This is a genomic window from Jeongeupia sp. HS-3, from assembly GCF_015140455.1.
GTDB lineage: Bacteria > Pseudomonadota > Gammaproteobacteria > Burkholderiales > Chitinibacteraceae > Jeongeupia.
On sequence record NZ_AP024094.1, the window covers coordinates 682,602 to 740,272 of the forward strand.

The 57,671-nt window shown below is 62.0% G+C and carries 46 protein-coding genes and 2 tRNA genes (2 of these 48 cut by a window edge); 29 read left to right on the plus strand and 19 right to left on the minus strand.

The window, feature by feature from the left end; genetic code table 11:
• From clpB to JLC71_RS03210, 3 genes are all read right to left on the minus strand, one after another.
• Window positions 1-157 carry the beginning of an ATP-dependent chaperone ClpB gene (clpB, locus tag JLC71_RS03200; protein WP_200917238.1) on the minus strand. 2,426 nt of this gene lie to the left of the window's left edge, so only the first 157 of its 2,583 coding nucleotides appear in the window; its start codon is at window positions 155-157; the stop codon falls past the left edge of the window.
• An 80-nt stretch (window positions 158-237) separates the two neighbouring features.
• Window positions 238-1,680 (minus strand): multidrug transporter subunit MdtD, encoded by a 1,443-nt coding sequence (gene mdtD, locus JLC71_RS03205; RefSeq protein ID WP_200917239.1) that lies wholly within the window; start codon window positions 1,678-1,680, stop codon window positions 238-240.
• A gap of 137 nt (window positions 1,681-1,817) precedes the next feature.
• On the minus strand, window positions 1,818-3,131 hold the full coding sequence (locus JLC71_RS03210) for a GGDEF domain-containing protein (RefSeq protein ID WP_200917240.1): 1,314 nt from the start codon (window positions 3,129-3,131) through the stop codon (window positions 1,818-1,820).
• A 322-nt stretch (window positions 3,132-3,453) separates the two neighbouring features.
• Between JLC71_RS03210 and JLC71_RS03215 the strand changes: the two genes are divergently transcribed.
• The 4 genes from JLC71_RS03215 to JLC71_RS16390 all read left to right on the plus strand — a co-directional run bounded on the left by JLC71_RS03215 (window position 3,454) and on the right by JLC71_RS16390 (window position 10,629).
• Entirely contained in the window at window positions 3,454-4,500 is a 1,047-nt protein-coding gene (locus JLC71_RS03215; RefSeq protein WP_200917241.1) for an FUSC family protein, read from the plus strand.
• A gap of 247 nt (window positions 4,501-4,747) precedes the next feature.
• Window positions 4,748-6,796: a phosphate acetyltransferase gene (gene pta, locus JLC71_RS03220; protein ID WP_200917242.1), complete on the plus strand. Its 2,049-nt coding sequence runs from the start codon at window positions 4,748-4,750 to the stop codon at window positions 6,794-6,796.
• A gap of 361 nt (window positions 6,797-7,157) precedes the next feature.
• A complete protein-coding gene (gene typA / locus JLC71_RS03225) occupies window positions 7,158-8,972 on the plus strand; it encodes a translational GTPase TypA (RefSeq protein WP_200917243.1) in 1,815 nt (604 codons plus the stop codon).
• A 181-nt stretch (window positions 8,973-9,153) separates the two neighbouring features.
• The gene (locus JLC71_RS16390) at window positions 9,154-10,629 is read left to right on the plus strand and encodes a polysaccharide lyase (RefSeq protein ID WP_374757614.1); all 1,476 of its coding nucleotides are present in this window, start codon (window positions 9,154-9,156) and stop codon (window positions 10,627-10,629) included.
• Between the two features lie 45 nt (window positions 10,630-10,674).
• Here JLC71_RS16390 and JLC71_RS03235 read toward each other — a convergent pair whose 3' ends face one another.
• Window positions 10,675-11,421 (minus strand): SDR family NAD(P)-dependent oxidoreductase, encoded by a 747-nt coding sequence (locus JLC71_RS03235; protein ID WP_200917244.1) that lies wholly within the window; start codon window positions 11,419-11,421, stop codon window positions 10,675-10,677.
• Window positions 11,422-11,585: 164 nt separating this feature from the next.
• Here JLC71_RS03235 and JLC71_RS03240 point away from each other — a divergent pair, with 164 nt between their 5' ends.
• The 12 genes from JLC71_RS03240 to JLC71_RS03295 all read left to right on the plus strand — a co-directional run bounded on the left by JLC71_RS03240 (window position 11,586) and on the right by JLC71_RS03295 (window position 27,227).
• Window positions 11,586-11,996: an RNA-binding S4 domain-containing protein gene (locus tag JLC71_RS03240; RefSeq protein WP_200917245.1), complete on the plus strand. Its 411-nt coding sequence runs from the start codon at window positions 11,586-11,588 to the stop codon at window positions 11,994-11,996.
• Window positions 11,997-12,001: 5 nt separating this feature from the next.
• Window positions 12,002-13,270 (plus strand): diguanylate cyclase, encoded by a 1,269-nt coding sequence (locus JLC71_RS03245; RefSeq protein WP_200917246.1) that lies wholly within the window; start codon window positions 12,002-12,004, stop codon window positions 13,268-13,270.
• Window positions 13,271-13,291: 21 nt separating this feature from the next.
• On the plus strand, window positions 13,292-15,091 hold the full coding sequence (locus JLC71_RS03250) for a M61 family metallopeptidase (protein WP_200917247.1): 1,800 nt from the start codon (window positions 13,292-13,294) through the stop codon (window positions 15,089-15,091).
• Window positions 15,092-15,158: 67 nt separating this feature from the next.
• Complete coding sequence (locus JLC71_RS03255; RefSeq protein ID WP_200917248.1) at window positions 15,159-17,276, plus strand: putative bifunctional diguanylate cyclase/phosphodiesterase; 2,118 nt, start codon at window positions 15,159-15,161, stop codon at window positions 17,274-17,276.
• A 140-nt stretch (window positions 17,277-17,416) separates the two neighbouring features.
• Window positions 17,417-18,433, plus strand: coding sequence for a putative 2-aminoethylphosphonate ABC transporter substrate-binding protein (locus JLC71_RS03260; protein WP_200917249.1), 1,017 nt, complete (start codon window positions 17,417-17,419; stop codon window positions 18,431-18,433).
• Between the two features lie 149 nt (window positions 18,434-18,582).
• On the plus strand, window positions 18,583-19,149 hold the full coding sequence (locus JLC71_RS03265; RefSeq protein WP_200917250.1) for a phosphonate degradation HD-domain oxygenase: 567 nt from the start codon (window positions 18,583-18,585) through the stop codon (window positions 19,147-19,149).
• Entirely contained in the window at window positions 19,146-20,288 is a 1,143-nt protein-coding gene (locus JLC71_RS03270) for a putative 2-aminoethylphosphonate ABC transporter ATP-binding protein (protein ID WP_200917251.1), read from the plus strand. Before JLC71_RS03265 ends, JLC71_RS03270 begins: the two co-directional genes overlap by 4 nt.
• Window positions 20,285-21,973, plus strand: coding sequence for a putative 2-aminoethylphosphonate ABC transporter permease subunit (locus tag JLC71_RS03275; RefSeq protein ID WP_200917252.1), 1,689 nt, complete (start codon window positions 20,285-20,287; stop codon window positions 21,971-21,973). The genes JLC71_RS03270 and JLC71_RS03275 overlap by 4 nt, the downstream gene beginning before the upstream one ends.
• 75 nt (window positions 21,974-22,048) lie before the next feature.
• The gene (locus JLC71_RS03280; RefSeq protein WP_200917253.1) at window positions 22,049-23,149 is read left to right on the plus strand and encodes a 2-aminoethylphosphonate--pyruvate transaminase; all 1,101 of its coding nucleotides are present in this window, start codon (window positions 22,049-22,051) and stop codon (window positions 23,147-23,149) included.
• Window positions 23,150-23,173: 24 nt separating this feature from the next.
• A complete protein-coding gene (gene phnX, locus JLC71_RS03285; protein ID WP_200917254.1) occupies window positions 23,174-24,007 on the plus strand; it encodes a phosphonoacetaldehyde hydrolase in 834 nt (277 codons plus the stop codon).
• On the plus strand, window positions 24,004-25,119 hold the full coding sequence (locus JLC71_RS03290; protein ID WP_200917255.1) for a TIGR03364 family FAD-dependent oxidoreductase: 1,116 nt from the start codon (window positions 24,004-24,006) through the stop codon (window positions 25,117-25,119). The genes phnX and JLC71_RS03290 overlap by 4 nt, the downstream gene beginning before the upstream one ends.
• A gap of 302 nt (window positions 25,120-25,421) precedes the next feature.
• Window positions 25,422-27,227 carry a diguanylate cyclase gene (locus JLC71_RS03295; RefSeq protein WP_200917256.1) on the plus strand — a complete coding sequence of 602 codons (1,806 nt, stop codon included), beginning with the start codon at window positions 25,422-25,424 and terminating at the stop codon, window positions 27,225-27,227.
• A 114-nt stretch (window positions 27,228-27,341) separates the two neighbouring features.
• On the opposite strand, the gene JLC71_RS03300 is transcribed toward JLC71_RS03295, so the two are convergent.
• From JLC71_RS03300 to JLC71_RS03340, 9 genes are all read right to left on the minus strand, one after another.
• Window positions 27,342-27,884, minus strand: a complete 543-nt coding sequence (locus tag JLC71_RS03300; protein WP_200917257.1) for a TetR/AcrR family transcriptional regulator — start codon at window positions 27,882-27,884, stop codon at window positions 27,342-27,344.
• Window positions 27,885-27,899: 15 nt separating this feature from the next.
• Window positions 27,900-29,387 carry an efflux transporter outer membrane subunit gene (locus JLC71_RS03305; RefSeq protein ID WP_200917258.1) on the minus strand — a complete coding sequence of 496 codons (1,488 nt, stop codon included), beginning with the start codon at window positions 29,385-29,387 and terminating at the stop codon, window positions 27,900-27,902.
• A gap of 15 nt (window positions 29,388-29,402) precedes the next feature.
• Window positions 29,403-31,460, minus strand: coding sequence for an FUSC family protein (locus tag JLC71_RS03310; RefSeq protein WP_200917259.1), 2,058 nt, complete (start codon window positions 31,458-31,460; stop codon window positions 29,403-29,405).
• Window positions 31,461-31,470: 10 nt separating this feature from the next.
• On the minus strand, window positions 31,471-32,526 hold the full coding sequence (mdtN, locus tag JLC71_RS03315) for a multidrug transporter subunit MdtN (RefSeq protein WP_200917260.1): 1,056 nt from the start codon (window positions 32,524-32,526) through the stop codon (window positions 31,471-31,473).
• A gap of 16 nt (window positions 32,527-32,542) precedes the next feature.
• On the minus strand, window positions 32,543-32,800 hold the full coding sequence (locus tag JLC71_RS03320; RefSeq protein WP_200917261.1) for a YtcA family lipoprotein: 258 nt from the start codon (window positions 32,798-32,800) through the stop codon (window positions 32,543-32,545).
• A 283-nt stretch (window positions 32,801-33,083) separates the two neighbouring features.
• Entirely contained in the window at window positions 33,084-36,965 is a 3,882-nt protein-coding gene (hrpA, locus tag JLC71_RS03325; RefSeq protein WP_200917262.1) for an ATP-dependent RNA helicase HrpA, read from the minus strand.
• 120 nt (window positions 36,966-37,085) lie between these two features.
• On the minus strand, window positions 37,086-38,285 hold the full coding sequence (locus tag JLC71_RS03330) for a PAS domain-containing protein (RefSeq protein ID WP_200917263.1): 1,200 nt from the start codon (window positions 38,283-38,285) through the stop codon (window positions 37,086-37,088).
• A 156-nt stretch (window positions 38,286-38,441) separates the two neighbouring features.
• A tRNA-Asp gene (locus JLC71_RS03335) sits at window positions 38,442-38,518 on the minus strand.
• A gap of 35 nt (window positions 38,519-38,553) precedes the next feature.
• Window positions 38,554-38,629 (minus strand) — tRNA-Val (locus JLC71_RS03340).
• 167 nt (window positions 38,630-38,796) lie between these two features.
• Here JLC71_RS03340 and JLC71_RS03345 point away from each other — a divergent pair.
• From JLC71_RS03345 to JLC71_RS03365, 5 genes are all read left to right on the plus strand, one after another.
• The gene (locus tag JLC71_RS03345) at window positions 38,797-39,630 is read left to right on the plus strand and encodes a type II secretion system protein N (RefSeq protein WP_200917264.1); all 834 of its coding nucleotides are present in this window, start codon (window positions 38,797-38,799) and stop codon (window positions 39,628-39,630) included.
• A gap of 8 nt (window positions 39,631-39,638) precedes the next feature.
• Window positions 39,639-41,750, plus strand: coding sequence for a type II secretion system secretin GspD (gene gspD / locus JLC71_RS03350; RefSeq protein WP_236250961.1), 2,112 nt, complete (start codon window positions 39,639-39,641; stop codon window positions 41,748-41,750).
• A complete protein-coding gene (gspE, locus tag JLC71_RS03355) occupies window positions 41,747-43,210 on the plus strand; it encodes a type II secretion system ATPase GspE (RefSeq protein ID WP_200917265.1) in 1,464 nt (487 codons plus the stop codon). Before gspD ends, gspE begins: the two co-directional genes overlap by 4 nt.
• Before the next feature lie 10 nt (window positions 43,211-43,220).
• Window positions 43,221-43,535 carry a PilZ domain-containing protein gene (locus tag JLC71_RS03360; protein WP_200917266.1) on the plus strand — a complete coding sequence of 105 codons (315 nt, stop codon included), beginning with the start codon at window positions 43,221-43,223 and terminating at the stop codon, window positions 43,533-43,535.
• A 289-nt stretch (window positions 43,536-43,824) separates the two neighbouring features.
• Window positions 43,825-44,733, plus strand: a complete 909-nt coding sequence (locus tag JLC71_RS03365; RefSeq protein ID WP_200917267.1) for a polysaccharide deacetylase family protein — start codon at window positions 43,825-43,827, stop codon at window positions 44,731-44,733.
• 72 nt (window positions 44,734-44,805) lie between these two features.
• Here the strand turns inward: JLC71_RS03365 and JLC71_RS03370 are convergent, their stop codons facing one another.
• From JLC71_RS03370 to JLC71_RS03395, 6 genes are all read right to left on the minus strand, one after another.
• A complete protein-coding gene (locus JLC71_RS03370; protein WP_236250962.1) occupies window positions 44,806-45,750 on the minus strand; it encodes an SPFH domain-containing protein in 945 nt (314 codons plus the stop codon).
• Window positions 45,751-45,761: 11 nt separating this feature from the next.
• On the minus strand, window positions 45,762-46,187 hold the full coding sequence (locus tag JLC71_RS03375) for an NfeD family protein (protein WP_200917269.1): 426 nt from the start codon (window positions 46,185-46,187) through the stop codon (window positions 45,762-45,764).
• Window positions 46,188-46,322: 135 nt separating this feature from the next.
• Window positions 46,323-47,606: a serine--tRNA ligase gene (gene serS, locus JLC71_RS03380; protein WP_200917270.1), complete on the minus strand. Its 1,284-nt coding sequence runs from the start codon at window positions 47,604-47,606 to the stop codon at window positions 46,323-46,325.
• 65 nt (window positions 47,607-47,671) lie between these two features.
• Window positions 47,672-49,006, minus strand: coding sequence for a replication-associated recombination protein A (locus tag JLC71_RS03385; RefSeq protein WP_200917271.1), 1,335 nt, complete (start codon window positions 49,004-49,006; stop codon window positions 47,672-47,674).
• A complete protein-coding gene (gene lolA / locus JLC71_RS03390; RefSeq protein ID WP_200917272.1) occupies window positions 48,990-49,604 on the minus strand; it encodes an outer membrane lipoprotein periplasmic chaperone LolA in 615 nt (204 codons plus the stop codon). Before lolA ends, JLC71_RS03385 begins: the two co-directional genes overlap by 17 nt.
• A gap of 159 nt (window positions 49,605-49,763) precedes the next feature.
• A complete protein-coding gene (locus JLC71_RS03395) occupies window positions 49,764-50,450 on the minus strand; it encodes an OmpA family protein (RefSeq protein WP_200917273.1) in 687 nt (228 codons plus the stop codon).
• A gap of 316 nt (window positions 50,451-50,766) precedes the next feature.
• Here JLC71_RS03395 and gyrA point away from each other — a divergent pair, with 316 nt between their 5' ends.
• The 8 genes from gyrA to hisC form a co-directional block, all read left to right on the plus strand.
• Window positions 50,767-53,364 (plus strand): DNA gyrase subunit A, encoded by a 2,598-nt coding sequence (gyrA, locus tag JLC71_RS03400; protein ID WP_200917274.1) that lies wholly within the window; start codon window positions 50,767-50,769, stop codon window positions 53,362-53,364.
• Window positions 53,357-53,806, plus strand: a complete 450-nt coding sequence (locus tag JLC71_RS03405; protein WP_200917275.1) for a PaaI family thioesterase — start codon at window positions 53,357-53,359, stop codon at window positions 53,804-53,806. The genes gyrA and JLC71_RS03405 overlap by 8 nt, the downstream gene beginning before the upstream one ends.
• Entirely contained in the window at window positions 53,806-54,225 is a 420-nt protein-coding gene (locus JLC71_RS03410; RefSeq protein ID WP_200917276.1) for a PaaI family thioesterase, read from the plus strand. Before JLC71_RS03405 ends, JLC71_RS03410 begins: the two co-directional genes overlap by 1 nt.
• Before the next feature lie 67 nt (window positions 54,226-54,292).
• Complete coding sequence (serC, locus tag JLC71_RS03415; RefSeq protein ID WP_200917277.1) at window positions 54,293-55,375, plus strand: 3-phosphoserine/phosphohydroxythreonine transaminase; 1,083 nt, start codon at window positions 54,293-54,295, stop codon at window positions 55,373-55,375.
• A 4-nt stretch (window positions 55,376-55,379) separates the two neighbouring features.
• Window positions 55,380-55,580, plus strand: a complete 201-nt coding sequence (locus JLC71_RS03420) for a hypothetical protein (protein WP_200917278.1) — start codon at window positions 55,380-55,382, stop codon at window positions 55,578-55,580.
• Window positions 55,581-55,582: 2 nt separating this feature from the next.
• On the plus strand, window positions 55,583-56,662 hold the full coding sequence (gene pheA, locus JLC71_RS03425; RefSeq protein WP_200917279.1) for a prephenate dehydratase: 1,080 nt from the start codon (window positions 55,583-55,585) through the stop codon (window positions 56,660-56,662).
• 76 nt (window positions 56,663-56,738) lie between these two features.
• The gene (locus JLC71_RS03430; protein ID WP_200917280.1) at window positions 56,739-57,326 is read left to right on the plus strand and encodes an LOG family protein; all 588 of its coding nucleotides are present in this window, start codon (window positions 56,739-56,741) and stop codon (window positions 57,324-57,326) included.
• Between the two features lie 82 nt (window positions 57,327-57,408).
• On the plus strand, window positions 57,409-57,671 hold the beginning of the coding sequence (gene hisC, locus JLC71_RS03435; protein WP_200917281.1) for a histidinol-phosphate transaminase. Its footprint extends 835 nt past the window's final position; the window shows 263 of its 1,098 coding nt (coding positions 1-263); it begins with the start codon at window positions 57,409-57,411; the stop codon falls past the right edge of the window.

The window sequence follows — 57,671 nt, forward strand, 5'->3', positions numbered from 1 at the left end:
CGCGCGACAGTAGGGCGCTGGCGCCCGAGTCGCTGTCGTTCAGCAGCGCGGCGAACAGGTGCACCGGCTCGATAAAGCCGGCATCGTTACCCAGCGCCAGACTTTGTGCATCGGCGAAGGCCGCCTGGAATTTGGTGGTGAGTTTGTCGAATCGCATGGTTGCCCCCTCGGCATGTTTCTCTATGCATGCTAGATGGTGGGGCGGGGCGGCATTTCAAGCGCAAAGCCCTTGGCTGCTCAAAGGGAACGACTGGCACTTTGCACACTGGTGCCTTGCACTTCGGGTTCATTGTCACCGGCCGGTGCCACGCGCTCGTCGATGCGAACGAACAACAGTGCCGGTGCGATCAGCGCGACGCCGACACACAGATAGGTGGCGAGGAACATCGTATGCAGCTCGCGCGTTTCGGTGGCGAAGTGGCCGCCGAAGGCCGCCAGCAACAGGCCGATCAGCGCGGCGCCCAGGCTCATGGTCAGCTGCATGATCATCGACATCATGCTATTGCCGCTGCCGGCCAGGCTGTTGTCGAGATCCTTGAGCATATAGGTGTTCATCGCCGAGAACCGGGTTGCGTTGAGGCCGCCCTGCAGCACCATGAACACCATCATCAGCGGGTAATAACCGGCTAGCCCGCACAGGCCGATGCCGACGACGGTCAGGCCAAGCAGCACGGTGGTCCAGCTCAGCACTCGCCGGTAGCCGAAGCGCTGCACGGTGCCGACGACGACGCGTTTCATCGACATGGCGCCGATCACCGTCGGGATCGACATCATCCCGGCGTGCATCGGGCTGAAGCCGAGGCCCATTTGCAGGAACAGCGGCGTCAGCAGCGGCAGCGCGCCGGTGCCGATGCGGCCGAAAAAGCTGCCGGCGGCGCCCATGGCGAAGCTGGGGATCTGGAACAGACGCGGGCTGAACAGCGGTGCTTCAGCGCGATTGGCATGCTGCCAGTACAGCAGCAGCGCGCCAAAGCCGACGGCGAGCATCGGTACGACCGCGGCCATGGTCAGGTGCAGTTCACCCGCGCCTTCGAGCGCCAGCGTCAGCATCGCCATCGAGGTGGCAATCAGGATGAAGCCGGCAATATCGAAGCGTGGGCCGCGTTCAAGCGCGTAATTGGGCATCAGCCGCCAGGTGGCCAGCATGCCCAGCAAGCCGATCGGCAGATTGATCAGAAAGATCCAGTGCCAGGACACGTATTCGACCAGAAAGCCGCCGAGCGTCGGCCCCACGAGCGGACCGATCAGGCCGGGCAGGGTGACAAAGTTCATCGCCGCCATGAAATCCTTGCGCGGCACCGCCTTGAACACGGTCAGCCGGCCGACCGGCACCATCATCGCGCCGCCGGCGCCTTGCAAGATTCGCGCGAATACCAGCGTGCCCAGGTTGGGCGCCAGCGCACAGGCGAGCGAGCCGGTGGTGAACAGTGCGATGGCGCAAAGGAAGATGCGGCGCACGCCGAAGCGGTCGGCGAGCCAGCCGCTGGCGGGCAGCAGGATGGCGACGGTGAGGATGTAGGCAATGGCGACCGACTGCATCCGCAGCGGATTTTCGCCCAGGCTGTGCGCCATCGACGGCAAGGCGGTGTTGACGATGGTGGCGTCGAGCGTTTCCATGAAGAAACCGATCGCCACCAGCCAGAGCAGCCAGCGTGTCGAAGAGGGATGTTTGGTGTTCATGTTGGCCTTCCCAACCGGGGAAGCGGGAAGGCTTCGCTCGGTATTGCGTAGTAATACTACGAAATACTAAACATATTGATTATTAATTTCAGCATCTTTATTGCGTTGTAATTAACAACTATGATGCATGTTGATTTTTAGTCCGGTGGCGGCTGTGTGACGACCTTGTTGCGGCCCTGGCGTTTGGCGTCGTACAGGGCGCGGTCGGCGCGCTCCAGAAAATCCGCCAACGGTTCTGACTTGAGCGTCGTTACTCCGAAGCTGGAGGTCAATCGCTGTCCGGTGGGCCAGGTGTTGGCCTCAATGGTCGTGCGCAGCGATTCGGCCAGCTGGCTGGCGTGTTCGAGCGAGGTGTCGGGGCAGAACACCACGAACTCCTCGCCGCCCCAACGCACCAGATAATCGCGCTGGCGGATGCGCTTGCGAATGGTGGCGGTGAACTGCTGCAGCACCTTGTCGCCCATGGCATGACCGTGTTCGTCGTTGACGCGCTTGAAGTGATCGATGTCGCAAAAAATGGCCGCCAACGGCCGCTCTTCGGTCAGCGCGCGCTCGGACTCATCGAGTAGTGCGTCGCGAATGCCGGCGCGGTTGAGTGCGCCGGTGAGCGGATCGCGCTTGGCCTTCTCGCCGATCTTGGCGTTTTCCAGCATCAGCGCGGCGTTCAGCCGGCTGAGCTGCGTTTCGCGTTCGCGGCTGTGCGCCAGTTTGCTGCGCATGCCGACGCGCCACTGCAGCAGATAGGCCAAGGCTGCGCACAACCAGAGGGCGATGATGAGGAAGGCCATTTCATCGGCCTTGACCCATTTGCCGCGGAATTCGATGTAGTCGATGACGATGCGCTGGCGGGCGTTTTCGCGCACGCCGGCGGTATCGAGCAGCAGCACGGGCACGTTGTGCATTTCCACTGCCGAGCGCTCTACCGGGATATGGTTGTTGACCAGCCACCACGAGGCGACGTTGAAGGTGCGTAGCGGCACCTGGATTTCACGGCCGTCGGCGTGGGGCTCGAATTGCAGTTCATTAAGGCGCCAGGTCAGCGGGTCGTCGGCTTTGGCGCTGCCCGAATCAAAGTCACGCATAAAGAAGCGCAGCCGGCGCGTACCGGTGCTGGTGCTGTGCAGCTTGAAGGCGATGGTCTCGAAGCGTGAGAAGTTGACGCCATCCTGTGGCTGCTCGCTCAGCCAGATCGCCAGCTCGCAAAACGGCCATTCGTAGCGATCGCTCAGCGTGCAGTCGAAAACCAGCCGCTTGCCATCCTTGGTGAGCGTGGCCAGCGATGCACCGCCGTCATCCCTGTCGTCGATGGCCTGGAGACGATAGGAGGTGTTGCCATCGATGCGCAGAACGCGGTTCAGGCCCAGTTGCTGCCATAGCAAGAGCGCAATGCTGATGAGCAGCAGCGAAACAACAGCAATGCGCAGGCGTCGGGTGGTGTCGGGAGAGTCCATTACACAGTCGTCGGATAAAGGGTGCTACCGTTGATTAGAACGGTTTTTTCGTCGCAAGAACAAGTTGAGCCGGTGAAGGGGGCGCGACAGTAAAGCCGTTAGCTCCCGCGGGCACAAGCGGGCGATTAACAGATGTGTATAGTGCCGCGCTGCGCGAAGGCGGACTTGCCTTCCTCGTGCATGAATGCAAATGCTGGCGTGGGCGCAGTGTTGCAAATGTGTAAGTGCTAGCGTAGGACTACGTCATCATTACCAATGCCAACCGTGCGCGCTCCCCGTACATTCCGCGCTTTCTGCCCCCTTAGTATCGCGACGCATTGTCATGCCCATTCATCCTGCCCTGATCTTGCAGCGCACCCCGATCAACCGGCGCCGGGTGCTGCGCGCGGTGATTGCCGTCGGCTTGCCGCTGGCCATCGCGCTGGTGCGCGGCGAATTTCTTCCGGCGGTTTATGGCGCGGTGGCAGGGTTTTACACCTTATTTGTCGACAGCGGTGGCGATACCGGCGAACGGCTGGCCGCGATCCTGTATATGACCGTGGGCATGCTGCTGGCCGGGATTGCCGGTGTGGCCGGGCATCTGGTGCCGGGGGCGTCGCTGCTGCTGCTGATTGGTTTCACCGCGGTGGCGGGTTGGCTACAGGGAGCGGGTAGCGCGGCCGAGTTCATCGGCAAATACTGGCTGATTGCCTTTTTGTTCGGCGACAGCGCGCCCGATCTACCGCCGCTGTGCGGCACTTATCTGATTGTCGGCGGCCTGGCCGGCATGCTGGCGGTGCTGGCCGATCTGGCCATCACCCGCCGGCCCGAACCGCAAAGCGCGCCGATGCTGCGCGATGCCGCGCGACATCTGCTGCGCCGCCGGCATACCAATGGCGCGTTTACCTTCTACTTTATGGTACTGGTCGTCGTCGGTTACATCGTTGGCCATTGGCTGGGGTTGACGCGCGCCTACTGGGTGCCGCTGACCATCGTCATCGTCACCGTTTATGACCCGCGCCACAGCATCCATAAGCTGATTCAACGTCTGGCCGGCTCGCTGCTCGGCGCCGTGCTCGGTGCGCTGATTGTGCATTTTGTTCGCGCCGAATGGGCGCTGGCATTGTGCGTGACCCTGATGGCGGCATGGCTGCCGGCGGCGCAGGCGCGTAATTACTGGGTGGCGGTGATCCCGATCACCGCCTTGGTGATGGTGTTGCTTGATTTCGGTATTTTGCGCGGCAGCCTGTCAGCGACCGACTTCGCGCTGGCGCGCATGGCTGACACCGTGGTCGGCTGCGTGATCTGCGGCTTGGGCGCGATGATGTATCTGCGCCTGCTGCCACGCATTGAAGCGGCACAATCGCCCAAGCGTCGGCGCGGCATATAGTCAATTCAATTGACGTATTTCGCAGCGCTGTCAATGGTTGTGAAACGCAATCGTGATATCAAGCAAGGTTCATGCGGGTGGCGTAACAAGTACCATCCCGCAAGCTGGGCGATGAACTACATTTGCGACAACGGAATTCAGACTGAACGCCTTGGTATGCACCTTGTCATGACAAGGGAAAACCGGGCGCCTCCATTCAAATCAGTGGCTCAGGCACGCAGGTGCCATTGCAAAGGGATAGGTAACCATGCAGACATTCTTCATTGCTCCAACACGCCAGAACGTCGGCCTGACTTCGGTCTCGCTGGGCGTGGTTCGCGCGCTGCAACGCCAGGGCTTGAAGGTCGGCTTTATCAAGCCGGTGTCCCAAGACAATCACGAAATCGAGCGCTCGACGCATTTCGCCCGCGAAATCTGCCAGATCGAGACCCCGAACGGTTTATCCACCGGTCAGGTGATTGCTCGCGTTGCCGCCGGCCAGAACGACGAGCTGATGGAAGACATCGTCAGCCTGTGCATGGGCGCGGCGCATGGTGCCGATGTGCTGGTGGTCGAAGGCCTGCATGTCGATCCGAACAACGCCTTTACCGCCGGGCTGAATGCCGATATCGCCCGCAGCCTGCACGCGGAAACGGTGCTGGTTGTCAACGCCGGTGCGGCGGGCGCGGTCAATGAAGTCAAGGTGCTGGCCGCACAGCTCAGGCACGAAGGGCTGAACGTGGCCGGGGTGATTTTCAACAAGGCACCGGCAACGTTCGACGCCGCGGCACAACCGGCGATCGATGGCATCCCGGTCTGGGGCGTGGTGCGCTTCGACGCCTTGCTGATGGCACCGCGCACGCTGGATGTGGCACGCCATCTGAACGCCGAAGTGCTGATCGAGGGCGAAATCAGCAAGCGCCGCGTCCTTGAAACCGTGGTGGCCGCGCGCTCGGTGACCGAAGTGGTCGAGCGCCTGAAGCCCGGCGCGCTGGTGGTTAGCGCCGGTGACCGCGACGACATCATGCTCGCCACCGCGCTGGCGGCGAAAAACGGCGTGCAGCTCGCCGGCCTGCTGCTGACGCATTCGAGCATGCCCGACCCGCGCATTCGCGAATTTGCCGCGATGGCGCTGCATAGCGGCATTCCGGTGTTGCGCACCGATACCGACAGCTACGGTACCGCCGCCCGCATCGCCCAGGTGCCGCAGGCCGTTGCTGCCGACGACATCGAACGGATGAACGCCGTACTGGATACCGTTGCCGAGCAATTGTCGGCCGATTTGCTGATCGCCGGGGTCAAGGTGCCGGCATCGGTGCGGATGTCGCCGCCGGCCTTCCGCTACCAGTTGATCAGCAAGGCCCGCGCCGCCAAGAAGTGCATCGTGCTGCCGGAGGGCGACGAGCCGCGCACGATCAAGGCTGCGGTCATTTGCGAAGAGAAGGGCATCGCGCATTGCGTGTTGCTCGGCAAGCGCGCGACCATCGAATCGATTGCCGCTGCGCAGGGCGTCACCCTGCCGGCGTCGCTGGAAATCCTCGACCCCGATCTGGTTCGTCAGGAATACGTCGCACCGATGGTCGAGCTGCGCAAGAGCAAGGGCCTGACCGAAGGCCAGGCGCTGCAGCAGCTTGAAGACACCGTCGTGCTCGGCACGATGATGCTGGCGGTCGACAAGGTCGATGGCCTGGTATCCGGTGCCGTCCACACCACTGCCAGCACCGTGCGTCCGGCGCTGCAATTGATCAAGACCGCGCCGGGCTCGTCGATCGTCTCGTCGGTGTTCTTCATGCTGATGCCCGATCAGGTACTGGTGTACGGCGACTGCGCGATCAACCCGAACCCGACCGCCGAACAACTGGCCGACATCGCCAAGCAAAGCGCCGACAGCGCCCAAGCCTTTGGCGTCGACCCCAAGGTGGCGATGATCAGCTACAGCACCGGCAAATCCGGCGCCGGTGCCGATGTCGACAAGGTTCGCACCGCCGCCGAGCTGGCCCGCGAGAAGTATCCGCAGCTGGTGCTCGACGGCCCGCTGCAATACGACGCCGCGTCAACGGCCGATGTGGCCGCGCAGAAGGCGCCGGGCAGCAAGGTTGCCGGCCAGGCCACCGTGTTCGTGTTCCCGGATCTGAACACCGGCAACACCACCTACAAGGCGGTGCAGCGCAGCGCGCACGTGATCAGCCTTGGGCCGATGCTGCAGGGCCTGCGCAAGCCGGTGAACGATCTGTCGCGCGGCGCGCTGGTCGACGACATCGTCTTCACCATCGCACTGACGGCGATTCAGGCTGCGCAAATGGATGCCAAGCGCTGATAGTCTGACGGTTGATGGCCAGCAAACGCCGACCTGTGGGTCGGCGTTTTTCATGGCGCATCATTCTGCTCATCAATCGGTGAACGATGGGGCTGGACGATGTGGCATCGCACCGTCCGATACCGTCTCCAGTTCGAAAAAATTCCAATCAATTACAAATCAGTACAAATCAGCGCCATGCCGCACTTGCGGTGCAGGTTGTTTCGGAATGGCGCTGCATGCACGCCTGAAAAGGCATCGCTGAGGCGGGCAACGACCGGCTGGTGACAGGCGATTTATGCCAAGCGGTCATAGTGGCCAAAGCGAATCGTCATCAACGCGTGATAGAATCTACGGTTTACCCAAACCCTTGCAGCATTCCATGACACGCGCCCTTCGCAACATTGCCATCATTGCCCACGTCGACCACGGTAAAACCACCCTGGTCGACCAACTCCTGCGCCAATCCGGCACATTCCGCGACAACCAACAGGTTGACGAGCGCGTGATGGACTCGAACGATCTTGAAAAAGAACGTGGTATCACGATTCTGGCCAAGAACACCGCCATCGATTACGAAGGCACCCACATCAACATCGTCGACACCCCGGGGCATGCCGACTTCGGCGGCGAAGTCGAGCGCGTGCTCGGCATGGTCGACGGCGTTTTGCTGCTGGTCGATTCGGTCGAAGGCCCGATGCCGCAAACCCGCTTCGTGACCAAAAAAGCGCTGGCGCTGGGTCTGAAGCCGATCGTGGTGATCAACAAGATCGACCGTCCGGGCGCACGTCCGGACTGGGTCGTTGACCAGACGTTCGACCTGTTCGACAAGCTCGGCGCGACCGACGAACAACTCGATTTCCCGATCATCTATGCATCGGGTCTGAACGGTTTTGCCAAGCTCGAACTGGCCCAAGAGTCGGACAATATGCGTCCGCTGTTCGAGGTCGTACTCAAGCATGTACCGTCGCCACCGGGCAATCCGGATGCACCGCTGCAGCTGCAATTGTCGGCACTGGACTACTCGACCTACACCGGCCGCCTTGGCGTCGGCAAGGTCGTTAACGGCCGCATCAAGCCGGGCCAGCAAGTCGTGGTGATGAACCATGACGAACAAGTCGCCACCGGCCGTATCAACCAGGTGCTGGGTTTCCAAGGTCTGGATCGCGTACCGGTTGAAAGCGCCGAAGCCGGCGACATCATCATCATCTCGGGCCTGGACGACATCGGTATCGGTGTGACGATCTGCGACAAGGAAAATCCGGTTGGTTTGCCGGTTCTGGGTGTCGATGAGCCGACGCTGAACATGGACTTCATGGTCAATACCTCGCCGCTGGCGGGTACTGAAGGCAAGTTCGTGACCTCGCGCCAGATCCGCGACCGTCTGACCAAAGAGCTGCTGACCAACGTCGCGCTGCGCGTTGAAGACACCGCTGATGCGGATATCTTCCGCGTCTCGGGTCGTGGCGAATTGCACCTGACCATCCTGCTGGAAAGCATGCGTCGCGAAGGCTTTGAAATGGCCGTCGCCAAGCCGCGCGTGGTTTACAAGGACGTCAACGGCGTGAAGTGCGAGCCGTATGAAAACCTGACCATCGACCTGGAAGACGAACACCAGGGCGGCATCATGGAAGAAATCGGCCGTCGCCGTGGCGAGTTGACCAATATGGAATCCGACGGCCAGGGTCGTACCCGCCTCGAATACCATATCCCGGCACGCGGCCTGATCGGCTTCCAGTCGGACTTCATGACCATGACCCGCGGCACTGGCCTGATGAGCCACGTGTTCGACGACTACGCACCGGTGAAGCCGGATATGCCGGGTCGCCACAACGGCGTGCTGATCTCGCAAGACAACGGCGAAGCCGTTGCCTACGCACTGTGGAAGCTGGAAGACCGCGGCCGCATGTTCGTGTCGCCGGGCGACAAGCTGTACGAAGGCATGATCATCGGTATCCATAGCCGTGATAACGACCTGGTTGTGAACCCGATCAAGGGCAAGCAGCTGACCAACGTCCGTGCTTCGGGCACCGACGAAGCCGTTCGCCTGACCACGCCGATCAAGCTGTCGCTGGAATCCGCGGTCGAGTTCATCGATGATGACGAACTGGTCGAAATCACCCCGAAATCGATCCGTATCCGCAAGCGTCACCTGCAAGAGCACGAACGTCGTCGTGCTTCCAAGAGCGAAGGCTGATTCGTTTCGCCGCAGCCAAAAAACGGAGCCCTTGGGCTCCGTTTTTTTTCGCCGTCCGTCGCGCTGTGCGCCACGCTCGCCGCTCCCATCTTGCCCCGTTTTGTTGTCGACTTTATCGTGCTACACGCCCGGTTCGAGCCGGGCACGATAACAAGGCGCATGACGCCAAAGGTGGAGAGAGATGAAGCGCACAACCCTGATGCATGGCGGCTTGGCTGTCGCCATGTTCGGCCTCGCCGTGGTCAGCCACGCCGCCTGCCGCGGCGGCTGGGCCGAGGGCACTACCTATACCGTTGGCGACACGGTGACGTATGGCGGGGCGGTCTACACCGCGCGCAGTACCCATACCGCCTACGTCGGTACCGGCTGGAACCCGGCGGCGACGCCGACACTGTGGACGATCGGCGGCACTTGCAGCGCCTCGCCGACCCCGACACCCTCGCCAACGCCAACGCCAACGCCAACGCCAACGCCAACGCCAACGCCAACGCCAACGCCAACGCCAACGCCAACGCCAACGCCAACGCCAACGCCAACGCCAACGCCAACGCCAACGCCCGTACCATCGCCGACTCCGACTCCGACTCCGACTCCGACTCCGACTCCGACTCCGACTCCGACTCCGACTCCGACTCCGACTTCGGTGCCCGGTGGCTGGGTGTTGCAGAACACCTTCGAGAATGACGCCATCGGCCTCTATACCGCGTCGGCGTTCCAGTCCGACTGGGGCATCGCGCCGGGCGAATCGACCGGCGTCACAGCCGGGCGACTGGCCATCGCCGGTGATCCGGACAATCAGGCGAACAAGGTGCTGCGCGTTACCTACAAGGCCGGCCAGGTCGGCGGCAACTCGGCGATGACCTTCGATGCACCGCTGGCCGGCAGCTACGGCCAGCTATGGCTGCAGTACAAGCTGCGCTTCGACAACGCGTTTACCTGGGTCAAGGGCGGCAAGCTGCCGGGGCTCGGCGGTGGCGACACGCCGACCGGCTGCATTGCCAACGGCAGCTTCGACGGTTTCACTACTCGGCTGATGTGGCGTGAAAACGGCGTCGGTTTCAGCTACCAGTACTATCCGGGCAAGAAGGACGAGTGTGGCGACTATTATGCGGTGGCGACCCGGTTCAAGCCGGGCGTCTGGTACACGCTGACGCAGCAGGTGGTGCTGGGCGACGCCGGTCAGGCCAACGGGCAGTTCCGTCAGTGGGTCGACGGCAAGCTGGTGCTGCAGCAAAGCGGGTTGTTGTTGCGCAATGCCGCAGCGGTGGGCGTCTCGGCGATCAAGATGGATACCTTCTTCGGCGGTTCGAGCACCGACTGGGCGCCGTCGAGCGACCAGTACGCCTACTTTGACGACTTCCGCGTCTCGACGGCGAGCCCGCTGGCGCTGGTCGACACGGCCAAGACGCCGCCACCGTACAGCGATCCGCTTAGCGGTTATGGCCAGTGGCAGACCGGCAAGAGCTATGCGCAGAACAGCCTGGTGTTCCGTATCGACGGCAACGGCGTTTACCGCTATTTCAAGGCGCGCGGTTACGTGGCCGCCAACGTCGATCCGCTCGTCAGCAGCCTGCTCGATGCCTACTTTCAGGTCTATTCGCCGCTGCGGCTCGACAACGGCCAGAAGTGGATCGAGCTGACCGAGCCCTGGCTCTGACGTGACCTCACTAACAACAAACCCGCCGCTGGCGGGTTTGTTGTATCAGCCGCGATGCACGGCCAGCGGCCCGTTGGCCTGGCACACCGGCATCAGCTGGACGTTGTTGATGTTGACGTGCGCCGGACGTGAGGCGACCCAGTACACGGTGTCGGCGATATCGTCGGCCGAAAGCGGCTGGGTGTTCTGGTAGACCGCATCGGCCTTGCTGGCGTCGCCGTGAAAGCGCACGCTGGAGAACTCGGTGCCGCCAGCCAGGCCCGGTTCGATATTGCTCACGCGTACCGGTGTGCCAAGCAGGTCGGCGCGCAGGTTGTGGCTGAGCTGGTGCACGAACGCCTTGGTCGCCCCGTAGACGTTGCCGCCGGGGTAGGGCCATTCGCCGGCGGTGTAGCCGATGTTGACGACATGGCCGCGACCGCGTTCGACCATGCCGGGCAAAAGTGCGCGGGTGCAGTAGACGAGACCCTTGATATTGGTGTCTATCATCCGCTCCCAATCGTCGAGATCGGTGCGGTAGGCAGGCTCGACGCCGAGCGCGAGACCGGCGTTGTTGACCAGCAGATCAATCGCGGCGAACCCGCTGGGCAGGCTGGCGAACGCCGTGGCAACGGCGTCACGGTCGGTCACATCCAGTTGCAGCGGCAGCAAGGCCGGGCCGAGCTCGGCGGCGAGTTCTTGCAACCGTTCGATGCGGCGGCCCGCAGCGATCACCTTGTGGCCTTCGGCGACGAAGCGGCGAGCGATGGCTTGGCCGAATCCGGCGCTGGCGCCGGTGACGACGACGATCATTGGACTCTCCTTGGCGGGTGATGGCGCTAGCGTGCGCCGAGCCGGGGGGGCACGGCAACACGCAGTTACGGCCTCTTTCAAGCGGCGCAGTTGCGTACCGCCAGCCGCACGGCAGAGCGGAACGCGTAGTACCATCACGGCATCACCTTCATTACCACTGCGCCATGCCCGTACAAGACGATGCCTCGACCAAGGTCAGGCTGGATAAATGGCTCTGGGCCGCCCGCTTTTTCAAGACACGCTCGCTGGCGACCGACGCGATCGACGCCGGCCACGTGCATTTGAACGGCGACCGCGCCAAGCCGGCGCGCACCGTCAAGATCGGCGACCGTTTGCGTATCCTTACCGCCCATGGCGAGTTTGGCGTCGTCGTTGCGCAGTTGGCGGATCGGCGCGGCCCGGCCGAGGTGGCGCGGGCGCTGTACGAGGAAACACCCGAAAGCGAGGCCAGGCGGCTGCAACAGGCGCAGGAGCGCACCCTGGAGCCCAATTTCGAACATCCGCTTTCCAAAGGCCGGCCAACCAAGAAGTGGCGCCGCCAGCTCCACGATTTCTCCCGCAAGCAGCAAGGTTGAAGCCCATGTCCTTCGATGCGCCTAGTAGTGCTGGGCCGATTTACCTGTTGTGCCGCAATGTGGCGTATGCGAACGATATTGTTCATCAATTGTCGCTGTTCGGCCTGCGGTGTATCGCTTTTGCCCGCGCAAGCGCCGTGCTGGCGGCGATTCACGGTGACCCGCCGTTGGCGGTGTTGGTGGATGAAACGGGGTGCGAGGACATGACCTTGCCGCAGATCCTGCCAATGATCGTGCGTCTGCACGATGGCCCGATGGTCTATTTGTCGCAGCCGATGCCGGCGCAGGAGCAGATCGAGCTGGCACGTGCCGGCGTCAGCGACTTCCTGCCCAAACCCTTCGATAGTCATCGGCTTATCGACCAGATCGACCGGATGCTCGAAGCACAATCACCGCAACAGGCACGGGTATTGATCGTCGACGATTCGGACATGCTGACCCACTGGGCCAGCAATGTGCTGACCATGGCCGGCATGCGCGTGCGCAGCGTCAAGAATCCGCTCAAGGTGCCGCAGTTGATCGCGCTGGAGAAGCCCGAACTGATCCTGCTGGACATGTACATGCCCGAATGCACCGGCGACGAGCTGGCGCGGGTGCTGCGGCAGAATCCGGCGTTCGACGGTATTCCCATCGTTTTCCTGTCGAGCGAAACCCAGCGTGGCCGGCAGTTGTCGGCGCGGCGCATGGGCGGCGACGATTTCCTCGTCAAGAACAACGACCCGGACGAGCTGATCGACATCGTCACCATGATGGTCGACCGCTATCGCCGGCTGCGCGAGTTGATGAGTCGCGATAGCCTGACCCGGCTACTGAACCACACACATCTGATCGAACGGCTGCTGCAGGAAGTTGCCCGCGCGCACGAAACGGTGCGGCCGCTGGCTTTCGCGATGATCGATATCGATCATTTCAAATCGGTCAATGATCAGCACGGCCATGCGGTCGGTGACCGGGTGATCAAGAGCTTGGCGCGTTTGCTGCGACAGGCCTTTCCCGGCGCCGATCTGGTCGGTCGTTACGGCGGCGAGGAGTTCGCCATCGTGTTTCCCGATACGTCGCTGCTGCGTGCGGCGCAACAGGTCGATGTGCTGCGTGAGCGCTTTGGCGAGTTTCGCCATGCCAGCGCCAACGGTGAGTCCATGGCGATTTCGTTCAGCGCCGGCGTCGCCCAGTTAATTAACGGCATGCACGCCGAACAATTGATCGAAACCGCCGACGCCGCGCTTTATCAGGCCAAGGCCGCCGGCCGCAATCAGGTCGGCCTTGCCCGCTGACCCGGAACAAACAGGACGTTCATGCCGCACTATCGCATCCAGCCGGCCGATCTCGCCGCACACTATTTCGATGTCACGCTCACCATCGCCGAGCCGGATCCGGCCGGGCAGATGGTCTGGTTGCCGGTGTGGATACCCGGCAGCTATCTGGTGCGCGAATTCGCCCGCAATATCACCGACATCGCCGCCAGCTCACACGGTGAGCCGGTGGCGCTGACCAAGCTCGACAAGCATCGTTGGCAGGCCGCGCCGGTCAGCCGCGCGCTGACGTTGACGTATCGGGTCTATGCGTTCGATTTGTCGGTCCGTGGCGCCTATCTGGACGACGTACGCGGTTTCTTCAATGGCACCAGCGTGTTTCTGGCCGTCGCCGGGCAGGAACAGCAAGCGTGCGAGGTCGAGATCGTCGCGCCGCGTGGCAAGGCGGCGGCAGGCTGGCGGCTTGCGACCACGCTGCCGGCAGTCAAAACCAAAGACGATGGCTTTGGCCGCTACCGCGCCGGTGACTACGACGAGCTGATCGATCATCCAGTCGAGCTGGGCGAGTTTGATCGGGATGCATTCAAGGCCTGCGGCGTGCCGCACGAGATCGTGATCGCCGGCCGGCATCGCACCGATTTCAAGCGTTTGAAAAAAGACCTGAAAAAGATCTGCGAGGCGCAAATCCGTTTGTTCGGCGAGCCGGCGCCGTTCGACCGCTACCTGTTCATGACGGTGGCGACCGGCGATGGTTACGGCGGGCTTGAACACCGCGCCTCCACGGCGCTGATCACCGCGCGCAACGACCTGCCGCTGGCGCACGAGACCGATCGCAAGACCGGCTACATCCAGTACCTTGGCCTGTGCAGTCACGAATATTTTCATAGCTGGAACGTCAAGCGCATCAAGCCGGCCGCGTATGCACCCTACGATCTGAGCGGCGAAAACTACTCGCGCTTGCTGTGGGCATTTGAAGGCATTACCTCGTATTACGACGACCTGATGCTGCTGCGTGCCGGCATCATCACCCCGCAGCAATACCTCGACCTGCTGGCACAAACGCTGACCGGGGTCGAACGCACGCCGGGGCGTAAACGGCAGACGCTGGAAGAAGCCAGCCTCGACGCTTGGGTCAAATACTATCGCCAGGACGAGAACAGCCCGAACGTGCTGGTCAGTTATTACACCAAGGGCGCGCTGGCGGCGCTGTGCCTGGATCTGACCATCCGCAAACATTCCGGCGGTGCCAAGAGCCTCGACGATGTGATGCGGGTGCTGTGGCAGCGTTTCGGCCGCGATTTCGAGCACGAAGGGCGCGGCGTCGGTGAAGCCGAGTGGGAAGCGGTGGCCAGCGAAGTCGCCGGCATCGACCTCAAGGCCTTCTTCGATCTGGCGCTACGCTCGACCGAAGAACTGCCGGTGGCCGAATTGCTGGGCGAGTTTGGCGTCGAGGTACAACAGCGCCCGCCCTTGGGCGGTGGCGACAAGGGGGGATGGCGCGATGGCACTATCACTCCCGGGGTCAGTATCGGTGCACGCGTGGGCGCCGATCCGGTTGGCATACGGCTGGCACAGGTATTCGATGGCGGCGCAGCACAGCTTGCGGGCTTGTCCGCCGGCGATGTGCTGATCGCGCTGGACGGATTGAGGGTGACGGCCGCCAATCGGGATACCGTTCTGGCGGCTTATCCGGCCGGTAGCAAAGTGGCGCTACATGCGTTTCGCCGCGACGAGTTGATCGAACGAACGCTGCAGCTGCAGGCCGCGAGTAGCGATACCTGGGGGCTCAGGTTGCGGGAGCAGGCGGAAAATGGTCGTCGTTTATCCTGGTTGATGGTTTGAGTTAAGTTTTTGGTAAGTTATCGGGGTGTCGTGTAAATTGAGAAAGTGAATCAACACGGACCACAGAATGCGCGTTCCCCGACCCGAACCTGGCTGGTTTTTCAGTCTTCGCAGCCGGATGCTGCTGGTTTTTCTGCTGATCAATCTGATCATTACCGGCTGCTGTGCTGCCTATGTCTATCAGCTTAAGGCGTCTGCGATCAGGGCGGAGGCCGATGGGCGTCTGCGTGCCGCCGCCGCCGCAGCAGAGCGCTTGTTGCCGGAGAGTCTGGTCTCGCACGATGCGCTGTTCATCGACGACGAACCCAGTGACCCGGTGCAATCGCAATTTGCGCTGACGCGGTATTGCCGCATCGCTGGCCTGAGTGGGCTGGCTTTCTACGCTTTCGACGGCGATCGGCCGCAGTTGGTCGCAGGCGCCCTGGTCAACCTCGCAACCCCTCTCGATGTGTCGGCGGATGTGCTCCGCACAACGCTTGCGAGTGGTGAAGTCTATGCGACCGAAGTCCGCATTCAAGACCGTTCGGCGCGCATCCTTTTTCTGCCCGGGCCGCCCAATAGCGCGCGGCGTTACGTGATCGCGGCGATGATCGATGGGGATTCCTACTCCGCCGCGCTCCAAAAGGCTCGGCTGCAATCGTTTGGCATCGGCGGGCTGGTTTTCCTGTTCGGGCTCTTGTTGTCGTACTTGCTCGCCTGGCGCACCGCGGGGCCGATTACCGCGATGCTGGGGGCGGTGCGGCGCATGCGCGAGGGTGATTACACCATCCGGCTGACTCCGCGCGGCCGTGGCGAGCTTGGCGAGCTGGCGCGCAACTTCAATGCCATGAGCGAAGCCGTCGCGGAACGCGAACGGCTGATCATGCAGCAGGCGTTTGAAGACAGTCTGACCGGCTTGCCCAACCGGGTACGCATGCTTGACTTGATGCAGGCGCGCATTGATGAATCGGCGTCGCCTTTTGTCGTGCTGCTCCTCGACATCAACCAGTTCAAATACGTCAACCATTACCTTGGCTACCAGACCGGCGATGCCATGCTGATCGCGCTGGCAAGACGGCTTGCCGGTTTGATGCACCAGCAAGGCGAGCTGTGCGCGCGCCTGCCAGGGGATGAGTTTGCCTTGCTGTTTCCAGGGGCCAGACTCAGCGCCTTGCCGCAATTACTGGGGCTCCTTGATGGCGCGCTGGTGGATCCGGTCATCGTCGGCGGGCAGCGGCTTGATCTGGGGGTGGGGATCGGTGTTGCGGCCTACCCGGATCATGGTGAAACCGCCGAGCTGCTGTTGCACCACGCCGAAGTCGCCATGTATCTGGCGAAGCGGGATCATTCGGCCTATGCGATCTATTGTCCCGAAACCGAGGCTCGCCGACGCAATCACACCGCTTTGCTCGCCGATATGCGGGGCGCAATTGACGAGGGTCAGTTCAGAATGCACTACCAGCCCAAAGCGCTATTGCGCGATGGAACGGTCAAGAAAGCCGAGGCGCTGATACGCTGGGCGCATCCGGAACGCGGCTGGATCGCGCCGGACGAGTTCATCCCGTTTGCCGAGCAAACCGGCAAGTTGCGGGCGATTACGCATTGGGTGATCGCCGAGGTGGTGGCGCAGATCGTTCGCTGGAATGAAGCCGGTTTGTCGTTTTGCATTTCGGTGAATGTTGGCATGAGCGACGTCGAAGACGATTCCTTCGTGAGTTTTGTCGATCGTACCTTGCGCCAGCACGGCATTCAGCCGCTGCAACTGTGCCTGGAAATCACCGAAACCGGCATGATGCGCCGGCCGCAGCAATTGCTCTACAACCTCGATCGTTTGCGCCAGCTTGGCGTGCTGCTGTCGATTGACGATTTCGGTAACGGTTATTCTTCTTTCGGTTATCTGGCGCAGATGCCGGTGCATGAGCTGAAGATCGATCGCACCTTCATCGACCAGCTGGAACACAATTTCGAGAATATCTCTATCGTGCGTTCGATCATCGAGCTGGGTCATATCCTTGGGCTTGACGTCGTTGCCGAGGGCGTTGAAACCTCCGTCATCTGGCAGGCGCTGGCGGTGATGGGCTGCGACGAAGCTCAGGGTTATCTGATTGCCCGTCCGATGCCGGCTGATGAGCTGGTGCGCTGGATGGAAACCGGCTTTGCCCTGCCACAAACGCCGCCGAACATGGCGAGCGTGCTGGTTCCGTGAGCAGCACGACGGATCGGCACGCTTGTGCGGCCTTTTGTTTCGTCTGGATTAAATAGGTCTAGACGTCACAACCTCGTAATACGCGCTGCCTAGAATCCGCTGCGATTTCCCTCCCTCTAGATCGCACAAGGATCGCAGCCATGAAATCCCTGAACCGCCTCGTATTCGGTCTTGCCTGCGCATTTGCCGGCTCCGCCTTCGCCGATACCACGTTGACCGTTTACACCGCACTCGAAGCCGATCAGCTCAAGGCTTATCAGCAAAAGTTCGAAGAAGAAAATCCCGGCATCAAGATCAAGTGGGTGCGTGATTCGACCGGCATCATCACCGCCAAGCTGCTGGCCGAAAAAGCCAACCCGCAAGCCGACGTCGTGATGGGCGTCGCTGCGTCGTCGCTGCTGGTGCTGGAGAAGGAAGGCATGTTGCAGGGCTACTCGCCCAAGGGTGTCGAGAAGCTCTCCAAGGCCTATGTCGACTCGGCCAACCCGCCTGCGTGGGTCGGCATGGACGTGTGGGGCGCGACGATCTGTTTCAACACCGTCGAAGCCGCCAAGCAAGGCATCAAGAAGCCGGAAAGCTGGAAAGACCTGACCCGCCCCGAGTACAAGGGCAAGATCGTGATGCCGAATCCGGCGTCGAGCGGCACCGGCTATTTCGACGTCTCGGCCTGGCTCAAGGTCTTCGGCGAGAAGGACGGCTGGGCCTATATGGACAAGCTGCACGACAACATCGCCCAGTACACGCATTCGGGCTCCAAGCCGTGCAAACAGGCTGCGGCGGGTGAATTCCCGATCGGTATCTCGTTCGAATACCGCGCCGCCAAGCTCAAGGAGGGCGGTGCACCGATTGATCTGGTGTTCCCGAAGGAAGGTCTGGGCTGGGACGTCGAAGCCACGGCGATCATGAAGGGCACCAAGAATGTCGATGCGGCGAAGAAGCTGGCCGACTGGTCGGCATCGCGCTCGGCCAACGAGCTGTACGAGAAGAACTTCGCCATCGTCGCGATGCCGGGGATTGCCAAGCCGAACGCGCATATTCCGGCCAATTACGAGCAGCTGCTGATCAAGCAGGATCTGAAGTGGTCGGCGCTCAACCGCGACAAGATCCTGGCCGAGTGGACCAAGCGTTACGACGCCAAGTCCGAGCCGAAAAAATAAGCCGGATCGTATCCATAAACAGCCCCGCATTGCGGGGCTGTTTGCATTGATCGACGGTCATCCGCATCGAGCAAAATTCGTCTAGACGTCATGGGCGCGTAATACAGCCCGTCTAGAGTGGCCCCCGGTTTGAACGAAATGGAAACATCATGGTTCTCGACTGGTCGGGGCTGGAAAAGCTGCTGCAATACGGCGCGGTTTCGCTGTACGGCGGCGAAGCGGTCAATCAGCTGGAGCACGCGCTGCAAAGTGCCGAATGTGCCGAGCGCGATGGTGCCTCAAACGCGCTGATCACTGCGGCGCTGCTGCACGATGTCGGCCACTTGCTGGCCGGGCAGGGCGATGACGACGTCGCCAATGGCATCGACGATCAGCACGAACAGCTTGGCGTCGCTGCGCTTAAAACCTTGTTTGCCGACGATGTGCTGGCGCCGATTGCGCTGCATGTCAGCGCCAAACGTTACCTGTGCGCGGTCGACCCGGGCTATTTCGAAGCGCTATCGGCTGCGTCGCGCGCGTCGCTGGTTTTGCAAGGCGATGTGATGAACGAGGTCGAAGTCGAACGCTTTTCCCGCAATCCGCACGCCGCCGCTGCGGTGGCGCTGCGCCGCTGGGACGACGAAGCCAAGGTGGTCGGCAAGCCGACGCCGACGCTGACCCACTACCTTGGCATTGCCCAGCGCGTTCAGCGCGTGGCGGCTGGAGAACTGCAATGAATCGGGATTGGCAACAGGCCGCGACCGTTACGGTCGACGCGCTCCGGGTTGAACGCGTCGGCAAGCGCTTCGGTGCATTTACCGCGTTGGACGGCGTTTCGCTGTCGGTGAAAAAAGGCGAATTCCTTTGCCTGCTCGGGCCTTCTGGCTGCGGCAAGACCACGCTGTTGCGCATCATCGCCGGCCTGGAAAGCCTGAGCGAAGGCGCGCTGTATATGGATGATCAGGGCAGGGGCGAGCGCGATGTGAGCCGGCTGGCCGCGGCGCAGCGCGATTACGGCATCGTGTTCCAGAGCTACGCCTTGTTCCCGAACCTGACCGTGGCGCAGAACATCGCCTACGGCCTCAAGGGGCGGCGCGAAGACAAGGTGCTTCGCGTCACCGAACTGCTGGCGCAGATTGGCCTGCCCGGCATCGAGGGCAAATACCCGGCGCAGCTCTCCGGTGGCCAGCAGCAGCGCGTCGCGCTGGCGCGGGCGCTGGCGACGAGCCCATCCTTGCTGCTGCTCGACGAGCCGCTGTCGGCGCTCGACGCCCGCGTGCGCGAACACCTGCGCCGCGAGATCAAATCGCTGCAACAAAAGCTCGGCGTCACCACGATCATGGTCACGCACGATCAGGAAGAAGCGCTGACGATGGCCGACCGCGTGGTGGTGATGAACCACGGCGTGATCGAGCAAATCGGCACGCCGGAGGAAATCTATACGCGACCGGCGAGCCGTTTTGTCGCCGATTTTGTCGGCCAATCCAACTGGTTCAACGCGGTGTCGGCCGGGATTGGCCAGGTCTTGCTTGGCGATGCACTGCTCGGTGCCACGGTGACGCCGCCGCGGCCCGATGGTTACGCGGTCGAATTGTTCATCCGCCCCGAGGACGTGCAGCTGCACGCCAACTGGGGGCCGGCCGAAGCGCGGGTTGCCAATACGGCGCTGGCGCACGTGCGCAAGATCGAGCTGCTCGGCGGCCTGTACCGCGTGGGGCTGTCGGTGCCGGGCTGGGGCAATCTGCAGGTCGTCGCCGATGTTAGTCGTGGCGAGTTCGAGCGGCTGAATCTGTCGCTGGAGCGCATGGTGCCGGTTTCCTTGCCGGCGACGCGCTTGCGTGCCTTTGCGGATACGCGCACCGGAGCCGCGACATGATCGCGCTGCGCATGCGGGAGCGCATCGCCGACGATCGCAGCCAGCACGTCGCCGGCGCGGTGACATGGCTGTTGGCGCTTGGCCTGGTGGTGTTTCTGGCGCTGCCGCTGGCGGCGATTCTCGGCAAGGCGCTGACCGGCGACGACGGCCGCTACGCCGGGCTGGCGCAGTTTGTCGCCATTGCCGGCGGCGAGCGCTTCTGGAGCGCGGTCTCGAACAGTTTTGCCGTTTCCCTGACCACGACCGCGATCGTGCTGCCGCTGGCCTATGTGTTCGCCGCCGCGCTCACCCGCACCTGCATGCCGGGTAAGCCGCTGTTTCGCGCGCTGGCACTGATTCCGCTGCTCGCACCGTCGCTGCTACCCGGTATCGCGCTGGTTTACCTGTTCGGCAATCAGGGCATGCTGAAAAGCTGGTTTCCCGATGGCAGCATCTACGGCTTCTGGGGCATCGTCATCGCCGAGGCGTTTTTTACTTTTCCGCATGCGCTGATGATCCTGGTCACCGCCTTGTCGGTCGCCGATGCGCGACTGTACGAAGCGGCGACGGCGCTTGGCGCAGGCCGAATCCGCCGCTTTCTGACCGTCACGCTGCCGGCGGCGCGCTACGGGCTGATCTCGTCGGCGCTGGTTGTGTTCACCTTGGTGATCGTCGACTTCGGCGCGCCTAAGGTGATCGGCGGCCAGTACAACGTGCTCGCGGTCGAAGCGTACAAGCAGGTGATCGGCCAGCAGAACTTCCCCAAGGGCGCGGTGATCGGCGTGCTGCTGCTGCTGCCGGCGGTGCTCAGTTTCGTCATCGACCATCTGCTGCAAAAGCGCCAGCGTGCACTGCTGACGGCGCGTGCCCAGCCGCTGGTGGCAAGGCCGCAACGCTGGGTCGATCTGCTTAGCCTGGTGACGTGCGTGCTGATCGGCGGCGCGCTGCTCGCCATCCTCGGCACGGCGATCGCCGCAGCCTTCATCAAGCAATGGCCGTACAACCTGGCGCCGACGCTGGCGCATTTCGATTTCGACAATATGGACGGCGGGGGCTGGGCGGCGTTTTTCAACAGCCTCAAGCTCGCACTGGCGACCGCCGTGTGCGGCACCTTCACGGTCTTTGGCGGGGCCTACCTGGCCGAGAAGATGAGCGTCGCCCCGGTGGCGCGGCAACTGCTGAAAATGCTCGCCATCGTGCCGATGGCGGTGCCGGGCCTGGTGCTGGGCCTCGGCTACATTTTCTTCTTCAACGATCCGGGCAATCCGCTGCACTTCCTCTATGGCAGCCTGACCGCGCTGGTGATCTGCTCGGTGGTGCACTTCTATACCACCGCTCACCTGACCGCGACCACGGCACTGAAGCAGCTCGACGGCGAATTCGAAGCCGTGGCCGCCTCGCTCAAGGTGCCGTTCTGGATCACGTTCTGGCGCGTCACGCTGCCGGTGTGCCTGCCGGCGATGCTCGATATCGCCCGCTATTTCTTCGTTTCGGCGATGACGACGGTGTCGGCGGTGATCTTCCTTTACACGCCCGATACCGTACTGGCATCGGTCGCGGTGCTGAATATGGACGACGCCGGCGACACCGCCGCCGCCGCCGCGATGGCGACGCTGATCGTGCTGGCATCGGCGAGCGTCTGCCTGGTGTTCAGCCTTGCATCGTGGGGGCTGGGCAGAAAAACCCAGGCGTGGCGTACGCGTTGAATGATGGGGCCGTTCCGGGGCATGCTCCGGTTTTTTTGAAGTAGAAAATTCGTCTAGATGAATGTGAGACCAGCGATGAGAGAAGCTATACTGTTAACCCCGGGGCCGTTGACGACCAGTCTGGCGACCAAAACCGCGATGCTGACCGACTGGGGCTCGTGGGACGATAGTTTCAACGCGCTGACCGCCCGCGTCTGCGCCGATCTGGTGAACATCGTTCACGGCGGCGATACCCACGTCTGCGTGCCGCTGCAAGGCTCGGGCACGTTCGCGGTCGAGGCGGCGATCGGCAATCTGGTGCCCAGGAACGGCAAGCTGCTGGTGCTGGTCAACGGCGCTTATGGTCGCCGGCTGGCGCGCATCGCCGAGATGATCGGACGTCCGTTTGCCATCTACGAAGCCGCCGACGATACGCCGCCGAATCCGGCAGAAGTCGCCGCGAGGCTGGCGGCCGACCCGGCGATCAGCCACGTTGGCGTGATTCACTGTGAAACCAGCACCGGCATCCTCAACCCGCTGGCCGAGATCGCCGACGTGGTGGCACGGGCAGGGCGCAGGCTGATCGTCGACTCGATGAGTGCCTACGGTGCGCTGCCGATCGACGCGCGCGAAATCGCTTTCGATGCGCTGATCGCATCGAGCAATAAATGCCTCGAAGGCGTGCCCGGCATGGGCTTCATCATTGTCGACCGCGATGCACTGCTTGAATCGGCCGGCAACAGCCATTCGCTGGCGATGGATCTGGTCGACCAGTATCTGTATCTGCAAAAAACCGGCCAGTGGCGCTTCACCCCGCCGACCCACGTGGTCGCCGCGCTCGCCGCCGCGCTGGATCAATACCACCTTGAAGGTGGCCAGCCGGCACGGCTGGCACGCTACAGCGCCAATTGCCGGTCGCTGATCTCCGGCATGGGCCGGCTGGGGCTGAAGCTGTTTCTGGAGCCATCGCTGCAGGCACCGATCATCGTCACCTTCCACGCGCCGAATCACCCCGATTACGACTTCAAGCGTTTTTACGAAGCGGTGCGCGCACGCGGTTTCGTGCTCTATCCGGGCAAGCTCACCGCGGTTGAAACCTTCCGTGTCGGTTGCATCGGCGCGATCGACAGCGCCGAAATCGGCCAGGCCGTCGGCGTGGTCGCCGATGCGCTGGCCGAACTCGGCTGGACTCATTAACTCTTCGAGATCAAGGATAAAACCATGAACTACCGTTATTCCCGCCGCTACGCCGGCAAGCTGCAAGCGGTGATTTTCGACTGGGCCGGCACCGTGGTCGATTTCGGCTCGTTCGCACCGACGCAGGTGCTGATCGACGCGCTCGGTGGTTTCGGCGTCGAAATCCACATGGCCGAAGCACGGGTGCCGATGGGCCTCGCCAAGTGGGATCACATCCGCGCGCTCGGCGACATGCCGCAAGTGGCGGCGCGCTGGCAGGCGAAGTATGGCCGCGCCATGAGCGATGGCGATGTCGACGCCGTGTACGAAGCCTTTATGCCGCTGCAAGTGGCCAAGGTCGGCCAGTACTCGCAGATGATCCCCGGCGCGCTCGACGCGATTGCCGCGCTGCGTGCGCAGGGCATCAGGATCGGCTCGTGCTCGGGTTATCCGCGCGTGGTGATGGATACGCTGGTCGCGATCGCCGCCGATCGTGGTTATTCGCCCGATTGCGCCATCGCCACCGACGATCTGGCCGCCGGCGGCCGTCCGGGGCCGTGGATGGCGCTGGAAAATGTCATTCGTCTCGGCGTCGGCGACGTCGCCGCGTGCGTCAAGGTCGACGACACCGTGCCCGGCATTGCCGAGGGACTGGCGGCCGGGATGTGGACGGTCGGGTTGTCGGCATCGGGCAATGAAGTCGGGCTGACGCATGAAGAGTGGGTGGCGTTGTCGCCAATCGAGCAAGCCAAGCGGCGAGCACCGGCGGTCGAAAAACTCTATGCCGCCGGCGCGCATTTCGTCGTCGACAGCATCGCCGATCTGCCCGGTGTGATCGCCGAGATCAACGCGCGGCTGGCCAAGGGCGAACGCCCATGAACCGACGCTGCGATATCGCCATCGTCGGCGCCGGTATCGTCGGCTTGGCGCATGCGCTGGCGGCGGCGAAACGCGGCTACAAGGTGACGGTGTTCGAGCGTGATGCTCAGCCACTGGGTGCGTCGATCCGCAACTTTGGCCTCGGCCTGGTACTCGGGCAAACAGAGGGCGAGATGCACGCGCTGGCGCAGGCCAGCCGCGATATCTGGCTCGACGTGTTGCCCAGGGCCGTCTGCTGGCACAAGGCGCAGGGTAGCGTCACCGTGGCGCGCAACGCGGTCGAACAGGCAGTGCTGGAGGAATTTCAGGCGCTGCGTGGCGAGGCCTACGGCACGCGGCTCCTGAGCTCGGCCGAGGTCGGCGCGTATGGCCTGCCGACCGATGGCGTTGCCGGTGCGATTCATAGCGGCGCTGAGATCGCTTTCGAGTCACGCGTGGCGATCCCGCGCCTTGTGGCCTGGTTGACCGAAACCTATGGCGTCGAGTTCGTTTTCGGTGCGCAGGTCAACGCCATCGACCTGCCGACGCTGACCACGAGCCGCGGCGTCTGGCACGCCGGGCGCGCGATCATTTGCGCCGGTCACGACTTCCAGACGCTGTTCCCCGCAGCCTACGCCGAGCCGCCGTTGCAGCGTTGCGCCTTGCAAATGCTGCGGGTCGCCAATCCGGGGCTCACGCTTGGCCCGGCGTTGATGACCGGCATGTCGACGCTGCGCTACGGCTCGTTCGCCGGGCTTGAATCGCTTGCCGCCTTGCGCCAACAGTTGGATGAGACCGACCCGATGCTCTTGGCCGAGGGTATTCATTTGATCGTTCAGCAGGTCGGCGAATCGGGCGAGTTGCTGATCGGCGATTCACACCGCTATGGCGAAGCGCCGGCGCCGTTCAATGCCGAGGCGATCGATGCGCGGCTGCTGCAGCTGGCCGAATCGCTGCTGGGCCGCAAGCTGACGGTGCTGGAGCGCTGGCAGGGCGTGTACGCCAGCGGCCCGGACGGGTATCTGCTCAAACAGCCGGCGCCGGGCATCACCACCGTGGCGATCACCTGCGGCATCGGCATGAGCGTGTCGTTCGGGCTGGCCGAGCGGGTGTTGAGTACCGCACTGGCGTAGATATGCAATGGCGGCGTGGGGGGGCAGATCCCAATACGCCGCCGCATGGCGGCTGGATATGTTCGCCGTGCGCCGGGCCCGGCTCCCGCGCCATGCGAGCCACGCATCACCAACCGGCATCGCTGTAAGTTGAGTACTTGCGATGCGCTGATTGCCGTCCATAACCGTTTCCAGCCCACGGGCCGTTTGAAGTCATGCCGTTGGCCGGGCACGCATCTTCGACTACGCAGTGACTTGACGATAAAACCTATCCTGATAAAGACTTATGTCAATATCGTGTCATCGTTGATGAGGGTAAGGCCATGCGCTGGTTTGCGCTTTTGCTGCTGAGTCTGGCTACGCTGGCGCAGTCGGCCGTGACACTGATGCCGCAAACGCAGATGCTCAATCCTGCACCAGCGGTAACGTATTTCGAAGATCGGGGCGGACTGCTGACGATCGATGAGGTGCGCCGGCAGCACCACGCGTTCAAGCCTCTGGCGTCGGCGACCCATGATCCGAATTTCGGCTATTCACACAGCGCGTACTGGCTGAAGCTGACACTGCGGCGCGATGCTGCGGCGCCGGCCAACTGGCTGCTGGAAATCGGCTATCCATCACTGGACCGGATTCTGGCGTACCCGCCGGACAAGGCCGCGCCGTTGCTGCTGGGCGATCGCCTGCCCTTTGCGCACCGGCCCATGGCCAACCGCAATTTCCTGATTCCGTTCAGCCTGCCGCCGGGCGAGTCCGAGTTTTATCTGCGTGTAACCTCCGAGGGCAATCTCACCGTGCCCCTGCGCGTGTGGCAGCCGGCGGCGTTCCAGCAGCACAACCAGGATGAATACGCGATGCTGGCCTTGTATTACGGCATGTTGCTGGCGTTGGCGCTCTACAACCTGCTGCTGTTTTTCTCGCTGCGCGAGCCGATTTACCTCGTTTATGTTGCCTTCGCCGCCAGCATGGCGGTGGGGCAGCTTTCGCTCAACGGCCTGGGCAACCAGTACCCATGGCCGGACTGGCCGCAATGGGGCAATGTCGCGCTGCCCAGTGGCTTTGCCGCCACCGGCTTTTTCGGCGCGTTGTTTACGCGCATGTTTCTGGATACCGGCAGGTTTTCGCCGAAAGCCGACCGGCTGATCGTCGTGTTGATGATCGGCTTTGGGCTCGCCGCGCTGGCGCCGGCGCTCTTGCCTTACCAGTGGGCTGCCGTCGTGACCTCGTTGCTCGGTGCTGCGTTCTCGCTGCTTGCGGTGGTTGTTGGCGTGCTGTGCTGGCGCCGCCGCCAGCCCGGGGCGCGCTATTTCCTGCTGGCGTGGAGTTTGCTGCTGGTTGGTGTGGCGATGATGGCGATGCGCAATCTGGCCTGGCTGCCGACCAATCCACTGACCAGCAATACCATGCAGATCGGTTCGGCACTGGAAATGCTGCTGCTGTCGTTCGCGCTGGCCGACCGGATTCAGGCGTCGCGCAAGCAGGCCGAGGCGGCGCAAACCGAGCTGCTGGCGACGCGCGAAATGGCGCTGCGCTCATCACGCGAAAGCGAACAGGTGCTTGAAGCCAAGGTCGCCGAGCGCACGCAGGCGCTGACCGACGCCAATGCCAGACTCGCGCTCAGCGAGGCGCAGCTGACCCGCTTGGCGCACCATGATGTGCTGACCGGGCTGCCGAACCGTTTGCTGCTGCACGACAGATTGAAAACCGCTTTGTCCCGTATCGGTCGCAATGGGGGCCGACTGGCCTTGCTGTTGATCGATGTCGACGGCTTCAAAGCGGTAAACGATTGCTACGGTCATGACGTTGGCGATCAGCTGCTCAAGGTCATTGCCGAGATATTGCAACAGCAGGTGCGTGCCAGCGATACCGTGGCTCGGCTGGGGGGCGACGAGTTCGTCGTGCTGCTGGAAAACGTCACAGAGCCCGACGATGCCGAACGCATCGCCATGCAGATCAACGAGGCGGTGCGCGGGGTGCATCATGCGGTGGGGATTAGCTTGGCGGTGAGTGCGAGCATCGGCATCGCGCTGCCAGCGGAGCGGAACGCCGAGGTCAGTGTGCTGATCCGTCAGGCCGATCAGGCGATGTACCGCGCCAAGGCCAAGGGGCGTGACGGCTGGTGTCTGGCTTAGCGGCCTACACGATCTTTCGGTGCGATCGCCGGGTGGCGTGCTGCCATCGGGATGCCACTGCTGCTTCATCCTGCCGTCGGTGATTGCGCGAGCGGGGACTTGGGCGGTTGCCGCTTACTGCAGGTCTTCCAGCAGCAGGGCGATTGCCGCGGCGAAATCGTCCGGATTGGCGTTGTTGCCGTACAGATGCAGGATGGCGCCGTGCAGCGTAAAGCGCAGCTTCAATAGCTCGGGCGGCAAACGCTCGCCGGGCATCAAGGTGAACAGGTGGGGCAGCCAATGCTGGAAACGCGGCAGCACGGCCGTGGCCAGCCGGGGGTCGTTCTGGCTGCCGATCCACAGCTCCATCAGCAGCACCAGCAGATTGCACTCGGGTGCTTGCTGCAGATATTCGAGCAGCAGCCGAAAGCGCTGCAGCGGCGTGTTGCCGCCGTGCTTGAGTACGCCGGCGAGCGTGCGCTCGAACAGCTGGTCGACCAGCGCCGGCAATAGATCGTATTTTCCCTGCGGGAAGTGGTGGCGCAAGGCGCCGCGCGTCAGGTCGACGTGCTCGCACAGTCGCGGTTCGCTGAGTCTGGCGTAGCCGTCGGCAAACAATAGCTCGACGGTGGCGTCGAGCAGCTTTTGCCGCGTTGCCAGCGGATCGTGGTCGTTCACCGTCTCAAGCCCGCGCTATTTGGCTGATGCGGTGCGCTGCGGATCGTTGCTGGCCTGATAGCCGCCACCGAGCGACGCGGTCAGCGCGATTTCGGTGTTGATCTGCTTGCTGCGCAACGCCAGCTGCTGGCCTTGTTCAAACAGCAGTGGCAGCCGGGCTTCCATCGCGGCGACGCGATCGGCCAGTCCGCGCTCATAGTGCGCGGCGGCGCTGTCGGCGGCGAAGGTCGTGGCCTTGAGCTTGGCGTTCTGGATCTCAGCCTGCTGCTGTAAACCCTGCAATTCGATTCCCGCCTGCGCCACTTCACGCACCGCATTGGTGACGGCGGCATTGTATTGCGCAATGGTTACGTCGCTATTGGCGCGCACGGTCTTGAGGTTGGCATTGAGCCGGCCGCTATCGAACAGCGGCAAGGTCAGCCCCGGTACCAGATTGATCTGTCGGCTCGATTTGTGCAGCAGATCGGCCAGATGCAAGGCATCAAGGCCCAGGAAGCCCTTGATGTCGAAGCTCGGGTAAAACGCGGCGCGGGCGGCATCGACGCCATCGAGTGACGCTTGCACATACCAGCGCATCGCCTGCAGATCAGGTCGGCGTGCAAGCAGATCGTACCCGAGCGAGGTGGGCATTTCGCCGGCGCTGGCCGGCAGCGGCGCCGGCTTGATCGTGAAGGCATCGCCGGATTTCGCACCGACGAGCATGCGCAGCGTTTCGCTCAGTACGCGCACCTTGTTGTCGGTGCCGGCGATTTGCTTGTCGAGCTCCAGCTTGTGGACACGAACCAGCTCGACCATGGTGCGCGATTCAAGGCCACGGTCGGCGCGCGCGGTATGCGCGGCGACCATTTCGGTTTCGATGGCGCTGGCTTGCCTGAGCAGGGCCAGCGTCGCGTTCAGCGCCTGGATGTCGTAATAGATTTGAGTGACTTGCGACGACAGCACCAGCTCGGCTTGGGCGGCTTCGGCCAGCTTGGCGTTCTGCACCCCGAGTGCCGCGTCGACTTGAGCGCGCTCCTTACCCCAGAAGTCGAAGCTGTAGCTGGCGACGATGCCGATCGTGCCTTCGGTGTACCACGGGCCGGTCAGCCCCAGTGCCGGGGCGTTTTGGGCGAACGGGCCGAGATAACCGTTTTCGGACACGCTTTGCCGGTTCAGCGACGCGGTGGCGCCGACCAGCAGGCCGGTGTTGGCATCGGCGAACGCGGCTTGCGCGCCGGCGGTATCGACGCGCGCCTTGGCGATCGTCATGCTCGGCGCGTCCTTGAGCGCCTGGGCAATCAGCGCATTCAGCTGGGCATCGTTGTAGCGCTGCCACCACTGCGCTTGTGGCCAGCCGTCGCGGGCGAGCTTGATGTCGTCGGCCAGGCGGATCTGCTGGGTATCGATTTGCGCCATCGGTGCGCTGTCGTTGCGGATCATCGCGCAGCCACTACCGAGCAGGGCGAGCGCGCAGGCGATCGGCAACAATACGGCGCGGCGGAGGAGGGGGGCGGTGTGTGTCATCGGGCTACCCTTGGTTCAGGCCGGGCTGGCGGCGAATTCGTCGGCTGCTTGAGCCAGCGTACTGGAGTGAAGCTGCGAGAGCCGCTGTGCCACGGCGTGAACGGCCTCCATCAGCTCGGTGTGCGGTGTAGCGTGGCGCGCCAGCGCGGTATCGAACGCCGCGACGGCTGCGGGCATCGGGCTGGCCGGGCTGGGCGCATGCTGCTCGAATGCGCTCGCCAGGCTTTGCAACCGTTCCGCCGCAGCATCGGCGACCGCGGTGCCGAGGCGGTGCAGTTCGCCGTCCGGTTCGTCATCGTGGCTGAGTGCCGTTTGCAGCCGGTTCACGGCAAACAGCGCTTGCCGAACCTCGACAAACCAGCCATGGGTGTCGGTGGTGAAATAGACCTGTACCCCCGGTTCGGCGGCGATGCGCGATTGCATTTCGCGGGTGCTGGCGAGCAACGACCATCCCTGAGTACGGGCTTTGGCGATATCGAGCCGGCTGGCGTTGACCGATGCCGCATCGCGCCCGGCCACGGCCAGAGCTGCGATGCTGCGCAACAGTTTGCCGAGCAAGGCGCGTAGCGCATCGCCCTCGCGCTCGGGCCAGATGAAGGTGTACACGACGTAGGAAACCAGAATCCCGACCAGAATCCCGATCAGGCGATCGCGAATTTCGGTCAGATCGGTGACTGGGCCGAAACCTTCGAGCAGCGCCAGCGCAAAGGCGAAGACGATCTGCAGGCCGGCGTAATTGCTGCGGGGCGAACCGGCCGCGACCCAGCTGCCGAGCGCAATGATCGGTAGCGACAGCATCAAGAGGCCGGTGATGCTGTCGATGTATGGGATCACGAACACCGTTGCCAGCAGTGTCAGCAGGCTGCCGACAAGACAACCGCCGATGCGCAGCAGCCCTTTCTGCGCCACCGCGCCAAGGCTGGGCAAGGCGACGATGATGCAGGTCAGCATGCTGGTGTGGATGCCCTGCCAGTGGGTCGCGGTGTAGAAAACGTAGCAGATCAGCGCGGCCAGCAGCGTTTTCAGCGCGAACTGCGGGTAAACGGGGTTGGTCCACGCATCGGCGACGATCAGCCCGCCCTTGTCGGCCGGTGCGGCCGGCAGTGGCGTATCGGCGAGTTCGGCCAGCGATTGCAGCGCATCGGCCATTTCCCTGAGCGTGCTGTCGTCGCTGGCGGGGAGCGGCGCATCAAGGCGGAAGGTCTGCTGATCGACAATCGCCTGGCGCAGCGCGCTGACGGCGGCACGCAAGGTGTCGACGTCGGTCAAGGACGTTGGTTGATGACTCAGGTGCACCGCCGCGGTGTGCAGGCGATCGACCGTGGTAATGCGCAGCTGATGTCGTGTTTTATCCCGCTGATAGGTCTTGTCGCCCATCGCCGCGAACGCCAGATGCCGGTGCAGCGACAGTACGCCGCGCTCGACCTTGGCGATATCGAACCGTGGCATTGCACTGCCGGTCTGGCAGGCGTCAAGTACGGCGACGACATCGTCGAGCTGGCGCGCCATTTCATCGCGCAGCATGACGCGTGAATCGGCCGGGCGCAGCAGTGCGTTGACCGCCATGGTGATGAATATCGGATAGATCGTCGCCACCCAGCTGTACAAGGTGACGCGGATCAGTAATTCCGGAATCTGGATTTCGTCGACAAAGCTTTGCGAGTAGATGATCAGCAGCGCGGTCAGGTAGCCGATGGCCCCGAGCTTACTGATCCGCATGAAGTACATCCCGGCGAATACGATGACACTGGCGCCGATGATGCGCAGCATCGGTGTGTCAAAGGTGTACTTGAGCAGCAGGATCGCCAGGCTGATGGCCAGCGTGCCACCGAGCATCAGCATGACGCCGGACAGCTTGGTCATCACCGTGTTGTCCTGCGCGGTGAAGAACACCATGATCAGCGACAGTGCCAGAAAAGGGATCTGCAGGCCCATCGAAATGACAATGATGATGGCGCTGCTGACCACGTAACGCAGCACCGCATCGCCGCGCCCGGGAAAGGGGGCTAGCTCGGTGCACAGTAGTTGCCACCATCGCGATGCGGTCGGGTGCTTCAGGGCGGTTTCGCTCATCGCCGCCGCCTCAGCGTGCGTCCTTGGCGGCCGGTGCGTCGCCGGTCAGCAGCGCCACCGCCGAGCCGCCGATGCGGAACAACGACGGATCAGGGTTTTCGACCAGGATGCGAACCGGGAAGCGCTGGGCGACGCGCACCCAGTTGATCGAGCGGGGTACGCGCGGCAGGCCGGCAATCTGCATCCCGCCGTCATCCGGAAAAACGCCGTAGCCGATCGATTCAACCTTGCCGTTGAAGCGCTTGCCGGTATTGCTCATCAGGTAAACCTGCGCCGGCGCACCCGTCTGGATGTGTTCCAGCTCGGTTTCGCGGAAGTTGGCGATCACATACCAGTGGCGCGTATCCGCAAGCGTGAAAATGGGGTGGCCGGCGGCGGCGAACTGGCCTGCTGAGGTGCGCAAGCCGATGACCCGGCCGTCGAACGGCGCAACGACGGTGGTATGGCCGAGGCTGAGTTCGGCCAGCGCGATTTCCGCATTCACCACGGTGCGCTTGGCGACCAGCGCATCGACGCCGCTGACCGCGGCGGTGGCGCTTTGCGCCTGCAGCAGCGCTGCCGACAACTGCGCCTGCGCCGCGCGCTGCGCCGAGCGGGCTTGATCGATCTGTTCGGCCGAAACATAGCCCTTGCCGAGCAGCGGCTCCATCCGGTTCAGCGTGTCGGTGGCTTGCTTGACGGCAACGCGTGCGCGTTCGGCATTGGCGCCGGCGGCATCCGAGCCGAGTTTCTGCGCGTTGACGCCGCGCTGGCTGAGGGCGATTTCCTGATCCAGCGCATCCAGCGATGCCTTGGCCTTGGTCAGCGTTTCTCGATAAGGGCGCGGGTCGATCTTGAGCAGCACGTCGCCCTTCTTTACCGCCTGGTTGTCCTTGACCAGCAGTTCGGTGATCACTCCGTTGACTTCCGGCGTCACGCTGATGGTATCGGCATAGGCGTAGGCGTCGTCGGTACGCGGCGCGGTATCGAGCCGCCAGATCACGTAAATCGCCAGCGCGATGGCGGCGACGACGAGAATGAGGGCGATCAGCTTGCCGGGGCGACGGTCGGTATTGTTGGTGGTCATCTCAATCACCCCGTGATCAGTGCTGGAAAAAGAGAAGCCATGCGGCGAGCGAGAACAGCACCGTCAGCGCGGTGTACACCAGTGCGGGCCAGCCGATGCGATTGCCCAAACCAGCCCGGCCGAGCAATGCGCGCACGATCAGCGTCAGCGCGATGCCTCCCGCAATGCAGAACATCCAGTCCGGAAAGAAAGCCCCGAGCACGTTGATCGAGGGGGCCCTGCTGCAGGCGCTCAACAAAACGCTTGCGGCAAGCGCGAGACCCGGTCTTTTCATGGAGCGATCCTTCGTGAAGGTGGTCGTGATGGCGAGGGTAGCAACGCGTGCATGACATTCAAATGTATCATACAGGTCTGTATGATATCGAATGCAATGAATGTTGCAATGGCCAACGATTACCGAGTGCTCGGACTTGGGCGGGCATTGCCGGTGCTTCAGGATAGGCGGGAGAGAAGCGATCAGCCGGGAGAAGACCCGGTCGATGCAATGGATGCTGGCGCAGAAAGCGCCAGTTCACGCCCTGCCGCGAGCGATGCGCAGCAGGGTGGTGATCAGGGTTCTAACGCCGGGTCATGTCGGCCCAGACCTTGTTCAGCCGCTTGAGCGACACCGGATACGGTGTTTTCAGCTCTTGGGCAAAGAGGGAGATCCGCAGCTCTTCGATCATCCAGCGGAATGGCAGCAAGGGCGTGGTGTCGCGGCCTTCGCGCTGCCACTTGTCGAGCTCGGATTCCCAGCGCAGCCACAGCTCGGTGATTTCGGCGTTGCGCTGGCCATCCCGTTGCGGATTGGCAACGCGCTTTTCCAGTCTCACCCGCATGGCTTTCAGGTACAGCGGCAAGCGGGGCAGTTGCTCCCACGGCGTTGCGGCCAGGAATCCTTTGGACACGAGTTTGCCGAGCTGTTGATTCAGTTGCTGGCTGATGTTGCCGGCCTTGCCCGCCGCCAGCACCATCGGTACATACTCGGCGACCACGGCCGCTAGCGTGCGGACCACCGCATCGCGCACGCTCGGCAGGCGCACCTTGGCGCGCGATTTCTGGTTGTCGAATTCCTTCTTGCTGCGCGGTGCGTCGTCGTCGCCGATAAAGGCGCGATCGCAGATTGCCGCGACGATATCCGTCATCAGTTCGTCGGCGTTCTGCGTGGCACGGAGCGCGATCGCGTGCTGCTGGAAGTTGGGCACCGATTTTTCCAGCTGCTTCACGTGCTCCTTGAGCTCGAAGCGCAGCAGCTGCACCACGCCTTGCCGGTGTGCTTCGGCTGCGGCGTGGGCGGTATCGAACAGCCGGATCGCGCATGTGTCTTCATCGGGCACCAGCGCCGGGTAACCGGTGAGCTTGCGACCGTGGCGCTTGAAGGTGAGCTGCTCGGGCAGATCGCCGAAGTCCCATTTCACGATGCCGCTCTTCTCGATGCCGTTGTCGTCGGCGTCATCGCGGAACGTCAGTTGTGCTGCTTCGCCGAGCTGCGCGCGGATCGCGATCAGGTCGCGCCCGCTGGCCAGTTCCTGGCCGGCGTCGTCGACGACGCGGAAATTCATCAATAAATGCGCCGGCAGCACGCCGGGGTCGAACTCGTCGGCCGACACGGTCAGGCCGGTACCACGGTTCACCGCGTGCGCCAGTTGCGGCAGCAGCGGCGCCTCGCGGTCGGCCTTGTCGAGCTCGCCGAGCATGCGGGTGGCGAATTCGGGTACCGGCACGCAGACGCGGCGAATCGCTTTGGGTAGCGATTTGACCAGCAGCGTCACCTTCTCGCGCAGCATGCCCGGCACCACCCAATCGAACACCGCATGGTTGACGCGGTTGAGTTGATGCAGCGGCAACGTCAGCGTCACGCCGTCGAGCGGGTGGTTGAGCTCGAAGCGGTAGGCCAGCGGCAGCTTGGCCTCGGCGAGCTTGAAGAACGCCGGGAATTGATCTTCGGTCACCGCGTCGGCGGTGTGGCTCATCAGGAATTCGCGCGTCAGGTATAGCAGCTGCGGATTATCCTGCTCGGCCTTCTTGCGCCATGCCTCGAAGCTCGCGCCGTTGACGATATCGGCCGGGATGCGTTCGTCAAAAAAGCGATACAGCGCTTCTTCGTCGACCAGCACATCCTGCCGGCGCGCCTTGTGTTCGAGCTCTTCGATTTCGAGCAGCAGCTCCAGGTTTTGGTCGAAGAACTTGGCCTTGGTGTTGTAGTTGAAACGAACCAGCGCTTCGCGGATAAAAATTTCGCGCGCTTCGACCGGGTTGATCCGGCCGTAATGAACCCGGCGGCGGTTGACGATGGGCAGGCCGTATAGCGTGACGCGCTCGCTCGCCATCACCTGCGCGCCGGCTTTTTCCCAGTGCGGCTCGAAGTACTGCTTCTTGCTGATATGGGCGGCGATTTTCTCGACCCATTCGGATTCGATCGCAGCAACACCGCGCGCGTACAGCTTGGTCGTTTCGACCAGTTCACCGGCGACCACCCATTTCGGCCGCGATTTCTTCAGTGCCGATCCAGGGAAGATATTGAACTTGATCCCGCGGGCGCCAAGGTATTCGTCGTTCTCGGGCTGCTTGAAACCCAGGTTGCCCAGCAGCCCGGTCAGCAGCGCCTTGTGGATTTGCTCGAAGGTGCCGGCGCTCTCGGTCTTGCGCCAACCGAGGTCGTCGACAATATCGGCAAGCTGGCGGTACAGATCGCGCCATTCGCGCAGACGGATGTGCGAGAGGAAATGCGCATGGCAGACCTCGACCAGCTGTTTGTTTGAGGTTTTCTCGGCGACGGCCTTCTCGAAGAACGCCCACAGGTTCAAATAGGTGAGGAAATCGGATTTTTCATCGACGAACTTCGCTTGCGCGCGGTCGGCGGCATCGCGGGCATCGAACGGCCGATCGCGCGGGTCTTGCACCGACAGGCCCGAGGCGATGATCAGCACTTCATGCAGGCAGGCCTGTTCGTGACCGGCGAGCAGCATCCGCGCTAGGCGCGGGTCGACCGGCAGCCGCGCCAGCTGCTTGCCGACCGGGGTCAGCTCGTCCTGATCGTCGACGGCGCCGAGCTCGTGCAGTTGCTGGTAGCCATCGGTGATCAGCCGGCTCGATGGCGCTTCAAGAAAGGGGAAGGCGTCGACCTTGCCGAGCTTGAGTGCCGCCATGCGCAGGATCACCCCGGCGAGGCTAGAGCGGATGATTTCCGGATCGGTGAACGGCGAGCGCAGGTTGAAGTCTTCTTCCGAGTACAACCGCACGCACACGCCACTCGACACCCGGCCGCAGCGACCGGCGCGCTGGCGGGCCGACGCCTGCGAGATTTTCTCGACCAGCAGCTGCTCGACCTTGGCGCGCGTGCTGTAGCGGTTGACGCGGGCATGGCCCGAGTCGATCACGTAGCGGATGCCGGGCACGGTGAGCGAGGTCTCGGCGACGTTGGTCGCCAGCACCACGCGCCGGCCATTGCCGGGCCGGAAAATTCGTTGCTGGTCTTCGTTCGATAGCCGTGCGAACAGCGGAATCACCTCGGCGTCGCGCAGCTTGGCCTTGCGGAATGCTTCGGCGGTTTCGCGGATTTCGCGCTCGCCGGGCAGGAACACCAGTACGTCGCCGGCGCCATCGTGACGCCACAGGTGTTCGACCTCGGCGACGATGGCTTCTTCCATCTCGATCTCGGCGTCGTCCTCGTCGCGGCTTTCCAGCGGTGCGTAGCGCACTTCGACCGGATAGGTACGGCCAGAGACTTCGAGCACCGGTGCGCCGTCGAAGTGTGTGGAGAAACGGTCGGCATCGATCGTCGCCGAGGTGACGATGACCTTGAGGTCGGGCCGGCTCGGCAGCAGTTGCTTCAGATAGCCAAGCAGGAAGTCGATGTTGAGGCTGCGTTCGTGCGCCTCGTCGATGATGATCGTGTCGTAGGCGGTCAGGTAGCGATCGGACAGCGTTTCAGCGAGCAGAATGCCGTCGGTCATCAGCTTGATATAGCTGTCGCCGCTGGATTTCTCGGTGAAGCGCACCTTGAAGCCGACGATGCTGCCGAGTTCGGATTTGAGCTCCTGCGCGATGCGGGTCGCCACAGAGCGCGCGGCCAGCCGGCGCGGCTGGGTGTGGCCGATCAGGCCGTTGATGCCGCGACCGAGCTCGAGGCAGATTTTGGGTAGCTGCGTGGTTTTGCCCGAGCCGGTTTCGCCGCAAAGGATCACTACCTGATTGGCGGCAATCGCCGCGCGGATCTCATCGCGACGCTGGTTGACCGGCAGCGATTCATCAAACTCGGGCACCGGCAGCCGTTCGCGCCGGCGCGCGGTCTTGGCCGCGGCTGCGGTCAGCTCGCGCTCAAGGTCGGCCTCAATGCGATCGATCGGTTTGCCGCTACCGCGGCGGGCATCGAGCGTGGCGAGTTTTTTTGCCAGCAAGGCGCGATCGCGTGCCGGAACTTGGGCCAGAAGATCGGCGAGAGAAGAAGGAGCGGTCATCACGGCGCGGCATGGGTTGCGTAACCGCGCATTTTATCATGCGCACCCGGCCGCACTCCGGATGCTTGGATTTGTACGTCGCCTAGCAGGAAACGCGTGCAATGGATTGCAAACGGCTGCTTACGGCGCTGCCTGCAACAGGATCAACGTCAGGCTCTGCGTGCTGCTGCTGATGATGCACGCTTCACTCAGCAAAATGGCATTGCCGCCCGGTACGGTGAACCGGGTCTGGCGTTGCAGTTCGCCTTCGCCCGGTAGTAGCGGCGTACCGGCAATGACATCGATCGGTCGGCCCAGGAGCGCAGCCGGCGGGGTATTCAGAAACTCGCACGCGCGCAGATTGGCGAATTCGATCTGTGCATCGCGCACCAGCAGGAAGGCGCAGGGTAGGGCGTCGGCAATATCGCCGGCCAGCGGGTCGGTCAGCGCCAGGGCGGCTTCGGCTGCCTTGACGTGGCTGATGTCGATGGCGATCGACAGGATATAGACTTGGCCGTCGCGCACCAGCGGTTGCTTGGTGATGTCGAACCAGTGGGTGCGACCACTGGGCAAGGTCCAATGGTCGACGACGCGGATGGTCTGGCCGTGCTCAAGCACTTCGGTGTCGCCGGCAGTAAACGGCAGTGCGTCGTCCTCCAGTCCCATGTGCGACTGCACCAGCAAATCGTGCCCGAGCGTGGTTTGCGTGGCGCGGTTCACCAGCAGGAAGCGGCCGTGCCGGTCGCGTACGAAAATCAGATTGGGGCTGACATCGATAATCTGATTGACGAAGAGCTGTTGCTGAAACAGCGCTTCTTCGGTGTCCTTGACGACACTGATGTCGCGGATCAGCGCGATACATTCGCGCGCGCTGCGCGGCATGATGCGGACTTCAAAAGCGCGGGCGTTGCGCTCCTCGTTACCGATGCTGTATTCAAAGTGCTGCGGCTTGTTGCTGCTTTGGACCGCAATCAGTGCTTCGAGATACTGGCGGGCGATGCGGGCGGGGAAAAGCGAGGAGATGCGGTTGTTGCCACCGCCCGGTGCCGGGTGCTGCTCCAGATTTTGGGTGTTGAGCGACAGCGCGGAGCGGCTGGCGTAGTCGATTTGCCAGACGAGATCGGGCAGGCAGCGCGGCAGATCGACAAAGTTGTCCGTTGGTACGGCCGGGGTGGCGGGGCGGCGGGCGACCCAAAGCAGCACCAGCGCGCAGGCGGCCAGCGCAAGCTCGAGCGCCAGCAGGCTAGCCGTCGCAGCGGGGCCGGCCTGTACGTGGATCAAGGCCAGTAGCAACACGATGCCGGCTGCGGCCAGGGTGGAAGGGAGAGGCAGGGTGCGCATGCCGTGGTAGCGCCTGTCCGAAGTGTCGAAAACGACTAGAGTGTATCGGGCTACCCTGCAGCTTGACCATTCGGCGGGCCCATAGTGGTAACGGGCTGCAACAACCGGCGCGCGCAAATGCAAAAAGCCAGCTTGCGCTGGCTTTTTGCTGTGTTTTGGCGGAGCGGACGGGACTCGAACCCGCGACCCCCGGCGTGACAGGCCGGTATTCTAACCAACTGAACTACCGCTCCGCAGCGGTCTCGCTATCCCTTTGGGTAAAGGGTGATGGTGGGTGATGACGGGGTCGAACCGCCGACATTCTGCGTGTAAGGCAGACGCTCTACCAACTGAGCTAATCACCCGTTCGTCAAACGAGGAGCGCATTTAAGCATGTGAATTTTCAGTCGTCAACATCTTTTTGAAAAATAAGCAGTTGAACGGCGGATCTTGAACGCGGTGGCGGCTGTAACAAGCTTGGGGTATAAAAACGAGGAACTTTTCACCTTTATGTAATGTTTGGACAAGACAAGTGTTGCGAGTTTTTGCACTGAATCGTCACCGGCTTACGCTGGCTGGCGTCATCCCGGTCATGGAGCTGGGGTTGGTCCTGCTGATTGCCTGGTTGGCAGCAGGCTTTTTCTGGCAATTGTTCGCGCCGCGATCGACGGCCCCCAGTCTGACGCCACCTTTGCCGCCGCCGCCCGCGCGCGTGCGGGCCTGGAATGGTGCGTCTTCGTGGTTTGGCGTCTCCGGCGCCAACGAGGCCGCCGCCAGTACCCTCTCTGCTCGCCTGGTCGCGGTGATCGCGGGAGATGACCGCAGTAGTGCCGCCATATTCACTGGTATTGAGGCCAGCGCGGTGGCCTTGCGTGTTGGCCAGTCCTTGCAACCGGGCGTGCAGTTGGTGCGCGTGGCGCGGGATCGAGTCGAGCTGGATCGGCAGGGAAAGCGTGAGGTCTTGATGCTTGATGGCCGGGATGCGAGTGAGCCGGGGGTTTCCGGCTCCGCTCCGACCAGCCGTTCCGCACCGGGGGCGGCGCCGGCGATCGACGTGCCGGTAGCAACGCTGTTTCGCGGACAACTGGCCGCAACGATGCAGGCCGGTAATATCGCTGATTGGGCCAAAGGCCTGGCGCCATCGCCGGGAGGCGGCATCCTGATCGCCGATCCGGCGCAGCAGCCGCTGGCCAAGTCACTCCAGTTGCAGGCCGGTGACGTGCTTAAAGCGGTCAACGGGCAGAATCTTTCGCAGCCAGCCGATATGTCGCTGGTATTTACCGCGTTCAGCCAGCAGGCGCAGATCCGGCTTTCGGTGTTGCGCGGCGGCGTTCCGACCACGCTGCAGTACCAAATTCAACCTTGAAAAATACAATGAAACCCATGCTTCGTGCATCCCGCTGCTTCCTGTTTGCGAGCTTGCTCGCAGCTCATGTTTATGCGGCCGATAACAAGGTGACGCTTAATTTCGTCAACGCCGATATCGAATCGACCGTCAAAGCGGTCGGGCTGATCACCGGAAAGAATTTCCTGATCGATCCTCGCGTCAAAGGCACGATCAATATCGTTTCGGCACAGCCGGTCGACAAGGCATCGGTTTACCCGGTCTTGTTGTCGGCGTTGCGCCAGCAAGGCTTTACCGCGGTCGAATCGGGTAATCTGGTCAAGGTGATGCCCGAGGCGGATGCCAAAACCAGTGGCGGGCCGACCGAGAGTCGGGAGCTGCGCACTGCAGGCGACAAGATCGTTACGCAGGTGTATCCGCTGAAATTCGAATCGGCCAATCAGGTCTTGCCGATTTTGCGGCCGTTGGTGTCGGCCAATAACGCGATTTCGGTTTATTTGCCGGCCAATACCTTGGTGATCACCGATTATGCCGACAATATTCGCCGGCTTAACCGCATCATCCAGAGCATCGATCAGCCGGCACAGTCGGATATTTTCCCGGTTCAGCTCAAATACGCATCGGCAGTCGATGTGTCGCAGATGTTGTCGCGGCTGATGCCTGAAATCAATGCTCAGGGGGCGGCCGGCGGCGGTGTGCCGGGCGATGGCGCACGCCGCAGCAGCGTGGTGCCGGATGTGCGCAGCAACACCCTGCTGGTGCGCAGCGAGAACGCGGTGCACGCCCAGCAGATCAGGCGTCTGATCCAGACGCTGGATCAACCGGGCGCTGCTGGCGGCAATATCCATGTGGTCTATCTACGCAATGCCGAGGCCGTGAAACTGGCCGCCACGCTCAAGGGTGTGCTCACCGGCCAGGATAGCGGTGGCGGTCAAACCAGCCCCAGCAGCGCGCCCTCGCTGACAACAAGCAGCAGTACCGGCGGGATGTCGTTGCCGCCGACGAGTTCGAGTTCAACCAGCACCGGCGGCTCGGCCGCGAGCGTGCAAATCGGCGGTGTCACGGTGATGTTGCAGGCTGATCCGATGACCAATTCGTTGATCATCACCGCGCCGGACAATGTCTACAACAATCTGCGTTCGGTGATCGATAAGCTCGATGTGCGCCGGGCGCAGGTTTATGTCGAAGCGATGATTGCCGAGGTCAATGCCAGCAAAGTTGGCGAGTTTGGCGTGCAATGGCTGCTCGGTGGCGGCGGCGATAATGTTTCAGGCGTTGGCATCAGTGCCTTGGGAATGTTGTCAAACGGCATTGGCAACCTGATCAGCGGCATCGTCAACAAGGACCCCGGGGCGATTCCGGGCGGGCTGACCGTCGGCGTCGTGAACGGCAATCCGTTCAAGGAAGGCGGTAAGCAGCCGACGCTGGGGATTCTGGCCAGCGCGCTACAGAACAGTGGCGATGCCAACATCCTTTCCACGCCGAATCTGATCACCCTCGATAACGAAGAAGCGCGGATCATGGTCGGCCAGAACATCCCGATCATCACCGGTACGCAATCGTCGACCGGCAGCAATCCCAACCCGTTCACCACGATCGAGCGCAAGGACATCGGGATTGCGCTGCGGGTGAAACCGCAGGTGTCCGAGGGCGGCAGTATTACCCTGTCGGTGTATCAGGAGGTGTCGAGCATCGACAACACCGTGAATACCAATGGGGCCGGTATCGCCACCAAGAAGCGCGCACTCGAATCCAAGGTACTGGTCGATGATGGTCAGGTGGTGGTGCTGGGCGGGCTGATCCAGGATCAGGTCGACGGCGGCAGCAACAAGGTGCCGCTGCTGGGCGATATTCCGGGGCTCGGTAATCTGTTCAAGTACCAGAGCCGCAATTGGCAGAAGGTCAATCTGATGATCTTTCTGCGCCCGGTGATTCTGCGTGATGGTGCCGCGAGCAATACGCTATCGACCGATCGTTACCAGTATCTGCGCAACGAGCAGGCCGGCTTCGGCTTTGACAGCAATCCCTTCCTGCCGGATCTGCCCAAGGTCCTGTTGCCTGAGCTGCCGGCCACACCCGTCGCCGTGCCGTCGCCGGTCGGCGCGAAGGTCGAATCGCCGGCGGGTGCCGTCACGCCATGAGTCGTTTGGTGCCTTTTCATTTCGCCCGCGACCGCGGTGTTGTTGATATCGGTCGCGACGACGTCAGCGTGCAGGTGCTGATGCGCAAGGGTGCGCCGTTGTCGGCGCTGAACGAGCTGCGCCGCGTCGCCGGTAAGCCGCTCGACGTCGAGCTGGTCGATGCCGCCGACTACGAGCAGCGGCTCTCGCAGCTCTTCAGCAACGGCAGCCAGGCCGCGAGCGTGGCCGACGATGTCGAGCAACAGATCGATCTGTCGCGCTTGATTCAGGCGCTGCCCGAGATCGAAGATCTGCTTGATTCGCAGGACGATGCGCCGATCATCCGGCTGATCAACGCCTTGCTGACCGAGGCGTTGCGCGAAGGTGCATCGGACTTGCACCTGGAAGCGTTCGAGACGCGCTCGTTGGTACGTTTTCGCATCGACGGCAGCCTGCGCGACGTGCTCGAACCCAAGCGGGCGCTGCATGCGGCGCTGGTATCGCGGATCAAGGTGATGGCCGGGCTCGATATTGCCGAAAAGCGTTTGCCGCAGGACGGCCGGATCACGCTGCGCATCGCCGGTCGGCCGGTGGATGTGCGGGTCTCGACCTTGCCGTCCGGGCATGGTGAGCGCGCGGTGCTGCGGCTGCTGGACAAATCCGCCGGGCGGCTCAATCTGGAAAAGCTCGGCATGGGCGGGCGCACGCTCGAGCAGTTGCAGGCCTTGCTCAAGCAGCCGCACGGCATCGTACTGGTAACCGGGCCGACCGGCTCGGGCAAGACCACGACGCTGTACGCGGCCTTGTCGCGTCTGGATGCCAAGAGCGCTAACATCATGACGGTCGAGGACCCGGTCGAGTACGACCTTGATGGTGTCGGCCAGACGCAGATCAATCCGAAAATCGACATGAGCTTTGCCCGGGCACTGCGCGCCATCCTGCGCCAGGACCCGGATGTGATCATGATCGGTGAAATCCGTGACCTCGAGACCGCGCAGATCGCCGTGCAGGCATCGCTCACCGGCCATCTGGTGCTGGCGACGCTGCATACCAATGATGCCGCCAGCGCGATCACGCGGCTGACCGATATGGGGATAGAACCCTTCCTGCTGGCCAGCTCGCTGTTGGGCGTCTTGGCGCAGCGTCTGGCGCGGACATTGTGCCCGGACTGCCGGATTGCCTATGCTGCAGACGATGCCGAGCGCGCCGCAATGGGCTGCGATGAGGCAGTGACCTTGTATCGGCCTGCCGGCTGCCCGGCGTGCAACGAGGCCGGTTACCGTGGCCGTTCGGGCATCTATGAATTGTTGCTGGTCGACGAGGCAATGCGCAGCATGATCCACAATCGTGACAACGAGCTCAGCGTAAAACAGTATGCGATGCAACAGGGCATGTTGACGCTGCGCCAGGACGGTGAACGCCGCGCGTGCGCAGGGCAGACCAGTCTGGAAGAGGTGTGGCGCGTAACGCGCGAGCGTTGAGGAGAGAGGCATGGGACACGGATTACCCGCACCGGACGCGCGCGGTGCCTTGCGCGTACCGCTTGATTGCAAAGTCAGGCTGCGCACCGGCGACGGTTGCTCCCACTACGGTGTTTGCGCTGATTTGTCGGTCACCGGTCTGACCGTGCGCACGACGACCTTTGTCCCGCAGGCTGACGAGCTGCTTGATGTTTGTGTGATGCCGCCGTCGCAGGGCGGGCAAACGAAACCGTTGACGGCCCGCGCTCGTGTGGTGCGTTGCCATGCCATCGAAGCAGGACGGTTGTACGAGCTGGGATTGGTGATCGAAGAAATCCTGGCTTGAATTTGCTTGAATGGCCGCTCACTGCCTTGACGAGGATCCCTCTCTCTTGGGCGTTCCGGCCCGGTTGGCCTGGAAAGTATTTACCGCTTGCGCCGGCATGGCGGTCAGACCGTAGTAAACTACCGCGCCGATTGGACGTGCTGGCCTGATGTGGCCGGCATCAATCGGCATGGATTTTTTCAAGCCACAACGGGTTCACCAATGTGCTTGCCGAGCGGCGGTCAATGCCGCGCGCAAGCCTTGGTCGTGCCCGACTGCACCGGCCCCGGTGCCATGACAAAGCCTGCTCATGCGTCTTCTTACGCTAAAAATCGATATTGATACTTATCGCGGCACCCGCGAAGGGGTGCCGCAGCTTGTTGATCTGCTGCAGCGTTTCAACGCCAACGCCACCTTCCTGTGGAGCCTTGGGCCGGACCATACCGGTCGAGCGATCAAGCGGGTCTTTCGGCCCGGCTTCATGAAGAAAGTCTCGCGTACCTCGGTGCGCGAGCACTATGGCCTCAAGACCCTGCTTTACGGCACGCTGCTGCCCGGCCCCGATATCGGCAAACGCTGCGCACCGTTGATGCGCGAGGTCGTTGCGGCGGGTTTTGAAAGTGGTATTCATACTTGGGATCACGTCCGCTGGCAGGATGCAGTTGCCGGTGCCGACGAGGAGTGGACCGCTGCGGAGCTGGATGCCGCCATCGAACGCTATGTCGAAATCTTTGGCGAACCGCCGCAAACGCATGGTGCGGCTGGCTGGCAGATGAACGCGCATGCTTACCGACTCGAACAAAGACTGGGCATGCGGTATGCGTCTGATGGTCGTGGCACGCATCCGTTCTGGCCGATGGTCAGGGGGGAGCCGGTGCGGGTGCCGCAGTTGCCGACGACCTTGCCGACGCTGGACGAGCTGATCGGTGTCGACGGGCTGACGCCAGGCAATGTTCACGAGCATCTACTCAAACTGACCGAAGCCGAAACGCCTTATGGCCATGTTTACACCTTGCATGCCGAACTCGAAGGTATGAAGTTGTTGCCGGTGTTCGAGCGACTGTTGGCCGGCTGGCGGGAGCAGGGCTACCAGATGGTGAGCCTGGGCGAGCATTGTGCTGCGCTGGATTTGAGCCAGCTGCCTTATCACGAAGTGCAAATGGCCGAGATACCCGGCCGCAGCGGCACCTTGGCGATGCAGGGCCCCGTATTCCTCTGATGCACATCGGGCTCCGCCCACAAAACACAACGCCGGCACAAGCCGGCGTTGTTGCGTGAATGATCAGGCGATCTACTTCGATGCCTTGACGATATTCATCGCCGTTGCCACCACGCCGGCGACATCGCTGACGTTACCCGGCAGCAGCATGGTATTGCCTTCCTTGGCGATCTTGCCGAAGGCATCGATATAGCGCTCGGCCACCGTGAGGTTGACCGCTTCAATGCCGCCATCGGTTTCAATCGCCTTGCCGACCGTTTCTACCGCTTCGGCCGTGGCGTGCGCGACCAGGCGGATTGCCTGGGCTTCGCCGGTTGCACGGTTGATTGCCGCTTGTTTATCGCCTTCGGACAGGTTGATCGCCGCCTGCATATCACCTTGCGACTTCTGGATTGCCGCTTCGCGCTGGCCGCTGGCGAGGTTGATCTGCTGCTGTTTCACGCCTTCGGATTGGGCGATCAGCGCGCGTTTTTCACGCTCGGCGGTGATCTGCTTCTGCATCGCGTGGAGGATTTCCTGCGGCGGGGTCAGATCCTTGATTTCGTAGCGCAATACCTTGACGCCCCAACTGGCGGCGGCTTCGTCGAGCGACAGCACGACGGCGCGGTTGATGTCTTCACGTTCTTCAAACGTCTTGTCGAGTTCGAGCTTGCCGATGACCGAGCGCAGCGTGGTTTGTGCCAGCTGGGTGATTGCCAGAACGTAGTCGCTGGCACCGTAAGAGGCCAGCTTCGGATCGCGAACCTGAAAGTACAGGATGCCGTCGACCTGCAGCTGCGTGTTGTCGCGGGTGATGCAAATCTGGCTCGGTACGTCGAGCGGGATTTCTTTCAGATTGTGCTTGTAGGCGACGCGGTCGATAAAGGGCACGACGATGCGCAAGCCGGGCTCGAGCACGTCATGAAAGCGCCCAAGCCGTTCACGCACCCAAGCTTGCTGTTGCGGAACAATTTTCAGCGTCTTGGAGATGAAAATAACGACGATGACCGCGAACGCAACGGCAAATTGCAGCGACATAAATGACTCCATCAAGGTTGGGGAGGATCGATATCAAGCAAGAGCGTGTTACCGCGCTGCCCGACGATGTAATAAGACTGGCGATCCGGCTCGGCCGGCTGAACGAGCTCTGCATCCCAGTCGGAGCCACGATAGCGAACGCGCGCGCGGTTGGCATCGATCCACTGCACGACGGTGACGGTGTGTCCGAGATCGAGTGCATTGGTATTGCTTTGCTGCGGTTGATGTTGGCGTTTCCAGCGGCGCAGGCCGGCGACGGCGATCAGACTGACGACGGCGGCAATGGCAATCTGTACCGTCACGGAGAGGCCAAGCGAAGCGGCGAGCGCACCGCCGAGCAATCCAACGGCGATGGCCAGCAAATAGAACGTGCCGCTGAACATTTCCAGCCCAACCAGCAAGGCCGCGGCAATCAACCACAAGGTGAGAGGAGTCATGATGAAGTCAGATTACCCAAGGGTCGGTAAGTTCCCATTGCAACGGCATGCTTGTTGTTTCAGGTATAGCGCATCGGCATCCGGCGATGGCGGATGTAAAAAACGGCAATCCGAAGATTGCCGTTTTGCTTGAGTTTAGGCGCCGATCACTTCGATGCCACCCATATACGGGCGCAGTACGCTCGGCACGGTGATGCTGCCGTCTGCGTTCTGATAGTTTTCCAGTACCGCGACCAGGGTACGGCCGACGGCCAAGCCGGAACCATTCAGCGTGTGCACGAGTTCGTTCTTGCCAGCCTCGTTCTTGAAACGTGCTTGCATGCGGCGCGCTTGGAACGATTCGCAGTTGGAGCAGCTGGAGATTTCGCGATAGGTGTTTTGCGCTGGCAGCCAGACTTCCAGATCATAAGTCTTGGTAGCGGAAAAGCCCATGTCGCCGGTGCACAGCGATACGACCCGGTACGGCAGTTCGAGCTTTTGCAAAATGGCTTCGGCATGGCCGACCATTTCTTCCAGCGTGGCATACGATTGTTCGGGCGTCGTGATTTGCACCATCTCGACCTTGTCGAACTGGTGCTGGCGAATCAGGCCGCGGGTGTCACGACCGGCCGAACCGGCTTCGGAGCGGAAGCACGGCGAGTGTGCGGTCAGTTTGACCGGCAGCTCTTCGAACTTGAGGATGCTGTCGCGTACGGTATTGGTGAGCGAAATTTCCGAGGTCGAAATCAGATACTGCGTTTGACCGTCGGTACCGCCACGCTCGACCCGGAACATATCGTCGGCAAATTTGGGCAACTGGCCGGTGCCATAGAGCACTTCCGGATTGACGATGTACGGCGTGTACGCCTCGGTATAGCCATGCTCTTCGGTCTGGGTGTTCAGCATGAACTGCGCCAGTGCCCGGTGCATGCGGGCGATCTGGCCACGCAGTAGCGTAAAGCGCGAACCGGAAAGCTTGGCGCCGGTTTCAAAGTCCAGACCATGCGGCGCGCCGACATCGACGTGATCGCGAATCTCGAAATCAAAGCTGCGTGGTGTGCCCCAGCGGCGGACTTCAACATTGGCCGATTCGTCGTCGCCGGCCGGTACCGATTCGTGCGGCAGGTTTGGCAGCGTCAGCAGCAGGCCGTTGAGCTTGTCTTGCAGGGCGCTCAGCGCCGTTTCATTGGCCGCCAGTTCGCCCTTGAGGTTCTCGACCTCGGCCAGAATCGACGCGACGTCCTCGCCCTTGGATTTGGCAATGCCGATCTGCTTGGATACGCTGTTGCGCTTGGCTTGCAGCTCTTGCGTCGCGGTTTGCAGCGTTTTGCGTTCTGCTTCAAGCGCGGAGAAAAGCGCGGCATCAAAAGTGAAGCCACGGGCGGCGAGGCGGGTGACGACACTGTCTAGGTCGTTGCGGAGCAGATTGATATCGAGCATGGTCTTGGATTCTGTCTGTGCGAGTGATTTATTGAGGCCAGTCAGGCAATTCTACACGATGCACCTTAGGACTTTCCGCCTCGCTCGGCCAGCCAGGCGGCGTCGAGTTCGGCAAGATGGCGCAGTTTTTCGCCAATCTTGCTCTCAAGTCCGCGCGGGGTCGGCTGGTAGAGGCGCGTGCCTTCGAGGCCTTCTGGCAGATAGCTTTCACCGGCTGCATAAGCATCGGGCTCATCGTGGGCATAACGGTACAGTTTGCCGTAACCAAGTTCTTTCATCAGCTTGGTCGGCGCATTGCGCAAATGCTCCGGCACCGGGCGTGATTTGTCTTTGCTCACCAGTGCCCTTGCAGCGTTATAGGCCTTGTAGCCGGCATTGGACTTGGGTGCGATGGCGATGTAGATCACCGCTTGCGCCAGCGCCAGTTCGCCCTCCGGGCTGCCCAAGCGCTCGAACGTTGCCGCCGCATCGTTGCAGATCGTCATTGCGCGCGGATCGGCAAGGCCGATGTCTTCCCATGCCATGCGCACGATGCGTCGGGCCAGGTAGCGCGGGTCTGCACCGCCATCGAGCATGCGGCAGAACCAGTACAGGGCGCCATCCGGACTCGAGCCACGCACCGATTTGTGCAGCGCCGAGATTTGATCGTAGAACGCGTCGCCGCCCTTGTCGAAGCGGCGATTGTTGAGGGTGAGTGCTTCTTGTAGGAAGGCGGCATCAAGAGAGTCACGATCTTGCGCGCGCGCGGCATTGGCGGCCTGTTCGACCAGGTTCAGCAATCGCCGGGCATCGCCGTCGGCGTAACCGGTGAGCAATTGCACCGCGTCATCGGTAAATTGCAGTTCTGGATAGCAGTGACCGTGGGCCCGCGTGACCAGTTCGGCCAGTGCGTCTTCTTCCAGTGCTTTGAGTACATAAACCTGGGCGCGTGACAGTAGCGCCGCGTTGACCTCGAAAGACGGGTTCTCGGTCGTTGCACCGATAAAGGTGATGAGGCCGGATTCAACGAAAGGTAAAAACGCGTCTTGTTGCGCTTTGTTGAAGCGGTGCACTTCATCAACGAACAGGATGGTGCGATGGCCGCTGGCACGGTAGTGCTCGGCCTGCTCCATCGCCGCACGGATATCTTTGACGCCGGAAAAAACCGCTGACAAGGGAATGAATTCTGCCTTGAACGCACCGGCCATTAACCGCGCCAGCGTCGTTTTGCCGACGCCGGGCGGCCCCCAGAAAATCATCGAATGGGGTTGCCCGGATGCTACGGCGAGCGAAAGTGGTTTGCCCGGTGCCAGCAGATGAGGCTGACCGATGACGTCTTCCAGTGTTTTGGGCCGCAGCTTTTCCGCTAGTGGCTCATGTTCGGTGCGTGTATCGGCGAAAAGGTCATTCTTCGATGACATCGACGTCCTTCGGCGGCGTAAAGCGGAACAGGTCGAGCGATTGCTTGGGGTTTTGCGTTAGTCCGCTGAAGCTAACCCGGGTGGTCTGGCCGAAGTGGTCTTGCAGTTCCATGGCGACAACCTGACCGCCTTTTAGTCCCAAGTGAATACTGTCAAAGGTCGATTCTTTGCTTTTGGGGATGGCATTCACCCATGCAAGCCCATCGCGATTGGGGAGGTTTTTGAGCGTGTAGGTTTTATCGAGCGCGTTGTCACCAGCAAGTAGCGCCGCCGGACTGCTCTCCAGTGCCGCCGAAACCTGTTTCGAGGTCGCCTGACGCAGCTCCGGATCGTATAACCAGACGCGCTTGCCATCGCCAACAATCAGTTGCTGGTAGGGCTTGAGATAAGACCAGCGGAATTTACCTGGTCGTTGAATTGCGAAGTCGCCACTGCTCGTTTGCGTGGGTGCACCGGGCTTGCCGGAAACGACTTGACTGAATTGTCCTTGCACGCCGGTGGTGGAGGACAAAAAGCGTTTCAGGTCGCTTACCGCATCGGCGTGGGCTGTGGCTGAAACGGTCAGCACCAGGGCGGCGAACCAGCGGGCAGATGGCATGTTGACTCCGTGAGGCTGGGCATCTGTTCACATGTTTCATTGTGCGTTGCTGATCGGGGCGGTGCTTCACCCCGGGCGCACCGCTCGTAGAAGAGCGTGAACAGGTGCTGAAAAATGAAAAAGCCCCGCCAAGGGCGGGGCTTCGGGGCAGAACCGAAATTACTTGGTTGCCGGAACAACAACTTCCTTCACACCCTTGACTTCGATCTCGACGCGACGATCCGGAGCCAGGCATTCGATCAGCTGCTTGCGAGCCTTGATCTTGTTGCAAGTATCGCCGGTTACCGGGTCAGCCTTGCCGCGGCCTTCGGCGCGGATCTTGTCTGCCGGGGCACCCTTGGCAACGAGGTGATCAACAACCGACTGCGCACGACGTTGCGACAGGGCGTTGTTGTACTTGTCCGAACCGATACGGTCGGTGTAACCAACGACAACAGCTTCGCCGTCCTTCGGATCGATGTTGACGATCTCTTGATACAGCTTGTCGAGTGCGTCCTTACCGGCCGGCTTCAGGGTCGACTTGTTGAAGTCGAACAGCACGTCAGCTTGCAGGGTGAAGGTCTTGCTCTTCACGACAGGGGCCGGAGCCGGAACGACAGGGGCCGGAGCAGCAACAACCGGTTGTGGCTTCACGTAACCATCGCAGCCTTCCACAGTCGCTTGGTCTTTGCTCCAAGTGCCAGTGCGCCAGCATTCGCCGATCGAGTTCTTCACCACGCCTTCAACGTTGGTCGGTGCGACATTGGTACCGTTGGTGCTGTAAGCGGTGGTGGCGGCGATTGCCGAGCCCATGCTCAGCGCCGAAACGACAGCAAGGGACAACATGGTTTGCTTGAGCGACAGCATAGTTTTTCTCCTGGTAAATATTGGATATGGTGTTAGAACCAACCAAGCTTATTGTTTCTGGATATACCTGACAACAACCCTGCGTCAAGGCATTTTTTTTTCCAAAACCGCAGCCATTCTAATGGCGTGTCAACAAGGGCCGCAAATGAAATACGCGTGAATTTTTGCAGCAGTGGCAACGAAATTGGAGCGCGCTGACCGCCATGTTACACTGGCTCGACGCAGTTTTGCGCGGTGACCGCATTCATGTGTCATTGCCGCAGCGTCAAGAATTTCTCTTTCCCGCGCTTTCAGCGCACCGCGATTGACCTGGAAGATGTCCGAACAGCCTAGCTTCGCCAAAGAAACGATTCCCGTCAGCCTTGAAGAGGAGATGCGCCGCTCCTACCTCGATTACGCGATGAGCGTGATCGTGGGGCGCGCTCTTCCCGATGTGCGTGACGGCCTAAAACCGGTGCATCGGCGCATCCTTTTTGCGATGCATGAAAGCAACAATGTGTGGAATCGGGCCTACGTTAAGTGCGCCCGTGTTATCGGTGACGTGCTGGGTAAGTACCACCCGCACGGTGACTCCGCCGCCTACGAGGCGTTGGTGCGGATGGCGCAGGATTTCTCGCTGCGCTATACGTTGATCGATGGGCAAGGCAACTTCGGCTCTATCGATGGCGATAACGCTGCGGCCTATCGTTACACCGAATGTCGACTTGAGAAAATCTCCAGCGAGCTTCTGGCCGATATCGATAAAGAAACTGTCGACTTCACGCCGAACTACGACGAGAAAGAGCTTGAGCCGACGGTGCTGCCGACGCGGATTCCCAATCTGCTGATCAATGGCTCTTCGGGTATTGCCGTCGGTATGGCGACCAATATTCCGCCGCACAACCTGAATGAAGTGATTGATGCCGCGCTGGCGTTGCTGGCGAATGCCGAGATGACGATCGATGAACTGATCGACATCATCCCGGCGCCGGACTTCCCGACCGCAGGCATCATTTACGGCATTCACGGCGTGCGCGAAGGTTATCGCACCGGTCGCGGCCGGGTCGTGATGCGCGCTCGCACTCATTTTGAGGATGTATCCCGCGACAAGCAGGCGATCATCGTCGACGAGTTGCCGTATCAGGTGAACAAGGCCCGCCTGCTTGAGCGTATTGGCGAGCTGGTTCGCGCGAAATCCCTTGAGGGGATCAGCGAGATCCGCGACGAGTCGGACAAATCCGGCATGCGCGTGGTGATCGAGCTCAAGCGCGGCGAAGTGCCCGATGTCGTATTGAACAATCTGTACAAGCAAACCCAGCTACAAGACAGCTTCGGCATCAATATGGTGGCGTTGGTCGACGGCCAGCCGCGGCTGTTGAACCTGAAACAGGTGCTGGAATGCTTCCTCAAGCATCGGCGTGAGGTCATTACGCGCCGCACGGTATTCGAGCTGCGCAAGGCGCGTGAACGCGGCCACATCCTTGAAGGCCTGGCTGTTGCGCTGTCGAACGTCGACGAAATCATCGCGCTGATCAAGGCCGCGCCGACGCCTGCCGAAGCCAAGGCCGCGCTGATGAGCCGTACCTGGCGCTCGAGCCTGGTCGAGGAAATGCTCTCGCGCACCGACATCAACGCCTCGCGTCCGGATAGCCTGGCTGCCGAGTTCGGTTTGGGTGAAGACGGCTATCGCCTGTCCGAAGCGCAGACGCAGCGTATTCTCGAGATGCAACTGCAACGCCTGACCGGGCTGGAACAGGACAAGATCGTCGCCGAATACAAGGATGTGATGGAACGCATTCTTGATCTGCTCGACATCCTGGCTCGTCCGGAGCGCGTGACGCAGATCATCGTCGACGAAATGAATGAAGTGAAGGCGGCTTACGGCGATGCCCGCAAGTCCGAAATCATCGCGCATGGCGAAGACCTGTGCCTCGAGGACCTGATCACCCCGCAAGAGATGGTCGTGACCTTGACGCACGGCGGCTATATGAAGGCGACGCCGACCGACGAATACCGTTCGCAAAAACGTGGCGGTCGTGGCAAGCAGGCGGCGGCGACCAAGGAAGATGACTTCATCGACCAGCTGTTCGTGGCCAATACCCATGATTACATCCTGTGCTTCAGCTCGCGCGGTCGCGTTTACTGGCTCAAGGTGTACACGCTGCCGCAAGGCGGGCGTACCAGTCGCGGCAAGCCGATCGTCAACCTGCTGCCGCTTGAGGAAGGTGAAAAGATCAACGCGGTGTTGCCGGTCAAGGAATTCAGCGAAGACCGCTATATCTTCATGGCGACCGCCGATGGCACGGTCAAAAAGACCTCGCTGGCTGATTTCTCCCGACCGCGTACCGCCGGCATCATCGCGATCAACCTCGATGAGGGGAACTACCTCGTCGGCGTGGCGCTGACGTCGGGCCAGGATCAGGTCATGTTGTTCTCGGATGCCGGCAAATCGGTGCGCTTCACCGAGTCGGCCGTGCGCGCCATGGGCCGTACTGCCGGAGGCGTGCGCGGCATGATGCTGGGTGAAGATCAGCAAGTGATCTCCTTGTTGATTGCCAATGACGACAATCAGCAGGTGCTGACGGCAACGCAGAACGGCTATGGCAAGCGTACGCCGGTGGGTGATTACCGTTTGACCAGTCGTGGCACGCAAGGCGTGATCGCGATCGATACCGGTGACCGTAACGGCAAGCTGGTGGCGGCGACGCTGGTTGAAGAATCCGATGACGTGATGCTGATCACCACCGGTGGGGTGCTGATCCGTACCAAGGTCGACCAGATTCGCGAGACCGGTCGTGCGGCGCAAGGCGTGCGACTGATCAATCTGGACGAGGGCGAGAAGCTCTCCGGTCTGGAAAAAGTCTGCGAACCCGATTCGGACGACGACGAGGGTGATGACGCAGGCGTGGACGTTGTGGAGCAAAGCGATGGCTGAGAAGGCGCTACCTGGCTACTTCGGTGAGGTCATGGCGTGGTTCGAGGGCTTGCCGCAATGCAAGACGCTGGGGCTCAGGCATGTGGCGTCCGAAGCGGGCAAGGTAACGCTGGAGCTGCCTTTTCAGGAGGCATTGATCGGCAATCCGGAAACCCGCGTCGTCCATGGCGGCGCGGTGACCACGCTGATCGATACCGCCAGCGGCACGTCGCTGTTTACGCTGCTGCCGGCGCCCGAGGCGATTGCCACGCTCGATCTGCGTATCGATTACCTGCGCCCGGCCAAGCCGGATGCGCCGATTTTCTGTACCGCCGAATGCTACCGGCTCACCGAGCACATCGCCTTTACCCGGGCGACGGCGTATCAGGACGATATCGCCAAGCCGGTTGCCTATGCGGTGGCGACATTTGCGCGTGGCACCAGCCACGGCAAGGAGGCGTGATGTCTCATGTCGATGTTCGTAGCGTCGCCGATTTGAGCGATTTGCTGGCCAGGATTCCCTACGCTGGTTTGATCGGTGCCGAGGTTCGCGAGGAAAACGGTGCGCCGCTGTTCGTGCTGCCGTATCGCGAATCCAATATCGGTAACACCTTGCTGCCCGCGCTGCACGGTGGCGTCATCGGCGGCTTCCTCGAGAATGCCGCCGTGCTGCATTTGATGTGGGCGCATGAAGCATCGGTGTTGCCGCGGGTGGTTGATTTTTCGCTCGACTATCTGCGCGCCGGCCGTCCGCAAGACCTGTTTGCCCGTTGCGAGATCGTTCGTCAGGGGCGCCGGGTGGCCAATGTCCTGATGACGGCCTGGCAAGACAATGAAGCCAAGCCGGTTGCCACGGCGCGTGCTCATTTCCTGCTGGCCTGATCCCCGCCACAGACCTGATCCATGTTCAACCGGTCGTTTCCGATCGGCATTATCGAGAGAGTGAAGTATGAGCCATGTGTTCAATTTCAGTGCCGGCCCAGCCGTGTTGCCCCGCGATGTGCTGCTCACTGTGCAGGAAGAGCTGACTGACTGGCACGGCAGCGGCATGTGCGTGATGGAAATGAGCCATCGCGGCCGCGAGTTCACCCAGATCATTCACGAAGCCGAAGCCGATCTGCGCAAGCTGCTGAACATTCCGTCGAACTACCGGGTGCTGTTCATGCAGGGCGGCGCGCACTTCCAGTTCGGCATGCTGCCGCTGAACCTGTCGCGCGAAGGCGATAGCGTCGATTACGTCAATACCGGGCACTGGTCGAAAATCGCGATCAAGGAAGCGCGCCGCTTTGCCAACGTCAATGTCGTGGCCTCGGGTGAAGAGACGCACTTCAGCAGTATTCCCGATGAGGCGAGCTGGCAGCGCAGCGCCAATGCGGCGTACCTGCACTATTGCTCGAACGAGACCATCGGCGGCGTCGAATTTCCCTACATTCCGCAATCGGACGTGCCGCTGATTTGCGATATGTCGTCGAACATTCTGTCGCGGCCGATCGATGTCTCGAAGTTCGGGCTGATTTACGCCGGTGCGCAAAAAAACATCGGTCCGTCGGGCCTGACGCTGGTGATCGTGCGCGACGACCTGCTCGGTCATGCACGTCCGGGCACGCCGACCATGCTCGATTACGGCGTCCATGCCGATGCCGATTCGCTCTACAACACGCCGCCGACCTTCGGGATTTACGTGGCGGGCCTGGTGTTCAAGTGGCTGCTCGAGAAGGGTGGTCTGGCCGCGATGGAGCAACAGAATATCGAGAAGGCCGCGTTGCTGTACGAAACGATCGATACATCGGGTGGCTTCTACAGTTGCCCGGTCGACAAGCCCTTCCGCTCGCGCATGAATGTGCCGTTCCGTTTGCACGACGATGCGCTCGACGATGCCTTTCTTGGCGACGCCAAGGCCGCGGGGCTGCTGCAGTTGAAGGGGCATCGTTCGGTAGGCGGTATGCGTGCGTCGATTTACAACGCGATGCCGATCGAAGGCGTGCAGGTGCTGGCATCGTTCATGCGCGAATTCGCGCGTACTCATGGGTAAGCGTATGGCACAAGGTTCTGGCGGTAATGTGCTCGCAGCGCTGGCGAGTTTTTTCATTCCGGGTCTCGGGCAGCTGTTACAGGGGCGGCCGCTGATTGCGCTGCTGATGTTCGTGCTGGCCGGGGCGCTGTGGGTAATTTTGATGGGCTGGGTGATCCACCTGTGGTCGATCATCGACGCAGCTCGTTTTGAACCGGGCAATTGAATATGTCAGAACAAGAACAACAACTGCGGGTACACCGCGACGCGATCGATGCGATCGATGCGCAGATGCTCGAACTCCTGAATCAGCGCGCGCAGCATGCGCATACCATTGGCGAGATCAAGGGCGGCGGCATCGTCTACCGGCCGGAGCGCGAAGCGCAGGTGCTGACGCGCATCCGTGAGCTGAATCAGGGGCCGTTGTCCGATGAAACCGTTGCGCGGCTGTTCCGCGAAATCATGTCGGCGTGTCTGGCGCTCGAGCGCCCGCTGACGATCGCTTTTCTCGGCCCGGAAGGCACCTTTAGCCAGGCTGCGGCGATCAAGCATTTCGGCCATGCCGCGGCAACGCAGGCCTGTAGCTCGATCGACGATGCATTTCGCGCCGTCGAAGCGCGCGCCGCCGATTATGTTGTTGCACCGGTCGAGAATTCGACCGAGGGCGCGGTTGGCCGCACGCTGGATCTGATGGTCGGCTCGCCCTTGAAGATTTGTGGCGAGGTGGTGCTGCGGATTCATCATCACCTGTTGCGTGCGACTGCGACCAAGGACGGCATCAAGCGGGTGTATTCGCATGCGCAAAGCCTGGCGCAGTGCCATGAATGGCTGAACCGCAACCTGCCGGCCGAAGTCGAGCGAGTCTCGGTCGCGAGCAACGCCGAAGCGGCGCGGCTCGCCAGTCTCGATCCGAATGCCGCGGCGATTGCCGGTGATGCGGCGGCGGAAAAATTCCAGCTGGTGAAGCTGGCCGAGAATATCGAGGACGAGCCGAACAACACCACGCGTTTCCTGGTGCTCGGTTATCAGGAAGTCACCCCAAGCGGTCGCGATAAGACCTCCCTGGTGATCTCGGCGCCTAACAAGCCGGGTGCCTTGCACGCGCTGGTTGAGCCGCTGGCAAGGCACGGCGTGTCGATGACCAAGTTCGAGTCACGGCCGAGCCGCACCGGGCTGTGGGAATACCTGTTCTTTGTCGATGTCGAGGCGCACTCCAGCGATGCCAATCTGATCGCGGCGCTCGACGAGCTGCGTTCGACCTCGGCCTTCGTCAAGGTGTTGGGCGCTTATCCGCAGGCCGTGATCTGATTCGCTTGCGATCAAATCATCCAACAGGCCCGGCTTTTGCCGGGCCTGTTTTGTTTCCAATACGGAGAATCAAGTCATGAAATCAGTCGTTGTTTTCTGCGGTTCGCGCCATGGTGCCAAGCCCGAGTATACCGAGGCCGCACGCACGCTCGGTCGCCTGCTGGCGGAGCGGCAGATCGCCCTTGTTTACGGTGGCGGCAACGTCGGCCTGATGGGTGAGGTCGCGCATGCCAGCCTTGATGCCGGCGGCCGCGTCGTGGGCGTGATTCCGGAGTTCATGGCCGAGCGCGAGCTGGCGCTGGCGGCGTGCTCGGAATTGCTGATCGTCGATTCGATGCATACGCGCAAGGCGCGGATGGCCGAGCTGGCCGACGGCTTTATCGCGATGCCGGGCGGATTCGGCACCTTCGACGAGCTGTTTGAAATCCTCACCTGGGCGCAGATCGGCCTACACGGCAAGCCGGTCGGCATCCTCAATACCGTCGGCTATTACGACGCTTTGCTTGGCTTCATGCGGCAGACCGTGAACGAGGGCTTTGTCCACGCGAAGGAAAATGACCGCATCGTCGTCGGTGCGGAACCGGCAGACCTGCTCGATCGGCTGGCGGCCACGCCCGTACTGCCGGCGCGCTGGGGCAAGGCCGATCTGCTGAAGAAAAGCTGATTGCCGCAAGGGATGCGGGCGAGGGGCTGCTTGCGTTAAGATCGACGGCTATTTTCGCCGTTCAGACTCGCAGGATAAAAGCATGCTCGCAGAACTCGCCCCCGATTACATCCGCGCCATCGCCCCGTACCAGCCCGGCAAGCCGATTGGTGAGCTGGCCCGCGAAATGGGCTTGGATCCGGCCGACATCGTCAAGCTGGCATCGAACGAAAATCCGCTCGGCATGGGCCCGCTGGCGCAGGCTGCGGTACAGCGTGAACTGGCCGATCTGGCGCGCTATCCGGATGGCAACGGTTTCGAGCTGAAAGCCAAGATTGCGCAGAAGTTCGGCGTGGATCAGTCGCA

Bases quoted from the DNA above. Each gene is read 5' to 3' on its own strand.
- mdtD (WP_200917239.1), bottom strand. From the start codon at position 1,680: ATGAACACCAAACATCCCTCTTCGACACGCTGGCTGCTCTGGCTGGTG.
- JLC71_RS03210 (WP_200917240.1), bottom strand. From the start codon at position 3,131: ATGGACTCTCCCGACACCACCCGACGCCTGCGCATTGCTGTTGTTTCG.
- JLC71_RS03215 (WP_200917241.1), top strand. From the start codon at position 3,454: ATGCCCATTCATCCTGCCCTGATCTTGCAGCGCACCCCGATCAACCGG.
- pta (WP_200917242.1), top strand. From the start codon at position 4,748: ATGCAGACATTCTTCATTGCTCCAACACGCCAGAACGTCGGCCTGACT.
- typA (WP_200917243.1), top strand. From the start codon at position 7,158: ATGACACGCGCCCTTCGCAACATTGCCATCATTGCCCACGTCGACCAC.
- JLC71_RS16390 (WP_374757614.1), top strand. From the start codon at position 9,154: ATGAAGCGCACAACCCTGATGCATGGCGGCTTGGCTGTCGCCATGTTC.
- JLC71_RS03235 (WP_200917244.1), bottom strand. From the start codon at position 11,421: ATGATCGTCGTCGTCACCGGCGCCAGCGCCGGATTCGGCCAAGCCATC.
- JLC71_RS03240 (WP_200917245.1), top strand. From the start codon at position 11,586: ATGCCCGTACAAGACGATGCCTCGACCAAGGTCAGGCTGGATAAATGG.
- JLC71_RS03245 (WP_200917246.1), top strand. From the start codon at position 12,002: ATGTCCTTCGATGCGCCTAGTAGTGCTGGGCCGATTTACCTGTTGTGC.
- JLC71_RS03250 (WP_200917247.1), top strand. From the start codon at position 13,292: ATGCCGCACTATCGCATCCAGCCGGCCGATCTCGCCGCACACTATTTC.
- JLC71_RS03255 (WP_200917248.1), top strand. From the start codon at position 15,159: ATGCGCGTTCCCCGACCCGAACCTGGCTGGTTTTTCAGTCTTCGCAGC.
- JLC71_RS03260 (WP_200917249.1), top strand. From the start codon at position 17,417: ATGAAATCCCTGAACCGCCTCGTATTCGGTCTTGCCTGCGCATTTGCC.
- JLC71_RS03265 (WP_200917250.1), top strand. From the start codon at position 18,583: ATGGTTCTCGACTGGTCGGGGCTGGAAAAGCTGCTGCAATACGGCGCG.
- JLC71_RS03270 (WP_200917251.1), top strand. From the start codon at position 19,146: ATGAATCGGGATTGGCAACAGGCCGCGACCGTTACGGTCGACGCGCTC.
- JLC71_RS03275 (WP_200917252.1), top strand. From the start codon at position 20,285: ATGATCGCGCTGCGCATGCGGGAGCGCATCGCCGACGATCGCAGCCAG.
- JLC71_RS03280 (WP_200917253.1), top strand. From the start codon at position 22,049: ATGAGAGAAGCTATACTGTTAACCCCGGGGCCGTTGACGACCAGTCTG.
- phnX (WP_200917254.1), top strand. From the start codon at position 23,174: ATGAACTACCGTTATTCCCGCCGCTACGCCGGCAAGCTGCAAGCGGTG.
- JLC71_RS03290 (WP_200917255.1), top strand. From the start codon at position 24,004: ATGAACCGACGCTGCGATATCGCCATCGTCGGCGCCGGTATCGTCGGC.
- JLC71_RS03295 (WP_200917256.1), top strand. From the start codon at position 25,422: ATGCGCTGGTTTGCGCTTTTGCTGCTGAGTCTGGCTACGCTGGCGCAG.
- JLC71_RS03305 (WP_200917258.1), bottom strand. From the start codon at position 29,387: ATGACACACACCGCCCCCCTCCTCCGCCGCGCCGTATTGTTGCCGATC.
- JLC71_RS03310 (WP_200917259.1), bottom strand. From the start codon at position 31,460: ATGAGCGAAACCGCCCTGAAGCACCCGACCGCATCGCGATGGTGGCAA.
- mdtN (WP_200917260.1), bottom strand. From the start codon at position 32,526: ATGACCACCAACAATACCGACCGTCGCCCCGGCAAGCTGATCGCCCTC.
- JLC71_RS03320 (WP_200917261.1), bottom strand. From the start codon at position 32,800: ATGAAAAGACCGGGTCTCGCGCTTGCCGCAAGCGTTTTGTTGAGCGCC.
- hrpA (WP_200917262.1), bottom strand. From the start codon at position 36,965: ATGACCGCTCCTTCTTCTCTCGCCGATCTTCTGGCCCAAGTTCCGGCA.
- JLC71_RS03330 (WP_200917263.1), bottom strand. From the start codon at position 38,285: ATGCGCACCCTGCCTCTCCCTTCCACCCTGGCCGCAGCCGGCATCGTG.
- gspD (WP_236250961.1), top strand. From the start codon at position 39,639: ATGAAACCCATGCTTCGTGCATCCCGCTGCTTCCTGTTTGCGAGCTTG.
- gspE (WP_200917265.1), top strand. From the start codon at position 41,747: ATGAGTCGTTTGGTGCCTTTTCATTTCGCCCGCGACCGCGGTGTTGTT.
- JLC71_RS03360 (WP_200917266.1), top strand. From the start codon at position 43,221: ATGGGACACGGATTACCCGCACCGGACGCGCGCGGTGCCTTGCGCGTA.
- JLC71_RS03365 (WP_200917267.1), top strand. From the start codon at position 43,825: ATGCGTCTTCTTACGCTAAAAATCGATATTGATACTTATCGCGGCACC.
- JLC71_RS03370 (WP_236250962.1), bottom strand. From the start codon at position 45,750: ATGTCGCTGCAATTTGCCGTTGCGTTCGCGGTCATCGTCGTTATTTTC.
- JLC71_RS03375 (WP_200917269.1), bottom strand. From the start codon at position 46,187: ATGACTCCTCTCACCTTGTGGTTGATTGCCGCGGCCTTGCTGGTTGGG.
- serS (WP_200917270.1), bottom strand. From the start codon at position 47,606: ATGCTCGATATCAATCTGCTCCGCAACGACCTAGACAGTGTCGTCACC.
- JLC71_RS03385 (WP_200917271.1), bottom strand. From the start codon at position 49,006: ATGTCATCGAAGAATGACCTTTTCGCCGATACACGCACCGAACATGAG.
- lolA (WP_200917272.1), bottom strand. From the start codon at position 49,604: ATGCCATCTGCCCGCTGGTTCGCCGCCCTGGTGCTGACCGTTTCAGCC.
- JLC71_RS03395 (WP_200917273.1), bottom strand. From the start codon at position 50,450: ATGCTGTCGCTCAAGCAAACCATGTTGTCCCTTGCTGTCGTTTCGGCG.
- gyrA (WP_200917274.1), top strand. From the start codon at position 50,767: ATGTCCGAACAGCCTAGCTTCGCCAAAGAAACGATTCCCGTCAGCCTT.
- JLC71_RS03405 (WP_200917275.1), top strand. From the start codon at position 53,357: ATGGCTGAGAAGGCGCTACCTGGCTACTTCGGTGAGGTCATGGCGTGG.
- JLC71_RS03410 (WP_200917276.1), top strand. From the start codon at position 53,806: ATGTCTCATGTCGATGTTCGTAGCGTCGCCGATTTGAGCGATTTGCTG.
- serC (WP_200917277.1), top strand. From the start codon at position 54,293: ATGAGCCATGTGTTCAATTTCAGTGCCGGCCCAGCCGTGTTGCCCCGC.
- JLC71_RS03420 (WP_200917278.1), top strand. From the start codon at position 55,380: ATGGCACAAGGTTCTGGCGGTAATGTGCTCGCAGCGCTGGCGAGTTTT.
- pheA (WP_200917279.1), top strand. From the start codon at position 55,583: ATGTCAGAACAAGAACAACAACTGCGGGTACACCGCGACGCGATCGAT.
- JLC71_RS03430 (WP_200917280.1), top strand. From the start codon at position 56,739: ATGAAATCAGTCGTTGTTTTCTGCGGTTCGCGCCATGGTGCCAAGCCC.